The organism is Pseudoduganella sp. (assembly GCF_041914865.1).
GTDB lineage: Bacteria > Pseudomonadota > Gammaproteobacteria > Burkholderiales > Burkholderiaceae_D > Rugamonas.
On record NZ_JAYSCO010000036.1, the window covers coordinates 1 to 53,266 of the forward strand.

61 protein-coding genes (1 of these 61 cut by a window edge) are annotated in these 53,266 nt (G+C 63.6%); 31 read left to right on the forward strand and 30 right to left on the reverse strand.

Features of this window, described 5'->3' with window-relative positions; translation table 11 throughout:
* Positions 1-128: 128 nt before the first annotated feature.
* The gene (gene ybaL, locus ACE3TQ_RS16725; RefSeq protein WP_374583419.1) at positions 129-1,835 is read left to right on the forward strand and encodes a YbaL family putative K(+) efflux transporter; all 1,707 of its coding nucleotides are present in this window, start codon (positions 129-131) and stop codon (positions 1,833-1,835) included.
* A gap of 98 nt (positions 1,836-1,933) precedes the next feature.
* Here the strand turns inward: ybaL and ACE3TQ_RS16730 are convergent, their stop codons facing one another.
* Positions 1,934-3,967: an FAD-dependent oxidoreductase gene (locus ACE3TQ_RS16730; RefSeq protein WP_374583420.1), complete on the reverse strand. Its 2,034-nt coding sequence runs from the start codon at positions 3,965-3,967 to the stop codon at positions 1,934-1,936.
* A 93-nt stretch (positions 3,968-4,060) separates the two neighbouring features.
* On the opposite strand from ACE3TQ_RS16730, the gene ACE3TQ_RS16735 reads away from it, so the two are divergent.
* Positions 4,061-4,690: an SRPBCC family protein gene (locus ACE3TQ_RS16735; RefSeq protein WP_374583421.1), complete on the forward strand. Its 630-nt coding sequence runs from the start codon at positions 4,061-4,063 to the stop codon at positions 4,688-4,690.
* Here the strand turns inward: ACE3TQ_RS16735 and ACE3TQ_RS16740 are convergent.
* The 4 genes from ACE3TQ_RS16740 to ACE3TQ_RS16755 are packed head-to-tail and all read right to left on the reverse strand — an operon-like array spanning position 4,687 to position 7,904.
* On the reverse strand, positions 4,687-5,139 hold the full coding sequence (locus ACE3TQ_RS16740; RefSeq protein WP_374583422.1) for a hypothetical protein: 453 nt from the start codon (positions 5,137-5,139) through the stop codon (positions 4,687-4,689). The genes ACE3TQ_RS16735 and ACE3TQ_RS16740 overlap by 4 nt on opposite strands.
* 8 nt (positions 5,140-5,147) lie before the next feature.
* Positions 5,148-5,600 carry a DUF2721 domain-containing protein gene (locus tag ACE3TQ_RS16745; RefSeq protein WP_374583423.1) on the reverse strand — a complete coding sequence of 151 codons (453 nt, stop codon included), beginning with the start codon at positions 5,598-5,600 and terminating at the stop codon, positions 5,148-5,150.
* Positions 5,600-6,559: a prolyl aminopeptidase gene (gene pip, locus ACE3TQ_RS16750; RefSeq protein ID WP_374583424.1), complete on the reverse strand. Its 960-nt coding sequence runs from the start codon at positions 6,557-6,559 to the stop codon at positions 5,600-5,602. Before pip ends, ACE3TQ_RS16745 begins: the two co-directional genes overlap by 1 nt.
* Before the next feature lie 37 nt (positions 6,560-6,596).
* A complete protein-coding gene (locus tag ACE3TQ_RS16755) occupies positions 6,597-7,904 on the reverse strand; it encodes an amino acid deaminase (RefSeq protein WP_374583425.1) in 1,308 nt (435 codons plus the stop codon).
* Positions 7,905-8,070: 166 nt separating this feature from the next.
* Here ACE3TQ_RS16755 and ACE3TQ_RS16760 point away from each other — a divergent pair, with 166 nt between their 5' ends.
* On the forward strand, positions 8,071-8,676 hold the full coding sequence (locus ACE3TQ_RS16760) for a hypothetical protein (protein WP_374583426.1): 606 nt from the start codon (positions 8,071-8,073) through the stop codon (positions 8,674-8,676).
* A 10-nt stretch (positions 8,677-8,686) separates the two neighbouring features.
* Entirely contained in the window at positions 8,687-9,274 is a 588-nt protein-coding gene (locus ACE3TQ_RS16765; protein WP_374583427.1) for a hypothetical protein, read from the forward strand.
* Between the two features lie 54 nt (positions 9,275-9,328).
* Here the strand turns inward: ACE3TQ_RS16765 and ACE3TQ_RS16770 are convergent, their stop codons facing one another.
* The 7 genes from ACE3TQ_RS16770 to ACE3TQ_RS16800 form a co-directional block, all read right to left on the reverse strand.
* On the reverse strand, positions 9,329-9,724 hold the full coding sequence (locus ACE3TQ_RS16770; RefSeq protein WP_374583428.1) for a DUF1761 domain-containing protein: 396 nt from the start codon (positions 9,722-9,724) through the stop codon (positions 9,329-9,331).
* Between the two features lie 63 nt (positions 9,725-9,787).
* Positions 9,788-10,396 carry a PEP-CTERM sorting domain-containing protein gene (locus tag ACE3TQ_RS16775; RefSeq protein ID WP_374583429.1) on the reverse strand — a complete coding sequence of 203 codons (609 nt, stop codon included), beginning with the start codon at positions 10,394-10,396 and terminating at the stop codon, positions 9,788-9,790.
* A 73-nt stretch (positions 10,397-10,469) separates the two neighbouring features.
* Positions 10,470-10,835 (reverse strand): hypothetical protein, encoded by a 366-nt coding sequence (locus ACE3TQ_RS16780; RefSeq protein WP_374583430.1) that lies wholly within the window; start codon positions 10,833-10,835, stop codon positions 10,470-10,472.
* A 74-nt stretch (positions 10,836-10,909) separates the two neighbouring features.
* Positions 10,910-11,650, reverse strand: a complete 741-nt coding sequence (gene phbB, locus ACE3TQ_RS16785) for an acetoacetyl-CoA reductase (protein WP_374583431.1) — start codon at positions 11,648-11,650, stop codon at positions 10,910-10,912.
* A 32-nt stretch (positions 11,651-11,682) separates the two neighbouring features.
* The gene (locus ACE3TQ_RS16790) at positions 11,683-12,861 is read right to left on the reverse strand and encodes an acetyl-CoA C-acetyltransferase (protein WP_374583432.1); all 1,179 of its coding nucleotides are present in this window, start codon (positions 12,859-12,861) and stop codon (positions 11,683-11,685) included.
* 75 nt (positions 12,862-12,936) lie between these two features.
* Positions 12,937-13,209, reverse strand: coding sequence for a hypothetical protein (locus ACE3TQ_RS16795; protein ID WP_374583433.1), 273 nt, complete (start codon positions 13,207-13,209; stop codon positions 12,937-12,939).
* A gap of 127 nt (positions 13,210-13,336) precedes the next feature.
* The gene (locus tag ACE3TQ_RS16800; protein WP_374583434.1) at positions 13,337-14,245 is read right to left on the reverse strand and encodes a LysR family transcriptional regulator; all 909 of its coding nucleotides are present in this window, start codon (positions 14,243-14,245) and stop codon (positions 13,337-13,339) included.
* 103 nt (positions 14,246-14,348) lie between these two features.
* Here ACE3TQ_RS16800 and metE point away from each other — a divergent pair, with 103 nt between their 5' ends.
* Both metE and ACE3TQ_RS16810 read left to right on the forward strand, forming a co-directional pair.
* A complete protein-coding gene (metE, locus tag ACE3TQ_RS16805; RefSeq protein ID WP_374583435.1) occupies positions 14,349-16,694 on the forward strand; it encodes a 5-methyltetrahydropteroyltriglutamate--homocysteine S-methyltransferase in 2,346 nt (781 codons plus the stop codon).
* Positions 16,695-16,767: 73 nt separating this feature from the next.
* Positions 16,768-16,995, forward strand: a complete 228-nt coding sequence (locus ACE3TQ_RS16810; protein WP_374583436.1) for a hypothetical protein — start codon at positions 16,768-16,770, stop codon at positions 16,993-16,995.
* Positions 16,996-17,045: 50 nt separating this feature from the next.
* Here the strand turns inward: ACE3TQ_RS16810 and ACE3TQ_RS16815 are convergent, their stop codons facing one another.
* Both ACE3TQ_RS16815 and ACE3TQ_RS16820 read right to left on the reverse strand, forming a co-directional pair.
* Entirely contained in the window at positions 17,046-17,543 is a 498-nt protein-coding gene (locus ACE3TQ_RS16815) for a hypothetical protein (protein WP_374583437.1), read from the reverse strand.
* Entirely contained in the window at positions 17,540-18,052 is a 513-nt protein-coding gene (locus tag ACE3TQ_RS16820; RefSeq protein ID WP_374583438.1) for a YcxB family protein, read from the reverse strand. The genes ACE3TQ_RS16815 and ACE3TQ_RS16820 overlap by 4 nt, the downstream gene beginning before the upstream one ends.
* Before the next feature lie 122 nt (positions 18,053-18,174).
* Between ACE3TQ_RS16820 and minC the strand changes: the two genes are divergently transcribed.
* The 3 genes from minC to minE are packed head-to-tail and all read left to right on the forward strand — an operon-like array spanning position 18,175 to position 20,026.
* A complete protein-coding gene (gene minC / locus ACE3TQ_RS16825) occupies positions 18,175-18,936 on the forward strand; it encodes a septum site-determining protein MinC (RefSeq protein ID WP_374583439.1) in 762 nt (253 codons plus the stop codon).
* 22 nt (positions 18,937-18,958) lie between these two features.
* Complete coding sequence (gene minD, locus ACE3TQ_RS16830; RefSeq protein WP_374583440.1) at positions 18,959-19,774, forward strand: septum site-determining protein MinD; 816 nt, start codon at positions 18,959-18,961, stop codon at positions 19,772-19,774.
* The gene (minE, locus tag ACE3TQ_RS16835; protein WP_161024301.1) at positions 19,775-20,026 is read left to right on the forward strand and encodes a cell division topological specificity factor MinE; all 252 of its coding nucleotides are present in this window, start codon (positions 19,775-19,777) and stop codon (positions 20,024-20,026) included.
* Positions 20,027-20,094: 68 nt separating this feature from the next.
* Here the strand turns inward: minE and ACE3TQ_RS16840 are convergent, their stop codons facing one another.
* A complete protein-coding gene (locus tag ACE3TQ_RS16840) occupies positions 20,095-20,583 on the reverse strand; it encodes a hypothetical protein (protein ID WP_374583441.1) in 489 nt (162 codons plus the stop codon).
* Positions 20,584-20,788: 205 nt separating this feature from the next.
* Here ACE3TQ_RS16840 and ACE3TQ_RS16845 point away from each other — a divergent pair, with 205 nt between their 5' ends.
* From ACE3TQ_RS16845 to ACE3TQ_RS16875, 7 genes are all read left to right on the forward strand, one after another.
* Positions 20,789-21,478, forward strand: coding sequence for a response regulator transcription factor (locus ACE3TQ_RS16845; RefSeq protein ID WP_374583442.1), 690 nt, complete (start codon positions 20,789-20,791; stop codon positions 21,476-21,478).
* Positions 21,479-21,531: 53 nt separating this feature from the next.
* On the forward strand, positions 21,532-22,806 hold the full coding sequence (gene hemA, locus ACE3TQ_RS16850) for a glutamyl-tRNA reductase (RefSeq protein ID WP_374583443.1): 1,275 nt from the start codon (positions 21,532-21,534) through the stop codon (positions 22,804-22,806).
* Positions 22,807-22,873: 67 nt separating this feature from the next.
* A complete protein-coding gene (gene prfA, locus ACE3TQ_RS16855) occupies positions 22,874-23,950 on the forward strand; it encodes a peptide chain release factor 1 (protein WP_374583444.1) in 1,077 nt (358 codons plus the stop codon).
* A gap of 123 nt (positions 23,951-24,073) precedes the next feature.
* A complete protein-coding gene (locus ACE3TQ_RS16860; protein ID WP_374583445.1) occupies positions 24,074-24,547 on the forward strand; it encodes a disulfide bond formation protein B in 474 nt (157 codons plus the stop codon).
* Complete coding sequence (gene prmC, locus ACE3TQ_RS16865; RefSeq protein ID WP_374583446.1) at positions 24,544-25,371, forward strand: peptide chain release factor N(5)-glutamine methyltransferase; 828 nt, start codon at positions 24,544-24,546, stop codon at positions 25,369-25,371. Before ACE3TQ_RS16860 ends, prmC begins: the two co-directional genes overlap by 4 nt.
* 103 nt (positions 25,372-25,474) lie before the next feature.
* On the forward strand, positions 25,475-27,067 hold the full coding sequence (gene gshA, locus ACE3TQ_RS16870; RefSeq protein WP_374583447.1) for a glutamate--cysteine ligase: 1,593 nt from the start codon (positions 25,475-25,477) through the stop codon (positions 27,065-27,067).
* Between the two features lie 3 nt (positions 27,068-27,070).
* Positions 27,071-28,069 (forward strand): histone deacetylase family protein, encoded by a 999-nt coding sequence (locus ACE3TQ_RS16875; RefSeq protein WP_374583448.1) that lies wholly within the window; start codon positions 27,071-27,073, stop codon positions 28,067-28,069.
* Here the strand turns inward: ACE3TQ_RS16875 and ACE3TQ_RS16880 are convergent.
* Complete coding sequence (locus ACE3TQ_RS16880) at positions 28,066-29,373, reverse strand: ATP-binding protein (protein WP_374583449.1); 1,308 nt, start codon at positions 29,371-29,373, stop codon at positions 28,066-28,068. The genes ACE3TQ_RS16875 and ACE3TQ_RS16880 overlap by 4 nt on opposite strands.
* Positions 29,370-30,110 (reverse strand): response regulator, encoded by a 741-nt coding sequence (locus ACE3TQ_RS16885; RefSeq protein WP_374583450.1) that lies wholly within the window; start codon positions 30,108-30,110, stop codon positions 29,370-29,372. Before ACE3TQ_RS16885 ends, ACE3TQ_RS16880 begins: the two co-directional genes overlap by 4 nt.
* 153 nt (positions 30,111-30,263) lie before the next feature.
* On the opposite strand from ACE3TQ_RS16885, the gene ACE3TQ_RS16890 reads away from it, so the two are divergent.
* The 5 genes from ACE3TQ_RS16890 to ACE3TQ_RS16910 all read left to right on the forward strand — a co-directional run bounded on the left by ACE3TQ_RS16890 (position 30,264) and on the right by ACE3TQ_RS16910 (position 33,007).
* Entirely contained in the window at positions 30,264-30,962 is a 699-nt protein-coding gene (locus ACE3TQ_RS16890) for a cytochrome c biogenesis CcdA family protein (protein WP_374583451.1), read from the forward strand.
* A 2-nt stretch (positions 30,963-30,964) separates the two neighbouring features.
* Positions 30,965-31,474, forward strand: coding sequence for a thioredoxin family protein (locus ACE3TQ_RS16895; protein WP_374583452.1), 510 nt, complete (start codon positions 30,965-30,967; stop codon positions 31,472-31,474).
* A gap of 146 nt (positions 31,475-31,620) precedes the next feature.
* Positions 31,621-32,049: an organic hydroperoxide resistance protein gene (locus ACE3TQ_RS16900; RefSeq protein WP_374583453.1), complete on the forward strand. Its 429-nt coding sequence runs from the start codon at positions 31,621-31,623 to the stop codon at positions 32,047-32,049.
* A gap of 55 nt (positions 32,050-32,104) precedes the next feature.
* Entirely contained in the window at positions 32,105-32,389 is a 285-nt protein-coding gene (locus ACE3TQ_RS16905; RefSeq protein WP_374583454.1) for a DUF4148 domain-containing protein, read from the forward strand.
* Positions 32,390-32,554: 165 nt separating this feature from the next.
* Positions 32,555-33,007 (forward strand): GNAT family N-acetyltransferase, encoded by a 453-nt coding sequence (locus ACE3TQ_RS16910; protein ID WP_374583455.1) that lies wholly within the window; start codon positions 32,555-32,557, stop codon positions 33,005-33,007.
* A 55-nt stretch (positions 33,008-33,062) separates the two neighbouring features.
* Here ACE3TQ_RS16910 and ACE3TQ_RS16915 read toward each other — a convergent pair whose 3' ends face one another.
* Positions 33,063-34,280 (reverse strand): FKBP-type peptidyl-prolyl cis-trans isomerase, encoded by a 1,218-nt coding sequence (locus tag ACE3TQ_RS16915; protein ID WP_374583456.1) that lies wholly within the window; start codon positions 34,278-34,280, stop codon positions 33,063-33,065.
* A 95-nt stretch (positions 34,281-34,375) separates the two neighbouring features.
* On the reverse strand, positions 34,376-36,256 hold the full coding sequence (locus tag ACE3TQ_RS16920) for a potassium transporter Kup (protein WP_374583480.1): 1,881 nt from the start codon (positions 36,254-36,256) through the stop codon (positions 34,376-34,378).
* Positions 36,257-36,377: 121 nt separating this feature from the next.
* On the opposite strand from ACE3TQ_RS16920, the gene ACE3TQ_RS16925 reads away from it, so the two are divergent.
* From ACE3TQ_RS16925 to ACE3TQ_RS16950, 6 genes are all read left to right on the forward strand, one after another.
* A complete protein-coding gene (locus tag ACE3TQ_RS16925; protein WP_374583457.1) occupies positions 36,378-36,812 on the forward strand; it encodes a GNAT family N-acetyltransferase in 435 nt (144 codons plus the stop codon).
* Entirely contained in the window at positions 36,809-37,690 is an 882-nt protein-coding gene (gene rarD / locus ACE3TQ_RS16930) for an EamA family transporter RarD (RefSeq protein WP_374583458.1), read from the forward strand. Before ACE3TQ_RS16925 ends, rarD begins: the two co-directional genes overlap by 4 nt.
* 149 nt (positions 37,691-37,839) lie before the next feature.
* Entirely contained in the window at positions 37,840-38,655 is an 816-nt protein-coding gene (locus tag ACE3TQ_RS16935) for a hypothetical protein (RefSeq protein ID WP_374583459.1), read from the forward strand.
* A gap of 120 nt (positions 38,656-38,775) precedes the next feature.
* Positions 38,776-39,576 (forward strand): PEP-CTERM sorting domain-containing protein, encoded by an 801-nt coding sequence (locus ACE3TQ_RS16940; protein WP_374583460.1) that lies wholly within the window; start codon positions 38,776-38,778, stop codon positions 39,574-39,576.
* 138 nt (positions 39,577-39,714) lie between these two features.
* Positions 39,715-41,382, forward strand: coding sequence for an energy-dependent translational throttle protein EttA (gene ettA, locus ACE3TQ_RS16945; protein ID WP_374583461.1), 1,668 nt, complete (start codon positions 39,715-39,717; stop codon positions 41,380-41,382).
* 82 nt (positions 41,383-41,464) lie between these two features.
* Positions 41,465-41,971: a DUF6265 family protein gene (locus ACE3TQ_RS16950; RefSeq protein WP_374583462.1), complete on the forward strand. Its 507-nt coding sequence runs from the start codon at positions 41,465-41,467 to the stop codon at positions 41,969-41,971.
* A gap of 101 nt (positions 41,972-42,072) precedes the next feature.
* Here the strand turns inward: ACE3TQ_RS16950 and ACE3TQ_RS16955 are convergent, their stop codons facing one another.
* Positions 42,073-42,657: a porin family protein gene (locus tag ACE3TQ_RS16955; protein WP_374583463.1), complete on the reverse strand. Its 585-nt coding sequence runs from the start codon at positions 42,655-42,657 to the stop codon at positions 42,073-42,075.
* A gap of 199 nt (positions 42,658-42,856) precedes the next feature.
* A complete protein-coding gene (locus ACE3TQ_RS16960) occupies positions 42,857-43,450 on the reverse strand; it encodes an alpha-ketoglutarate-dependent dioxygenase AlkB (RefSeq protein ID WP_374583464.1) in 594 nt (197 codons plus the stop codon).
* Between the two features lie 18 nt (positions 43,451-43,468).
* Between ACE3TQ_RS16960 and ACE3TQ_RS16965 the strand changes: the two genes are divergently transcribed.
* Positions 43,469-44,050: a molybdopterin-dependent oxidoreductase gene (locus ACE3TQ_RS16965; protein ID WP_374583465.1), complete on the forward strand. Its 582-nt coding sequence runs from the start codon at positions 43,469-43,471 to the stop codon at positions 44,048-44,050.
* On the opposite strand, the gene ACE3TQ_RS16970 is transcribed toward ACE3TQ_RS16965, so the two are convergent.
* The gene (locus ACE3TQ_RS16970) at positions 44,041-44,403 is read right to left on the reverse strand and encodes a hypothetical protein (RefSeq protein ID WP_374583466.1); all 363 of its coding nucleotides are present in this window, start codon (positions 44,401-44,403) and stop codon (positions 44,041-44,043) included. The genes ACE3TQ_RS16965 and ACE3TQ_RS16970 overlap by 10 nt on opposite strands.
* A gap of 237 nt (positions 44,404-44,640) precedes the next feature.
* Between ACE3TQ_RS16970 and ACE3TQ_RS16975 the strand changes: the two genes are divergently transcribed.
* The 3 genes from ACE3TQ_RS16975 (at position 44,641) to ACE3TQ_RS16985 (ending at position 46,371) form a co-directional block, all read left to right on the forward strand.
* The gene (locus tag ACE3TQ_RS16975; protein ID WP_374583467.1) at positions 44,641-45,264 is read left to right on the forward strand and encodes a MarR family winged helix-turn-helix transcriptional regulator; all 624 of its coding nucleotides are present in this window, start codon (positions 44,641-44,643) and stop codon (positions 45,262-45,264) included.
* 64 nt (positions 45,265-45,328) lie between these two features.
* Positions 45,329-45,856: a carboxymuconolactone decarboxylase family protein gene (locus ACE3TQ_RS16980; RefSeq protein ID WP_374583468.1), complete on the forward strand. Its 528-nt coding sequence runs from the start codon at positions 45,329-45,331 to the stop codon at positions 45,854-45,856.
* Complete coding sequence (locus ACE3TQ_RS16985; protein WP_374583469.1) at positions 45,853-46,371, forward strand: TlpA family protein disulfide reductase; 519 nt, start codon at positions 45,853-45,855, stop codon at positions 46,369-46,371. The genes ACE3TQ_RS16980 and ACE3TQ_RS16985 overlap by 4 nt, the downstream gene beginning before the upstream one ends.
* A 15-nt stretch (positions 46,372-46,386) precedes the next feature.
* Here the strand turns inward: ACE3TQ_RS16985 and ACE3TQ_RS16990 are convergent, their stop codons facing one another.
* The 8 genes from ACE3TQ_RS16990 to ACE3TQ_RS17025 all read right to left on the reverse strand — a co-directional run.
* Positions 46,387-47,217 carry a Rossmann-like and DUF2520 domain-containing protein gene (locus ACE3TQ_RS16990; protein WP_374583470.1) on the reverse strand — a complete coding sequence of 277 codons (831 nt, stop codon included), beginning with the start codon at positions 47,215-47,217 and terminating at the stop codon, positions 46,387-46,389.
* Positions 47,217-47,801, reverse strand: a complete 585-nt coding sequence (locus ACE3TQ_RS16995; RefSeq protein WP_374583471.1) for a DUF924 family protein — start codon at positions 47,799-47,801, stop codon at positions 47,217-47,219. The genes ACE3TQ_RS16990 and ACE3TQ_RS16995 overlap by 1 nt, the downstream gene beginning before the upstream one ends.
* A gap of 9 nt (positions 47,802-47,810) precedes the next feature.
* On the reverse strand, positions 47,811-48,554 hold the full coding sequence (locus tag ACE3TQ_RS17000) for an MgtC/SapB family protein (RefSeq protein WP_374583472.1): 744 nt from the start codon (positions 48,552-48,554) through the stop codon (positions 47,811-47,813).
* A 12-nt stretch (positions 48,555-48,566) separates the two neighbouring features.
* The gene (locus ACE3TQ_RS17005) at positions 48,567-48,830 is read right to left on the reverse strand and encodes a hypothetical protein (protein WP_374583473.1); all 264 of its coding nucleotides are present in this window, start codon (positions 48,828-48,830) and stop codon (positions 48,567-48,569) included.
* Entirely contained in the window at positions 48,827-50,617 is a 1,791-nt protein-coding gene (locus ACE3TQ_RS17010; RefSeq protein ID WP_374583474.1) for an aminopeptidase P family protein, read from the reverse strand. Before ACE3TQ_RS17010 ends, ACE3TQ_RS17005 begins: the two co-directional genes overlap by 4 nt.
* A gap of 18 nt (positions 50,618-50,635) precedes the next feature.
* Positions 50,636-51,616 carry an alpha/beta fold hydrolase gene (locus tag ACE3TQ_RS17015; protein ID WP_374583475.1) on the reverse strand — a complete coding sequence of 327 codons (981 nt, stop codon included), beginning with the start codon at positions 51,614-51,616 and terminating at the stop codon, positions 50,636-50,638.
* Positions 51,617-51,715: 99 nt separating this feature from the next.
* Positions 51,716-52,513 (reverse strand): beta/gamma crystallin-related protein, encoded by a 798-nt coding sequence (locus ACE3TQ_RS17020; protein ID WP_374583476.1) that lies wholly within the window; start codon positions 52,511-52,513, stop codon positions 51,716-51,718.
* 71 nt (positions 52,514-52,584) lie between these two features.
* Positions 52,585-53,266, reverse strand: the 3' portion of a protein-coding gene (locus ACE3TQ_RS17025; protein WP_374583477.1) for a Crp/Fnr family transcriptional regulator. 2 nt of this gene lie beyond the right edge of the window; the window shows 682 of its 684 coding nt (coding positions 3-684); its start codon straddles the right edge of the window (only 1 of its three bases is visible, at position 53,266); it ends in the stop codon at positions 52,585-52,587.

The window sequence follows — 53,266 nt, forward strand, 5'->3', positions numbered from 1 at the left end:
TTCGAGACTTAAAATTGGGGGTCTGGTCTGACAATCGGACAAATGGGGCCTAACGGCACCATTTGTCCGTTGGTCAGACCTGACCCCGATCTTCATGCGGTTATACTCCTTAGCGAAAGGAGTTCTGCATGCCCCATGACGTCAGCCTGATTACCACTATTGCCGCAGCCCTCGGCTTCGGTCTCGTCTTTGGCTTTATCGCCACCCGCCTCAAACTTCCCGCACTGGTCGGCTACCTGGCGGCCGGCATCCTGATCGGTCCCGCCACCCCCGGCTTTGTCGCCGATACCGCCCTCGCCGGCCAGCTGGCCGAGATTGGCGTGATGCTGATGATGTTCGGCGTCGGCCTGCACTTCTCGCTGGACGACCTGTGGGAGGTGCGCAAAGTCGCCCTGCCCGGCGCCATCCTGCAGATCGGCGCCGCCACCGGCATGGGCATGGCCCTGGCGCACTGGTGGGGCTGGAGCCTGGGCGGCGGCCTGGTGTTCGGCCTGGCGCTGTCGGTGGCCAGCACGGTGGTTCTGCTGCGGGCGCTGGAGGAGCGCGGCACGCTGGATTCGTTCAACGGCCGCATTGCCGTCGGCTGGCTGGTGGTGGAAGACCTGGTCACCGTGCTGGTGCTGGTGCTGCTGCCGGCGGTCGCGGGCGCGCTGGGCGGCCATGCGCCGGATGCTGCGCACGGCCACGGGGCCGCGGAAGGCGGCCTGCTCAAGGCGCTCGCCGTGACGTTGGGCCAGGTGGCCCTGTTTGTCGGCTTCATGCTGCTGGTGGGGCGCAAGCTCTTCCCGTGGATCCTGTGGCAGGTGGCGCGCACCAAATCGCGCGAGCTGTTCACCCTGTGCGTGATCGCGGCGGCGGTGGGTATTGCCTATGCGGCCACGGTGCTGTTTGGCATTTCCTTCGCGCTGGGCGCCTTCTTCGCCGGCATGGTGCTGCGCGAATCGGAGCTGAGCCACCGCGCCGCGCACGAATCGCTGCCGCTGCGCGATGCGTTTGCGGTGCTGTTCTTTGTTTCGGTCGGCATGCTGTTCGAGCCGACCATCCTGGTCGAGCAGCCGCTGCGCGTGCTGGCTGTGGTACTGGTCATCCTGTTCGGCAAATCGCTGGCCGCCTTCGCCCTGGTGGCGTTGCTGCGCTACCCGGCCGGCACCGCGCTGATGGTCTCCGCCAGCCTGGCGCAGATTGGCGAGTTCTCGTTCATCCTGGCCGCGCTGGGCATTTCGCTGGGCCTGCTGCCGCACGAAGGGCAAAGCCTGATCCTGGCGGGTGCCATCCTGTCGATTGCCCTCAACCCGGTCATGTTCCTGCTGAGCGACTGGCTGGAACGCCTGCTGGGCAAGAACAAAGCGCTGGCCGCGCGCTATGCGCGCAGCGCCGACCCGCTGGCCGAACTGCCGATGAGCACCGCGCCGTCCAAGCTGGAAGGCCAGGTGGTGCTGGTCGGTTACGGCCGCGTCGGTCGCAATATCGCCGAAGCGCTGGCGGCGCAAGGCATCGAATACGTGGTGGCCGAGCAGAACCGCGAGCTGGTCGACCAGTTGCGCCAGCAGGGCATCGCCGCGGTCGCGGGCAATGCCGGCGAGCCGGGCGTGCTGATCCAGGCGCACATCCACAAGGCCCGCATGCTGGTGGTGGCGACGCCAGACACCTTCCACGTGCGCGCCATGATCGAAACCGCGCGCGCACTGAACCCCGACATCCAGATCGCCGTACGCACGCACAGCGAAGAAGAAGCCGCGCTCCTGCGCAATGAACGCGCCGGCGCCATCTTCATCGGCGAGCAAGAGCTGGCCAAATCGATGGCCGCCCACGTGGCCGCCACCATCGCCAAATAACTCCGCAGCAAATGTCCACTTTGGGGTCAGGAACAGAAGTGGACATTCTTGAAGAAAATGTCCACTTTTGTTCCTGACCCCAAAGTGGACATTTGCGCTTACAGGCGGCTGGCGAGCTCGGCGCCTTCTTTGATGGCGCGTTTGGCGTCGAGCTCGGCCGCCAGGGCGGCGCCGCCGATTTTGTGGAAGCGGGGGGCGCCGGGGGCGGGGGGGGCGCCTTCGGGCGGCATCAGCTCGGTCAGGCTTTCCTGGCCGGCGCAGATCACCACGTTGTCCACCGCCAGCAGGCGTTCTTCTTCACCGACTACGATGTGCAGGCCGTGGTCGTCGATCAGCTTGTATTGCACGCCAGGGATCATGACGACGCCATTGCGCGCCAGCACGGCGCGGTGCACCCAGCCGGAAGTCTTGCCGAGGCCGGCACCGAGCTTGCTGGTCTTGCGCTGCAGCAGGTAGAGCTGGCGCACGGGCTCGGCGACCTTGGCAGGCACCAGGCCGCCGCCGGTCTTGGCGTGCAGGTCGACGCCCCATTCGGCGGTCCAGTGTTCTTTCGCCAGCGGCAGGGAATGCTCGGGGTTGTGCAGCAGGTATTCGCCAACGTCGAAGCCGATGCCGCCGGCGCCGATGATGGCGACGCGCTTGCCAACCGGTTTCTTGTCGCGCAGGACGTCGAGGTAGGACAGCACCTTCGGGTGGTCGATGCCGTCGATCTTCGGCTTGCGTACGCGGATGCCGGTGGCGACGATCACGTCGTCGTAGCCGCCGGCCAGCAGCTCTTCGCGCGTGACGCGGTGATTGAGCTGCAGCTTGACGCCGGTCAGCTCGATCTTGCGGCCGAAGTAGCGCAGTGTTTCGTTGAATTCTTCCTTGCCGGGGATTTGCCGGGCGATGTTGAACTGGCCACCAATGCGGTCGCCGGCATCGAACAGGGTGACGTCGTGGCCGCATTCGGCGGCGACGGTGGCGGCCGACAGGCCGGCCGGTCCGGCGCCGACCACGGCTACCTTGCGCCGTGCGGTGGCCTTGCGGTACACCAGCTCGGTCTCGTGGCAGGCGCGCGGGTTGACCAGGCAGCTGGCGCGCTTGTTCTGGAAAGTGTGGTCCAGGCAGGCCTGGTTGCAGCCGATGCAGGTGTTGATCTCATCGACGCGCCCTTCGGCGGCCTTCTTCACGAACTCGGCGTCGGCCAGGAAGGGGCGTGCCATCGACACCATGTCGGCGTCGCCGCGGCGCAGGATGTCTTCCGCTTCGGCCGGCATGTTGATGCGGTTGGAGGCGACCACCGGGATGGTGACCTCTTTGCGCAGGCGGCCTGCCACTTCGGCGAAGGCGGCGCGCGGCACGGAGGTGACGATGGTCGGCACGCGCGCTTCGTGCCAGCCGATGCCGGTGTTCAGGATGGTGGCGCCGGCGTGCTGCAGGGCCTTGGCGACGGTGACCACTTCGTCCCAGGTATTGCCGCCGTCGACCAGGTCGAGCAGGGAGTGGCGGTACATGATGATGAAGTCGCGTCCCACCGCTTCGCGCATACGGCGCACGATCTCCACCGGCAGGCGCATGCGGTTTTCGATGCTGCCGCCCCAGCGGTCAGTGCGCAGGTTGGTGCGCGCGCACAGGAACTGGTTCAGCAGGTAGCCTTCGCTGCCCATCACTTCCACGCCGTCGTAGCCGGCCTTCTGCGCCAATTTGGCGGCGCGCACATAGGCTTTGATGGTCGATTCGATGCCGCCTTCGGTCAGCGCCTTCGGCTTGAAGGGCGAGATCGGCGACTTCTTGTCGGAGGCGGAGACGGCGAAGGGCTGGTAGCCGTAGCGCCCTGCGTGCAGGATCTGCATCAGGATCTTGCCGCCCTCTTCATGCACGGCATTGGTCACCTTGCGGTGATTGAAGACGTCGCCGATGAAGTTCATGGTGCCGCCGAACGGCAGCAGCCAGCCCTGGCGGTTGGGCGAAATGCCGCCGGTGACGATCATGCCGACGCCGCCCCTGGCGCGCTCGCGGTAGAAGGCGGCCAGCTTGTCATAGTTGTAGAAGCGGTCCTCTAACCCCGTGTGCATGGAGCCCATGATGACGCGATTGCGCAAGGTGGTGAAACCCAGGTCGAGGGGCGACAAAAGGTGAGGGAAATTCATGGTCATGGCGGTATGGCGGGAGTTTCGTGCGCTGTCTAACGATGGAAGCGCGCGGCGCTTGTATTCTGCCACCAGTTCCCTTACGCTGGAAGGATGAAGCAACTGTTATTAGTACTGTTCCTCGGTTTTACTGCGCCTGCGATGGGCGCGGGACAGGCGTCCCGGTTGGAAATGCCGAAGCTGGAAGTGAGCGTGCACCGGGTCAAGGCAGATGCGCAGCAACTCTATGAAGTGAACGCCAGCGGCACGGTGAATGCCTCGCTGCCCACGGTCTGGCGCACCCTCACCACCTACGACCGCATGGAGGAATTCGTGCCCGACCTGGCGTCGTGCCGGGTGCTCTCGCGCAATGGCAATGAAGTCATTATTGAGCAATTCGGCACGGCCCGCTTCCTGTTCATGTCGCGCTCCATCCACCTGGTGGTGCGCGCGACGGAGCAGCCGATGTCGTCGATCGACATCGCCCTGGTATCGGGGGATATGAAGCACTACGAGGCACGCTGGGAACTGATTCCCGTTCCGGAAACCGGCGGCACCCGCGTGATCTACAGCGGGCGCCTGATGCCGAACTTCTATGTGCCCGGCCTGCTGGGCACCAATATCATCCGCGGCGACATCGAGCGCATGATGCACGCGGTGCTGGCCCATCTTGAGCGCCAGCCGGCGTTGCCAAAACAGTCGGAACTGGCGCGCGGCCTGGCCGGCGGCGCGCAGGTGCCTTAAGAGGCGTACTGGTCGCGGCCGCGCACTTCGGCGAAGTTTTCCAGGCTGCCGATGCGGATCACCACCGGGTTCATGCTGGACTTGCTCTGCATGGAACGCCAGGCGAATTGCCATTCTTTCTCGATCGAATCTTCACGCGTCTTGGTGAAAGCGGCGCCCAGGGCGGCGCGGCCGCCGTACTCGACGGCGCCATCGATGCCGGCCCAGTTCGGCAGGGTGCGCTGCACGGCGCGGTGGATGCGCTCGCCAAACTCTTCCGTGTTGTGGATGACCAGGCAGCTGTCGGCGCCGAAGTGGTCGAACAGCTCAGGTTTCCAGGCTTGCGAGAAGCTCAGGGTCAGGAAGCTGCCCACAGGGCGCAGCACGAACTGGCCTTCCTTCAGGGCGAGTTCGAGTTCGCTGCGCGGGCCGTAGCGGTGCAGCGTCGGTGGGCGTTGGTAGTCGTGCATGATGTTTCTTAGTTCTGGTTTCGTTCGATGTGCCGCACGTGGCGGTGGGCACGCATAAAGGTCGAGGCGATGAAGATTTCGCGCAGCAGGTAGCCGAAATTGCCGATCAGGCAGATCATCGCCGCAACGAAGAGGCCGGCAATGTACTTGTCCAGCGGCAGGTTGGTGGTGTCGCCGACGAACAGCAGGGCCACCACCAGGCCGACGAACAGGCCGCAGGCCGTGCACAGCGCAATCGCCACATTGATCAGGTGCGAGCGGCGGTACAGCACGTCCAGCTCATTGATGTAGTTGTCGTTATACGCTACATCCAGGCGTTCTTCCAGCACGCGCGAGCGGTCGATGATGCGCGCCAGGCGGTTCAGCAGCACCAGCAGGTTGGTGCAGACGGTGGACAGCATGAACACCGGGGCAATCGCGAGCTGGATGATGTGGGCGATGTCGCCGAGCTGGAGGTTCATTATGCGAAGCGTCCTTGCTGTCGGAATTGTTCGGTGGCGTTGACCAGGGCGCGGCTGATGCCCTGCTCCATGGCGCCGTGGCCGGCGTCCGGGATCATTTTCATCACCGCCTTGTCGCCCCATACCTGCTGCAGGCGCCAGGCCGAAACCGGCGGGCAGATCACGTCGTAGCGGCCCTGCACGATCACGGCCGGCAGGTGGGCGATGCGCTCCACATTGGCCAGCAGCTGGTTGTCGCTGAAGAAGCCCAGGTTGGCCATGTAGTGCGATTCCATGCGGCCCACGCCCAGGTCCAGGGTGTCCGACGGCGGTTCGTCCGGCTGCGGCAGCAGGAAGACGCGGCGGCCTTCGAAGCGGCTCCAGGCGCGCACGGCGGGCCAGTGCACGTCCGGGTCCGGATCCATGATGCGTTTGACGTAGGCTTGCAGCAGGTTGCCGCGCTCTTCGGCCGGGATGGGCGCGATGAATTCGTCGTACACCTCGGGGTGGAACCATTCGGCGCCGTGCAGGAACCAGTCGATTTCCTTCTGCGTGCAGAGGAAGATGCCGCGCAGGACAAAGCCCAGGCAGCGCTCGGGGTGCGCCTGGCCGTAGGCCAGCGCCAGCGTGGAGCCCCAGGAACCACCGAACACCAGCCATTTCTCGATGCCGAACATGGTGCGCAGGCGTTCGATGTCCTCGATCAGGAGCTGGGTAGTGTTGTTGCGCACTTCGCCCAGCGGGGTCGATTTGCCGGCGCCGCGCTGGTCAAACAGGATGACGCGGTAGTGGTCCGGATTGAAGAAGCGGCGGTGCTGCGGCGACATGCCGGCGCCCGGGCCGCCATGCAAGAAGACCACGGGGATGCCGTTCGGGTTGCCCACCTCTTCCCAATAGATTGTATGGATGTCATCAACCGCCAGCATGCCGCTCTGGCGGGGCTGGATCGGGGGGAACAGGTGTGGCAGGGCGTCAGGCATGGCTATCCTCTGTGCGTGAAGCCAAGATTGTAACCGCTCAGAAGAAGGTGTTCACGGCTTGCAGCACGTTGTAGTCGTCATCCACCAGCAGCAGCAGCGGCCATTTGTCGAAAGTCGTGCAGGGGTGGGAGATGCCGCAGCCGACCAGGTCGCCCACCTGCAGGTCGGCTGCCACGCCCTCCGGCCAGCGCAGGTAGGCGTGCTGGTCGTTCATCTTGTCGATCACGGCGCCCTGCGGCAGGGACAGCGCCAGCCCGCCTTCTCCCGGCGCGCGTGGCCGGTGCGCGGCGATGGGCTTGGGCAGCCCCAGGTCATGCGAGGCGTCGCGCTTGCCCAGCGCCAGGATGGCCAGGCTGGGTTCGGGGCGCGACAGGACGGTGGTCCAGACCTCCAGCGCCGGGCGCAAGCCCTCGCCTGCCGGGCTGCCTTCGCGCGCGGCCAGTTCGCTGGTCAGCCCTCCGTAGTAGCCGTGGTCATTGGTCAGGTAGCAGCCGCTGCGCAGGATGGGCAGCACTTTCTTGCCCTGCACCGCCAGCCCGGCGAACTCGCGCGCCACGCGGTCGAAATAGGCCGAGCCGCCGGCGGAGATGATCACCTGCTCGCCGCCGAACAGGCCCTCGCCTGCCGCTGCCGCCAGCAATTCCGCCATGCGCTGCAGGAAGCCGTTGACCACTTCGATGTCCGCCGCGCGGTCGTCGGTCACGACCAGGCCCTCGTAGCCTTCGATGCCCGCCAGCTGCAGGCCCGGCGCCGCCGCCACCGCGCGCGCCACCGCCATCACCTCCTCCGGCGCGCGGCAGCCGGCACGCTTGCCCTTCATGCCCAGCTCCACCAGCAATGGCAAGGGCCGCTGCAGCCCGAACGCCTGCACCGCCTGCGACAGGCGCTGCACGCCCTGCAGGGAATCGACCAGCGCGTAGAACGCGAAGCCGGCATCCTCCTGCATCAGATGCAGCACGGCGCGGATATCGGCAGGCGCCACCAGCTCATTGGCCAGGATCACGCGCCGCACACCGAAGCGCACTGCCACCTGCACCTGCGGGATGGTGGCCAGCGTAATGCCCCAGGCGCCGTTCGCGATCTGCGCCGCGAACAGCTGCGGGCTCATGGTGGTTTTGCCGTGCGGCGCCAGCAGCACGCCATGGCGCTCGCAGAAGGTGCGCATCCAGTCCAGGTTGTGCTGCAGGGCGGACGCCTTGAGCAGCGCCACCGGCAGGCTGGTATCGGCCGCCAGCACGTTCCAGTGCTGGGCACCGATCATGTGCTGGCGCAGCGGTTCAACGATGGGCAGGCCCTTCACGCCGGGCTGCAAGGTCTGTTCTTCGAGTTCGGGGACGGCCAGCATAAATCTTCCAATCAATCTGCACGTGCGTCGCACGTTCCTAAGCGTTCCAGCAAGAATACCACCCGGTACGCAATCGAGAACTTCAACGCCCGTTACTTTTGGTGATATTTGCGTTCAACTCAGCCCGATAGAATAACGGCCCTTCAACTTTTGATGCTCTTCATTAATGAAAATTTCCACAAAGATCAAGCGCTTATCGGTCGCCTTTACGCTGGCAGGCGCCGCCTTACTGAGCGGTTGCGCATCCTCGTATGTCGACACCGCGACCAAGGAAGTGCCTGTTGCCCAGTACAAGAAACCGGCGCAACTCAAACCCGTCAAGCTGTCATTTGAATTCCAGTCCAAAGGCGCGCCGAACAGCCGGGCGACCGACCTTTTGAAGGACCAGGTTGCCGAACAGGTCAACAACAGCGGCGTATTCACCGATGCAGCCGGCGTGCCGGATGCCGGCATACTGCAAGTGGTACTGAACAACGTGCCGGTCGAAGGCCAGAATCCTGCCGCCGCCGGCTTCGTCACTGGCCTGACCTTTGGCGCTGTAGGCAGCTCGGTCACCGACGGCTATGTTTGCACCATTTCCTATCTGGCGCCCGGCCAATCGCAACCTGTCCAGGTAAGCGCGCGCCATGCTATCCACACTACGCTCGGCGCCGCCAGCGCACCGGTGAATGCGGAAAAGTCGCCATCCATGGAAGCAGCTGTGCGCAAAATGACCCGCGACGTGGTGAGCACCGCACTGCGCGACTTGTCGCACTCCGCGAACTTCAACTAAGGAATTGGCCATGAATCGTTTCATGCGTTTGCTGGCCGTGGCCGGCGTCATGGTGGCAGCGACCCAACTCGTGGGGTGTGCCTCGATCAAGATGGGCATGCCAACCGCATCAATGGACAACACCGTCAAAATGCGCGCCAGCGGCGGCATGGCGCCAGCCGCCGTAGGCAGCTTCGTCCTGGAAGCCGGCAAGCCTGCAGAGATGGATCAATCCGTGAATGTGCGCGCCAGGAACAGTTTGGCGTCGCCGATCAACAACTCGTTTGCCGAATATCTGAAAGAAACGCTGCGTGTCGAGCTGGAGGCAGCGCAACTGCTGGATCCCAATTCGCCAATCCGGATTAACGGCACCCTGATGGACTCGATGCTCGACCCCGCGATCGGCACCGGCAAGGGGCAGCTGCAGGCGCGGTTCGTGGTTAAGCGTGCCGACGTGGTGAAGTACGACCGCAGCCTGGCGGTGGCGTCGGAGTGGGATTCCTCCTTCATCGGCGCCGTCGCCATTCCGGCCGCCGTGCAGAATTACCAGCTGTTGTACCGCAAGCTCGTTAGCCAACTGTTCGACGACCCGGATTTCCGCAAAGCTTTGCTCAACTGACCCCCAAAGCCCGGCATCACCGGGCTTTTCTCATTGGGGAGGACGCGTCGCAGCTCAGTGCCACAGGCCGAGGATCAGGCCGAAGACCAGGAACTGGGCGGTGTGGTAGCCGCCGTCGATCAGCCACAGCTTGAAGCTGCGCTGGGCGAACTGGTAGTTGATGCCAAAGCTGGCCGCCACCATGCCGAAGCCGGCCAGCAGGCCATGCTTGAGGGCGTACTCCAGCGAGGGTGCCAGGCCGACCCAGCGCGCGAAGGCAAGCGCGGCCAGCAGGGAGAACAGGAAGGAAATGCCAAACACCTTGGCCGGGTGGCCATCCTGCTTTACGCCGCCGTTCTCATCGTTCCACATCTTGCCGAACATAACCGGCGAATACCACAGGCCGCCCAGCATGAAGCTCGACACGGCCGCCAGCAGCACGGCCCAGTAATTCAGTGGCCACAGTTCCATCGTTGTCTCCCCAGGTAGTTATTGTTGAGAAGGAACGATATGCGAGCAGCGGCGCGCGGTCAATCAACTGTTGCGCTTGCGGCGCGCGAGTCCTGCTACGCCAAGACCCGCCAGCAGCAAGGCAGGGCTGGCCGGCTCGGGCACCGCGACGGCCTGGTCCTCGACGGTCAGAACCATATTGTCGAGGTTGAGTATGTAATTTTCGAAGTCGGGCAGGATGGAGAAGCTATGGATGGCCGTCGTGGTGCTCACTTCGAGCATTTCGCGCACGGGATTGCCCGTGTCGTTGAGCACACGGTGCAAGGCGAGCAGGTTGCCGTCGATGTCGAACGCTTTCAAAGTCGCGTTCGTCCCGGAATAGGATTCGATTTTGATGCCGAACACTTGCCGCGTGAAGTAACCGATCGGGTTGGTCGAGGTCACGAAATGATTGTTGGCGTTGCCATCGAAGAAGCTGGCCTGCATTACCGTGCCCTGGGTGAAGACGATGCCCAGCGAGGCGTATTCGTCGCGAACCCAGCCAAAAGGAGGCAGCGGGACATCATCCGCCGTGCCGATTTTCCCATCTGCTCCCGGCGCGGCTTCAAAGTCCAGGACTACGACGCCAGCCGACGCGGAGCCCACGACTCCCACCAAACCAGCCAACAGCACCGCACATAACGCTTTCTTCATGCAATTCACGCTATCTCCTTTCAAAAAACACATACTGGAGATGAATTGCTTTATTGTCAACTTCGATTAATGGTCAATTACAATGGGCCGCCAGCATCTCTCCCACCTTGCCTGCAGCGGCATGGCGGTCGTCGGCCCAGGTCATGGCCAATTCGGTGGCGGTCGGTGCTTCGCGGCGCAGGAAGCTGACATACGTGGCGCCCTTCTTGCCGGTGACATGCAGCAGGCGCACTTCGCAGCTGCGGCGCTCGCCGCCACTGCTGGCGGCGGCTTTGGCGGTGCTGAGCACGTCGACCTTGGTCACCTGGCCTATATGCGCGACCAGCGGCGCGCGCTGGTTCAGGATGTCGACCAGCTTGTCCTGTGGCAGGTCACGGCTGCAGCCGCTGGCGCCCAGTGCCAGTGCCAGCGCGAGGGCCGGGCTGGAATGCTGTTTCATGGCGGCTCCATGGAAAAAACGCCGGCCGGTACGGAGACCGGACGGCGTTCGCGTTGCGTTGCTCTTTGCTGCGATCAGGACATGTGCTGGCCGCCGTTGATCGCGATATTGGCGCCGGTGACGAAGGCCGCTTCTTCCGATGCCAGGTAAGCCACCAGGCCTGCCACTTCTTCCGGCTTGCCCAGGCGCGCCATCGGGATTTGCGGGATGATCTTCGAATCCAGCACGTCTTTCGGGATCTCCATCACCATCTTGGTGCCGATATAGCCTGGCGAAATGGTGTTCACGGTGACACCCTTGCGCGCCACTTCCAGCGCCAGCGCCTTGGTGAAGCCGTGCACGCCGGCCTTGGCCGCCGAGTAGTTGGTCTGGCCGAAAGCACCCTTCTGGCCGTTGACCGAGGAGATGTTGATGATGCGGCCCCAGCCGCGATCAACCATCTTGTCCGCGACCGGTTTGGTCATGTTGAACACGGAGTCGAGGTTGGTCTTCATCACTGCATCCCAATTGACCTTGTCCATCTTCTTGAAGGTCATGTCGCGGGTGATACCGGCGTTATTCACCAGCACGTCCACCTCGCCGATGTCGCGCTCGACCGCCTTGATGCACTCCTGCGCCGAATCGTAGTCCGACACATCGCAAGGATAGGCGGCAAAGTTATAGCCCTGGTCCTTCATCGTGGCCAGCCACGACTCATGCGTCTTATTGCTCGGGGAATACGTCGTTACTACTTTGTAGCCCAGCGCGACCAGCTTGATGCAAATCGCTTCGCCCAGACCACCCATGCCGCCCGTTACCAATGCAACTCGTGCCATTTAATGTTCCCCTAATCGATTTAAACGAAAGCTTATTCCCTCTCTACTGCCAGTGCTACGCCCATGCCGCCGCCGATGCACAGCGAGGCCAGGCCCTTCTTCGCGTCACGGCGGACCATCTCATGCAGCAGGGTCACCAGGATGCGGGCGCCGGAAGCGCCGATCGGGTGGCCGATGGCAATCGCGCCGCCGTTGACGTTGATCTTGCTGGTGTCCCAGCCCATTTCCTTGTTCACGGCGCAGGCCTGCGCGGCGAACGCTTCATTGATTTCCAGCAGGTCCAGGTCTTGCGGCGACCAGCCGGCCTTCTTCAGGCACAGCTGCGAGGCCGGGACCGGGCCCATGCCCATGTAGGCTGGGTCCAGGCCGGACGAGGCGTAGGCCTTGATGCGCGCCAGCGGGGTCAGGCCCAGCTGCTTGGCCTGGGTGGCGGACATCATGATCACGGCGGCGGCGCCGTCGTTCAGGCCGGAGGCGTTGCCGGCGGTGACCGAGCCGGCCTTGTCGAAGGCTGGGCGCAGGCCGGCCAGCGCGTCGAGCGTCGAGCCTGGCTTGATGTACTCATCCTGGTCGAACAGGATGCTGCCCTTCTTCTGCACGATTTCCAGCGGGATGATCTCGTCCTTGAACTTGCCTTCCTTCTGCGCGGCTTCGGCTTTCAGCTGCGATTGCAGGGCGAATTCGTCCTGCTGGGCGCGCGAGATATCGTATTTCTTGGCGACGTTCTCGGCGGTGATGCCCATGTGGTACTGGTTGTACACGTCCCACAGGCCATCGACGATCATGGTGTCGACCATTTTGGCGTCGCCCATGCGGAAGCCGTCGCGCGAGCCGTTCAGCACGTGCGGCGAGGCGCTCATGTTTTCCTGGCCGCCGGCGATGATGATGTTGGCATCGCCGCACTTGATGGCCTGCGCCGCCAGGTGGGTGGCCTTCAGGCCACTGCCGCACACCTTATTGATGGTGTAGCCTGGCACGCCGTGCGGCAGGCCTGCCTTGATAACGGCCTGGCGGGCCGGATTCTGGCCCACGCCGGCGGTCAGTACCTGGCCCATGATCACTTCGCTGATCAGGTTGGGATCAATGCCAGTCTTGGACAACAAGCCCTTGATGACATGCGCGCCCAGCTCTGCTGCCGGGACCTTGGCCAAGGAACCGCCAAACTTGCCAACTGCGGTTCGGCCTGCTGCAACGATTACTACATCATCCATTCTGCTTCTCCGGGGGTGGTATGAAAATCTTTCAATGCATTCTAGCCAACAAGTGGGGCGGGGGCCAGCAATCGCCTATAGAAACAGGGGCTTATTTAAGGCTACGCTCGTTGCCTCCCGGCCAAATGCCTGGGCACGGTCGAGGGCGTGCAACCCTTGGTCAGCTGCCACTTGCAGCAAGTCTTGCGGATGCTGGACGGCCAGCAATTCGTTGGAAGCCGCGGTCAGGACCGCGAGCGATGCGAGGGTGCTTTCGCGCTGCCAGTCGCAAATGCTGGCGAAGCTGGCTAATTGTGCATCGAACGCCGCTTGCGCGGCGCGCGTGAAATCGTCGCTGAACATTTGCATGCCTAAACTCCTTCCATCGAACGTTGGCTGAGCTACCGCAAGACTTCTCATGTTAATTGGACGATCACTGCGCACGTTTGATAAACATCAAACGCCGCTTTCATTTTGCATAAAACTCAACAAGCTGTCACGACAATAACTTAATACCGTCGAGCGCTGCGGCGCACTGTTCGCGTATCACGTTGACGAAGTCCGTCACGTAAGCCTTGTGCTGCAAGGCCGGCGGCACGGAAACGAAGAGGTCGCTCCACAGGCCGGTATCGCCGATCGGACGCGCCACCACATAGTCGTAATCCACATAGTTCTTGATGGCCCAGTTCGGCAAAGCCGCGACGCCGCGGCGGCTGGCCACCAGCTGCAGGATGGCCACCGTCAGCTCGGCGGTGCGGCGCTGGAAATCGACACCGGCGGGCCGCAGCACTTCGCGGATCAGGTCGATGCGCTGTTCCGGCACCGGATACGTGATCAGGGTTTCGCCGGCGAAGTCATGCGCCGTCAGGCGGCGCTGCGCGGCCAGGCGGTGCTTCTGCGCCATCACCGTCAGGATTTCGAAGCGGAACAGCGGGAAGGTCGTGTATTCGCTGCTGTAGTCGGAGCCGATGACCAGGTCGGCCGCGCCGTTGCGCAGCAGGTCGGCCGGTTCGCTGTGGAAGCCGGATACCAGGTCGATTTCCACATCGGGCCAACGTGTGCGGAATTCATCCATGACCGGCATCAGCCAGTCGAAGCAGGTATGGCATTCCAGTGCGACGCGCAGCTGGCCAGTGTCGCCCTGCGACAGGCGCACCACGTCGCGTTCGGCGCGCTCGACTTCGGGCAGCAGCAAATCGGCTAGTTTCAGCAGCCTTTCGCCGGTAGCCGTAAAGCCAATCGGCATCGATTTACGTTCGAACAGCGGCGATCCGTAGCGGTCTTCCAGCAATTTGATTTGATGCGACAGGGCCGACTGGGTCAGGTTCAGCAATTGGGCGGCCTTGACCAGGCTACCGGAGGAACGTAGCGCCGACAGTGTACGCAAATGACGAATCTCGAGCATGGCTATGAATTATTTTCAAGTGAATGCGCAAAAAGTTTCGTTTTTATTATAAGCCTCCATGCCGCAAACTGTACTGCACCAATATTTCTTAAGCATGACAAAAATGAAACTAATTCAAACCCATATCCCCGGCTTCCCGCGCATCGGCGCGCAACGCGAACTGAAGTTTGCCCTCGAGCGTTTCTGGCGCGGCGAACTCACTGAAGCGGCGCTGCAGGACACCGCCAGCAAGCTCCGTGCCCAGCACTGGAAAACCCAGCGCGAACACGGCCTGGATTTCGTGACGGTCGGCGATTTCGCCCTGTACGACCACGTGGCCAACCATATCCAGCTGTTCGGCTGCGAGCCGGCGCGCTTCGGTTTCAGCGCTGACGACTCGGCGCTGGCGCGCTATTTCGCCATGGCGCGCGGCGATGGTGCACATGAATCGTGCGGCTGCGGCCACAATGGTGCGGCGCTGGAAATGACCAAGTGGTTCGACACCAACTACCACTACCTGGTGCCGGAATTCAGCAGCGGCACCGAATTCTCGCTGCACAGCGAGCCATTGCTGGCACAGGTGGCCGAGGCGCGCGCCGCCGGCCACCCGGTCAAGGTTGTCCTGCTGGGGCCGCTGACCTTCCTCTGGCTCGGCAAGCAGCGTTCCATCGCGGAGGGCGCGGAGGGCGGCGCGGATGGGCGCCTGGACTTGCTGGAGCGCCTGCTGCCGCACTACAGCAAGCTGCTGGTGCAGCTGCGCGCGGCTGGCGCGGAGTGGGTGCAGCTGGACGAGCCCATCCTCGGCCTCGACTTGTCAAACGCGTGGCGCAACGCCTTCGAGCCGGCCTACTGGCTGCTCAACCAGTCCGGCGCCCAACTGCTGCTGGCCACCTACTTCTCGCCGCTGGAAGAGAACGTCAGCCTGGCCTGCCGCCTGCCGGTCGCGGGCCTGCACGTCGATGCGGTGCGCGCGGCCAGCGAACTGATCAGCGTGGCGGACTGGCTGCCGGCGCATAAAGTGCTGTCGGTCGGCATCATTGATGGCCGCAACATCTGGCGCAGCGACCTGGACACGGCACTGGCCACGCTGATGCCGGTGCTGGCCAAACGCAGTGGCCCGGTCTGGCTCTCGACATCGTGCTCACTGCTGCACGTGCCGTACAGCCTGGCCGCCGAGCCGGCGCTTGACGAAGAGCTGCGTTCCTGGCTCGCCTTCGCCGAAGAAAAACTGGGCGAGCTGGCCCTGCTGAAGACCGCGCTCTCCGCCGACGAACGCGTGTCCGGCCAGGCCGCACGCGGGATCGCCGCCGCGCGCGCCGCGCTGGCCAGCCGCCGCGCCAGCCCGCGCGTCCACAATGCCGCGATCCAGGCCCGCGTAGCCGAGCTGGGCGCCAGCCAGGCCGCCGACCGCCGCGCCTCGCCGTTCGCCGCGCGCCAGCCGCAGCAACAGGCCCGCCTCAAACTGCCGGCCTTCCCGACCACCACCATCGGCTCCTTCCCGCAAACGGCGCAAATCCGCGCCGCGCGCGCCGCCTTCAAGCGCGGCGAGCTGGAAGCGCCGGCCTACCAGCAAGCGATGCGCGCCGAGATCGAATACGCCATCCGCCAGCAGGAAGAACTCGGCCTCGACGTGCTGGTGCACGGCGAAGCGGAACGCAACGATATGGTGGAGTATTTCGGCGAACAGCTGGACGGGTTCGCTTTCACCGCCAACGGCTGGGTGCAGTCCTACGGCTCGCGCTGCGTCAAGCCGCCCATCATTTACGGCGACGTCCAGCGCCCGCAAGCGATGACGGTGGACTGGGCCGAGTACGCGCAAAGCCTGACCGGAAAACCGGTGAAAGGCATGCTGACCGGCCCCGTCACCATCCTGCAGTGGTCCTTCGTGCGCGACGACCAGGCGCGGGCCGACACCACCTTCCAGATCGCCGCCGCCATCCGCGACGAAGTGCGCGACCTGGAACGGGCCGGCATCGCCGTGATCCAGATCGACGAACCGGCTTTGCGCGAAGGCTTGCCGCTGCGCCGCAGCCGCTGGGATGCCTACCTGGCCTGGGCCACCAAGGCCTTCCGCCTGAGCGCCGCCGTGGCGGCCGACGCCACCCAGGTCCACACGCATATGTGCTATGCGGAGTTCAACGACATCCTGCCCGCGATTGCCGCGCTGGATGCGGACGTGATCACGATCGAATCGAGCCGCTCCGCCATGGAACTGCTGGGCGGCTTCGCCAGCTTCCGCTACCCGAACGAGATCGGGCCGGGCGTGTACGACATCCACTCGCCGCGCGTACCGGGCAGCGATGAAATGGTTGGCTTACTGCGCAAGGCGGCCAAGGTGGTTCCACCGGCTCAGCTCTGGGTCAATCCCGACTGCGGCCTGAAAACCCGCGCCTGGCCGGAAACCACCGCCGCCCTGCAAAACATGATCCGTGCCGCGCGCCAGCTGCGCAAGGAGATGGAACTTTCTTAAACCTTTCCTGTCCCAGCTCAAAACCCATTCCTGCGAGGTGACGCGCAGTTGAGTCATCTCAAAGGGGGGTTATATGGACAATTCGGCCCGCATCACGAAGGTGGAGGTTGAGGTGGACAATGTCAAAAGGGATATCGACCGCCTGTATGGCGCAATCGACCGGCTGCGCGAGCATATGGATAAAGGGTTCAGCGAGGTCCGGAGGGAGATTGCCGTCAATACCCGCTGGCTCGTGGGTCTCACTCTCGCGAATACGGCAATGATTCTGGGTTTAAGTGGCCGACTCCTCGGCCTCTATTAGCCAACAGCATACCTCCGCCGCACGACAGTGTCGCCATCGACATCACCCATTCATGGCAATTGGGGACGGAAATTGGAAACGATTGAGTTGAAAAGTGCCGCTGCCGCATCGCGTCCCGGCTGGCACACCAGCGCGAAGTGCAGGATTTTACGGCGCGTCACATAGCCAAGGTAAAAGTACAAATGCTGCCCGGGAGCATCTGCGGCATACATCATCTCAATACCATCGCCACCTGAATGCTGTCGCGCAGTGCGCCGCAGCACTTCCACCTGGCCAGGGAACTGGCTTTCAAACGCGGCGTGCCTGCTTTCCAGGCACGCCTCCGCCATCAGCACGGCCTTCTCATCGGGAATAGCGTAAAAATCCGCGCTGATGGTGATGCTGGCGCCATCCTTCTCCGAATAAAAATTGAAGCTGTTGTCTTCAGATGTCGGCAGTTGCCGCCAATGCGGCGGCAGGTCCAGCAGGAATTCGTTGTAGGAGTATTCAGCCAGCTTGGGCTTTGCCGGCGCGGGCTGGCTGAAAGAAAACGAGTAGTTGAACTTCATTGGGATTTGCCTTTAGTAGCTTCTTGAATTTTAGATTTCACCAAAGCGAGGAACGATGCCCTCTCGCTCGGGCTGGCAAAAGTGCGGTTGGGGATCACAAAGGCCATCTGCTGGGTCACGTAAACCGCGACAAATCCGGGACGGGAGATTGCGCAAACAACTCCATGCCAGTAGAAGAATGACTTGTTGAATTTGGTTTCCTCAACCAGGGCCTCGGGGCCTACTTCAACCCTATGGCGCGTCAGTATCGCGTGGTTCTTGGTTGAGACCAGGTAAAGGCTGTTGAACACAACAATCTGAAATGTCCAAAGCAGTACATAGTAAAACGCTGCCATGAACCAGGCAGGGGCCTCCATGCCAGGATCCGGGACATAAAATGGCATTGCGGCAACAAGCAGGAGGAAGCCCTGCATGACCGGTGAACAGAACTGGTGGATCGCGGTGAAAACCAGCATATCCCAAAAAGTGTTGTCGTATTCGATTCGCATTGCGGTAGCGAAATTCATCATTACAAAAATGATAACACAGGCTCCGCTGGAACCCGCATAAATGCAGGGTTCCCTTCCCCAAGCAACGTTTAGCAAAGTACAATGCACGCAGCCTGGGCCGAGCCCGTTACCTTGCGATTGTTATGCCGAAGAGCACGTTCCAAAAGCCTATCGAAATCAAGATTTCCACCGTTGTCGCCGTGTCGGCGATCATGTACACCAGCGACCTGGTGGCCCTCGACGCCGCCATGCGCGAGATGACCGGCGGCGTGCCGGACTTCTTCGAAGGCGACCTGGCCGTGATCGATGTGGGCGACCTGGCGCCAGGCTGCGAACGGATCGACTGGGCGGCCACCATCGCCCTCCTGAAAAAATACCGCCTGAATCCGGTGGCCGTGCGCAACGCCACGCCGGATATGGTGGATGAAATCCAGCAACACGGCCTGCAACTGGACAGCGGCAAGCGCGACGAAGCGCCCGCCCCGGCCAAGGCAGCGCCTGCTCCGGCCCCAGCGCCGGCCCCGGCCCCCGCCCCTGCGGCGGCGCCGACGGCACCAGCTTTCAGCGGCACCATGATCATCGATACCCCGGTCCGCGCCGGCCAGCGCATCTATGCGCGGGGCGGCGACCTGATCGTGATGGCGGTCGTGAACAACGGCGCCGAGATCATCGCGGATGGCAGTATTCACGTTTACAACACTTTGAACGGCCGCGCCCTGGCGGGCGCCTCGGGCGATACCAATGCCCGCATTTTCGCTCTGTCGATGAGCCCGGAACTGGTCTCGATCGCGGGCGTATACAGCACGTTTGAAGACGGATTCCCGGCTGCCCACGCACGCCAGCCGACACAAATCCGGCTGAGTGGCGACAGACTGGATATACAATCTGTCAATTCCGCAAAATAATTAGTTCAGTAAAGGATCCTTTGTGGCACGAATTATTGTAGTTACGTCCGGCAAGGGCGGTGTCGGCAAAACGACTTCCAGCGCCAGCTTCTCCACCGGCCTCGCCCTGCGCGGCCACAAAACCGTCGTCATCGACTTTGACGTCGGCCTGCGCAACCTGGACCTGATCATGGGTTGCGAACGACGCGTTGTGTATGACCTGATCAATGTGGTGAACAAGGAAGCCACCCTGAACCAGGCCCTGATCAAGGACAAGCACTGCGAAAACCTGTACATCCTGCCGGCGTCCCAGACGCGCGACAAGGATGCGCTGACCGAAGACGGCGTGGAAGCCGTGCTGGCGGAGCTGATCAAGATGGACTTCGAGTTCATCATCTGCGACTCGCCGGCCGGTATCGAGCACGGCGCCCTGATGGCGCTGACTTTCGCCGACGAAGCGCTGATCGTGACCAATCCGGAAGTGTCGTCGGTGCGCGACTCCGACCGCATCCTGGGCATCATCCAGGCCAAGTCGCGCCGCGCGCTGTCGGGTGGCGAACCGGTCAAGGAACACCTGCTGATCACCCGCTACTCGCCCAAGCGCGTGGAAGCGGGTGAAATGCTGTCCTTCACCGATGTGCAGGAAATCCTGCGCATTCCATTGATCGGCATCATCCCGGAGTCGGAGCAGGTACTGCATGCTTCCAACCAGGGTAACCCGGCGATCCATTTCAAGGGTACCGATGTGTCCGAGGCTTACACCGACGTGGTGTCGCGCTTCCTGGGCGAAGAAGTTGAGCTGAAGTTTACCGACTATGAAAAGCCTGGTTTCCTGAAGCGTATCTTTGGAGCTAAATAAATGGCGCTGCTTTCTTTCCTGTTCCAAAACAAGCCGAAAACGGCAGTTGCGGCCAAGGAGCGCCTGCAGATCATCATCGCCCGCGAGCGTAACGGCCGCGCGGGCCCGGATTTCCTGCCGGCGCTGCATAAAGAGCTGATCGATGTGATTTCCAAGTACACCAAGGTGTCGGCGGACGATATCAAGATTTCGCTCGACCGCCAGGGCAACCTGGAGGTGTTGGACGTTAACGTCGTCCTGCCGGACGCTTAAACCGGAAAACCAGGGTCGGGCGGGGACTCAGCGTCCCCGCCAGCCCCTGGTTTTGTGGTTTTCCGGTTCTAACGGCCCTGCACCATCACCTGCCGGGCCACCTTGGCACACGCCTCCACATGCTGATAGCCAATCTGCCGAAACGCAAAGAAACCAATAGTCGCTGACGCAAGTTGACCGGCAATAGGCACCAGCTTGCCGGCCTGCTTGGCCGCCAGCTTGCCAGCGCTGCGTTTCAGCACGGTAGCGACCAGTTCGCGCGTTACCACTTTCCCCACCAGCATCCCACCCAGGCTGATCACCGCCTCGTAAGCGACCAGCTTCAGTTTGGGCTGCATGCGGTCGATCTGGGCCGGGGTCAGGCCGAATTCATGGTTCACGTCGTCGATCAGCTGGGTGAACAGGCGCAGGTCCGAAACCACGTCCACGCCCGGGATCGGCACCGCCGCCACCCCGGCCGAGACGGCGGCCCGGCGCCGCACCAGGCGGCGGCAGCGTTCCCGGACGGCATCAATATCGGCTTCGGTCGCCGGCATCACGGTCCACTCGTTTTTCATGGTTTTGGCCCCTTCATCGGCTTGCTAAAGATCACCCCTTCCATTGTGCTGGCCGCCCAAGCAGTGTACCGTGTGATTGGGAGACAGCAACGCACGGCAAGTAAAGTAGTACCATGCGGCAATGTTTGATCAAATTGGTAACTATTTCTTGTAAATCTCTGTTATATTCGTGTGACTGCTTCTTAACATTTTGCTGTAAAGAACCATGAGAATCGTTGTCCTTGACGCTGACCGCAGCCAGGCAGACCTGATCTGCCAGGTGCTGACGTCTGCCGGTCATGCCTGCCACGGCTTCCAGTCGGCCAAGGACTTGCTGGCCAACCTGCGCAAAGACAGCTACGACATGCTGATCCTCGACTGGCAGGTAGCTGATATGGAGCCCAGCGAGCTGGTTCGCAAGGTCCGCGAGAAGCTGCCGGAAAACGGCCCGGTGCTGTTCCTGACCACCAGTTCCGGCGAAGACGATATCGTGGCCGGCCTGTCGGCCGGCGCCGAGGATTACCTGGTCAAGCCGCTGCGGCGCGCTGAGCTGGTGGCGCGCGTGCAGGCACAGCTGCGCCTGGCTTACCCGAGCCAGAATGGGGCGGAACAGTTGCAATTCGGCCAATACGTCTTCGAAACCCGCCCGGGCCGCCTGCTGATGGATGGCCAGGTGCTGGACGTGACCCACAAAGAGTTCTACCTGGCCTTGCTGTTTTTCCGCAACATCGGCCGCCCGCTGTCGCGCGCCTACATCCACGAAGCGGTCTGGATCCGCGAGACCGACGTGCCGTCGCGCACGATGGACACGCACGTGTCGCGCGTACGCAATAAACTGCAGCTGAAACCCGAGAATGGTTTCCGCCTGGTGCCGGTGTACAGCTATGGCTACCGGCTGGAAAAGCTCGGTACCTGAGCTCAAATCACATCAAGGTATAATGGCGGCTGGAATCGTCCGCCTATACCGAAATGCAACTCCTCGCCGTCGGCCTCAACCATACAACCGCGCCTGTCGCCTTGCGCGAACGGCTGGCGTTCGCGCCTGAGCAGTTGGGCACGGCGGTAGCGGCGGCGCGCAACTGGTTTGCGCGTGCCGACTCCAAGGGCGGCGACGAGGCGGCCATCCTGTCCACCTGCAACCGCACTGAGCTGTACGCCGCCAGCAATGCGGCCCATCCGCTCGACGCCGGCGCCCAATTCCTGGCCGATTTCCACAAGCTGAACTATTCCGAGCTGCGCCCGCACCTGTACATGCTGCCGCAGCACGATGCCGTGCGCCACACCTTCCGCGTCGCCTCCGGGCTGGACTCGATGGTGCTGGGCGAAACCCAGATCCTGGGCCAGATCAAGGACGCCATCCGCACCGCCGACGAAGCGGGCGGCCTCGGCACCTACCTGCACCAGCTGTTCCAGCGCAGCTTCTCGGTGGCCAAGGAAGTGCGCAGCACGACCGAGATCGGCGCCCACAGCGTGTCGATGGCGGCCGCCGCCGTGCGCCTGTCGCAGCGCATCTTCGACAAGATCTCCGAGCAGAACGTGCTGTTCATCGGCGCCGGCGAAATGATCGAACTGTGCGCCACCCACTTCGCGGCGCAGAACCCGAAAACAATCACGGTGGCCAACCGCACCATGGAGCGCGGCGAAGCGCTGGCGCACCGCTTCAACGGCAAGGCCATGCGCCTGGCCGACCTGGGCAACCAGCTGCAGCAATTCGACATCGTGGTGTCCTGCACCGCCTCCTCGCTGCCGCTGATCGGCCTGGGCATGGTGGAACGCGCCATCAAGGCACGCCGCCACAAGCCGATGTTCATGGTCGACCTGGCCGTGCCGCGCGATATCGAACCGGAAGTGGGCCGCCTGAACGACGCCTTCCTGTACACCGTGGACGACCTGGGCAAGGTGGTGCAGACCGGCATGGAAAACCGCCAGGCCGCGGTGGCGCAAGCCGAAGCGATTATTGAGACCCGCGTGCAATCCTTCATGCACTGGATCGACGACCGCGCCGTGGTGCCGGTGATCCAGGGCCTGCAGGAAAACAGCGAGACGATCCGCCTGCTGGAACTGGAACGGGCGCGCAAGCTGCTCGCCAAGGGCGAATCGGTGGATGCGGTACTGGAAGCGCTGTCGCGCGGCCTGACCGCCAAGTTCATGCACGGCCCGCAGCAGGCGCTGCACCGCGCCCAGGGCGACGAACGCGCCCAGCTGGCCGAACTGCTGCCACAACTGTTCCGCGGCCGCCGTTAGCGCCGCCCTGCCCCGCCTGCCGCCCCTGCGCGGCGCCCCGTACTATCCCCCTCGAATACAGGACCGTATGAAACCATCAATGCTGGCCAAGCTGGACCAACTGGCAAACCGCCTGGTCGAACTGGACGAACTGCTGATGTCCGAAGGCGCGACATCGAATATGGACAGCTACCGCAAGATGACGCGCGAGCACAGCGAGCTGCAGCCGCTGGTGGCGCTGTACAAGGACTACCAGCAAGTGCTAGGCGATATCGACGACGCGCAAGCCATGCTGTCCGACCCGGACATGAAGGAATTCGCGCAGGAGGAAATCGAAGCCGGCAAGGCGCGCCTGGGCGGCCTGGAACTGGACTTGCAGAAGATGCTGCTGCCCAAGGATGAAAACGACGAGCGCAACATCTTCCTCGAAATCCGCGCCGGCACCGGCGGCGACGAATCGGCCCTGTTCGCCGGCGACCTGCTGCGCATGTACACCCGCTATGCCGAGCGCAACCGCTGGCAGGTGGAGATCGTCTCCGCCAGCGAGAGCGACCTGGGCGGCTACCGCGAAGTGATTGCCCGCATCATCGGCAACGGCGCGTACTCGAAATTGAAATTCGAATCCGGCGGCCACCGCGTCCAGCGCGTGCCGGCCACCGAGACCCAGGGCCGCATCCACACCTCCGCCTGCACCGTGGCGGTGATGCCCGAAGCGGACGAAGTGGAAGACGTGCACATCAACCCGGCCGACCTGCGCATCGACACCTACCGCGCCTCCGGCGCCGGCGGCCAGCACATCAACAAGACCGACTCCGCGGTGCGCATCACCCACCTGCCGACCGGCATCGTGGTCGAATGCCAGGACGACCGCTCCCAGCACAAGAACAAGGCCTCGGCCATGAAGGTGCTGGCCGCGCGCATCAAGGACGTGCAGCTGCGCGAACAGCAATCGAAAGAAGCGGCCACGCGCAAGAGCCTGATTGGCTCGGGCGACCGCAGCGAGCGCATCCGTACCTACAATTTCCCGCAAGGGCGCATGACCGACCACCGCATCAACCTGACGCTGTACAAGCTGGACATGATCATGGACGGCGACCTGGGCGAGCTGACCACCGCCCTCACCACCGAGCACCAGGCCGAGCAGCTCGCCGCCCTCGGCGACTAAGCCAAAATGTCCACTTCGGGGTCAGGAAGAAAAGTGGACATTTCAGGAAATGTCCACTTTTCTTCCTGACCCCGAAGTGGACATTTGTGCGAGAATTGGCCGGATTTTCAACCTGTTAAGTTTATGACGATGAGCAACCGTAACGTTCTGCTGGCAATTGCTGTGGTGAGCTTTGGCTTGATCGGGGCTGCGATGTATTTGCAGCATGTGCTGTACCTGATGCCTTGCCCGCTGTGCGTGATCCAGCGCTACCTGTTCATCGCGATCGGCTTGGCGGCGTTGGTGGGTGCCTTTACCAGCAAGCCTAAGCTGGCGGCCGGGGTCGGCTTGCTGGCGGCGCTGGGCGGCCTGGGCGTGGCGGGCAAGCAGCTGTATGTGCTGTCGCAGCCTAGCCTGTCGTGCGGCATCGACCCGATGGAAACCATGCTGAACAAAATCCCGACCGCGGAGTACCTGCCTTGGCTGTTCTACGCCGAAGGCCTGTGCCAGGATGCGACGGAGAAGTTCATGGGCCTGCAGATCCCGACCTGGGCCTTCATCTGGTTCGGTATCCTGGCAGTCGGCACGGCCTGGGCGCTGCTGCGCAAGCGCGCATGAGCATCGAGGTTGCGGCCGGCACCACGCTGGGCGCGCTGCAACGCGCGCCGCTGCTGGACCCGGTCGACCAGCGCATCCTGGTCTGCCACGCGCTGGGCATCAGCCGTACGGCGCTGATCACCCAGACCGAGCGCGCCCTCAGCGCCGAGGAGGCGGCCAGCGTCGCGGCCTTGCTGCAGCGCCGCGCCGATGGCGAGCCGGTGGCCTACATCGTCGGCCAGCGCGAGTTCTTCGGCCTGCCTTTTGAAACCACGCCTGCGGTCCTGATCCCGCGCCCGGACACCGAACTGCTGGTGGAACTGGCGCTGGAACGTTTGCCGCCCCGCGGCAAGGTGCTGGATATGGGCACCGGCAGCGGCGCCATTGCCGTGGCCATCGCCCACAACCGGCCCGATGCCGACGTGACCGCGCTCGATGTCAGCAACGATGCGCTGGCCGTGGCGGCGCGCAATGCGCAGCGTAACGGCGCCAGGGTGCGCTTCCTGCACAGCGACTGGTACGGCGCGGTGGCGGGCGAGCAGTTCGACCTGATCGTCTCCAACCCGCCCTATATCGCCGACGGCGACCGCCATTTGTCGGAGGGCGACCTGCGCTTCGAGCCAAGCGGCGCCCTGACCGACTTCGCCGACGGCCTGAGCGCCCTGCGCACCATCGTCGCCGGTGCGCCGGCGCACCTGGCGCCGGGCAGCTGGCTGCTGATGGAGCACGGCTACGACCAGGCGGCGGCGGTCCGCGGCCTGCTGGCCGGCGCGGGGTACACTGAGGTGCAAAGCTGGCAGGACCTGGCCGGGATCGAACGCGTCAGCGGCGGCCGCACACGGTAAAATGCGGCTTCCAGCCCCTTTTTTGGGGGGCTCGTACGCGCTTTTCGGTTTTCGGTTAATCTCGCACCCATCTTGATTTGCTGCAGCGGAAAGGAAGAGCAAATTGTCCAATCTATTGACACGCCGCCTGGCCCTTTTGGCCGACGATAAGCACCGTGCGGTGCTGGGCGGCGGCCTGCGCGGCATCGAACGGGAAACCCTGCGCGTGCAGCCCGATGGCCACCTGGCGCATACGCCGCATCCGCTGCCGCTGGGCTCCGCCCTGACCCACCCGCATATCACCACCGATTATGCCGAGACCCTGCTGGAGTTCATCACCCCGGCCGAACACGACATCGCTACGACGCTGGAGCGCCTCGAGGCGATCCACCGCTATAGCTATGCAAAGCTGGGCAATGAGCTGATCTGGAGCCAGTCCATGCCGTGCGAGCTGCCGGGCGAGGATGAAATCGAAATCGCCTGGTACGGCAAGTCCAACCTGGGCATGCTGAAACACGTCTACCGGCGCGGCCTGGCCCTGCGCTATGGCAAGGCGATGCAGTGCATCGCCGGCATCCACTACAACTACTCGCTGGACGAGCGCCTGTGGCGCATCCTGGCTGAAAACGAGGGCGCGACCCACATCGCACCCAAGGCCTACCAGTCGGAAGCCTACCTGGCCACCATCCGCAACTTCCGCCGCTATAGCTGGCTGCTGATGTATTTGTTCGGCGCCTCGCCGGCGCTGGCCGAAGGCTTCCTGCGCGGCCGCCCGCACAAGCTGGAAAAGCTGTCCGGCGATACGCTCTACCTGCCGTACGCCACCAGCCTGCGCATGAGCGACCTGGGTTACCAGAACGAGGCGCAATCCGGCCTGCACCCGCATGAGAACAGCCTGGATTCCTATGTAGCCACGCTGACCAAGGCGGTCAACCAGCCGTATGAACCGTACGCCAAAATCGGCACCAAGGTAAACGGCGAGTGGGTGCAGCTGTCCACCAACGTAATCCAGATCGAGAACGAGTACTACTCGACCATCCGCCCGAAACGCGTGATCAACACCGGCGAGCGCCCGATCCAGGCGCTGTGCAACCGCGGCGTGCAGTACATCGAAGTGCGCTGCATGGACGTCGACCCGTTCGAACCGGTCGGCATCAATGTGCAAACCGGCCGCTTCCTCGACGTGTTCCTGCTCTTTAGCGCGCTGGAAGAAAGCCCGCTGATCACGCCGGAGCACGGCGAACTGCTGGCGCGCAATTTCGCGCGCACCGTGAAGGAAGGCCGCCGCCCGGGCCTGACCCTGACCCGCGCAGGCGAAGAGGTCACGCTGAAGGAATGGGGCCTGGAACTGCTGGAGCGCTTCAAGCCGGTGGCGGAACTGCTGGACCGCGAACACGGCGGCCGCGAACACATGGCGGCGCTGGAAGCGCAGGCGGCCAAGCTGCATGATCCCGACATCACCCCGTCGGCACGCGTGCTGCAGGCGCTGCGCGAGAACGGCAAGTCCTTCACCGCCTTCGGCCTGCACCAGAGCGAGAAGCATGCGGCTTACTTCCGCAGCCATCCCGCCAGCGCGGAAGACGTGGCGCGCTTCGACGAAATGGCGCGCGTCTCGCTCGCCGAGCAGGAGGAGCTGGAACGCACGCAGACCGGCAGCTTCGACGATTACGTGGCGGCCTACCGCGCCAGCAACCTGTGCCCGAACCAGTGCACCTGACCCTTGCTCACCTTCTTTAACGAACAGCATACGAAGGAATTCGGCCTGCAGCATCGCGTCAGCGCGGTGCAGGCCGAGCTGGAACGGCGCGGCCTTGGCCAGATCGTTACCCCGCAAAGCGTGCCGTTGACGGCACTCGAACGCACCCACAGCCCGCGCTACCTTGCCTTCCTGCGCAATGCATGGAGCGAAGCGCCGGCCGCGGCGCGGGCGGGATCGGTCGTCACGCCGAACCAGCTGGCCGTGCGCACCATGCGCAACGATATCGAGCCGGACGACTTTTTCGCCCGGCTTGGCCTGTATTCGATGGATACCTTCACCGGCATCAGCGCCAGCACCTGGAGTGCGGCCAAAGGCGGCGCCGACTGCGCGGTGAATGCGGCGCATGCCTTGCGCGTCGGCGAGCGCGCCAGCTTCGTGCTGACGCAGCCGCAGGGACACCACGCCGGCGCGGATTTCTGCGGCGGCTACTGCTACCTGAACAACGCGGCGCTGGCGGCCCAGCACCTGCTGGACGACGGCTTGGGCAAAGTCGCCATCCTCGACCTCGACTACCAGCACGGCAACGGCGCGCAGGGCATCTTCTACGAGCGCGCCGACGTGCTGTGCCTGTCGATCCACGCCGACCCGCGCCAGACCTTCCCCTACTATTGCGGCCATGCCGACGAAACCGGCGCCGCCGCCGGGCAAGGTTATAACGTCAACCTGCCGCTGGCGCCCGGCGCCGATGCGCAAGCCTGGTTCGCCGCGCTGGAGACGGCCTGCCTGCGCCTGTCCATCTATCGGCCGGATGCGCTGGTGGTGGCGCTGGGTGGGAATATCTTCCAGGGCGAACAGCACGGCGGCTTTGGGCTGGCGCCGGCCGACTTCCTGCGCTTGGGCGAGCGCCTGGCCTGGCTGGGCGTGCCCACCACCTTCCAGCTGGAGGGCGGCACCCCGCTGCGCCAGCTGGGCACCAATATCGTCAACGTGCTGGAAGGCTTCGACTGCGCTGCCGCTTAACCGGGCAGCGCCAGCCGCGCTTCCAGGCCGCCGCCGTCGCGCTGGTGCAAGGTCAGGGAACCGCCCATGGCGGTCGCCAGCTGGCGCGCGATGGCCAGCCCCAGCCCGGTGCCGCCGGTCTCGCGGCTGCGTGAAGATTCCAGGCGCACGAACGGCTCAAACACCGCCTGCAGCGATTCCTGCGGAATACCCGGGCCGCGATCGAGGACGCTGATTTCAATACCGTCCCCGCTACCCGCCGCCGCGACGCGCACCTCCGCGCTGCCGCCGAACTTGAGCGCATTGTCGATCAGGTTGCCCAGCACGCGGCGCAGCGCCTGCGGCCGCGATTCCATGGCGCGGCCCACGGCGCCGTGCAGCGTGACCTGCTGGCCGGCATCGGTATAGTCATGCACCATGCTGTCCAAGAGCGCATCGGGATCGATGCGGGTCGGCGCCTCGCTGGTGCCGTGCAGGGTACGCGCATATGCCACGCCTTCTTTCACCAGCTGCTCCATGGCCTGCAGGTCCTGCCGCAAGCGCGCCTGCTGCGGCTCATCATCCATCATATCGACGCGCAAGCGCATGCGTGTGATCGGCGTCTGCAAATCATGCGAGATCGACGCCAGGATCTGGATGCGTTCCGCCATATAGCCCGCAATGCGCTGCTGCATGGCGTTGAAGGCGCGCGCCGCGCGCGCCACCTCGGACGGCCCGCTTTCCGGCAGGTGGGCGCCCTGCATATCCGGCCCCAGTGCATCGGCCGCCTGCGCCAGCTGTTCCAAAGGCCGCGTCGCCAGGCGCACCGCCAGCCAGCAGCACAGCGCAAACACCGCCAGCTGCGCCGCCATCAACGCGCCGAACCAGGGCGACATCGGCACGCTGCGCATGGGGCGGAAGTCGATCGTCAGCGGCATGCCGTCGCTCAGGGTCAGGTGCACCTGGTAGCGCTCCATTGCGCCCGGAATGGCATGCACGGTCAGCTTGTACTGCTTGCCGATGCCCTCCTCAAATGAACGCACCGCGTTGGCCTGCAGCTGGTCCAGGTGCGGCAGCGATTCATCGCATGCCTCCAGCCGGAACTCGTAGCTGCGGCGCGCCAGGCGCGGCAACCACTCGGCGCGCTGCGCCGCCGGCAAGGCATCGAGCAGCGCCACCGAGGTGGCGACCTCGCGCTCGATATAGCCCATCATCATATTGGTGGTGGCCTCGTTGCGCTCGCGCATGGTGAGCCAGAACGACAGGCCCTGCGCCACCGCCACGCCCAGGCACAGCAGCAAGGCAAGGCGCGCGAACAGGCTGCGCGGCCAGCGCAGGCGCATCATGGCTCGCCTGCCGCCAGCGTGACGGCGGCGGAGAATACGTAGCCCTCGCTGCGCAATGTCTTGATATAGCGCGGCTCGCGCGCCGTATCGCGCAGGCGCTGGCGCACGCGGCTCACCAGCAGGTCGATCGAACGGTCGAACTGGTCGGCATTGCGGCCCTGGGTCAGGTTCAGCAGCTGGTCGCGCGTCAGCACGCGCTGCGGATGGTCGAGGAAGACGCGCAGCAAACGGTACTCGGCGCCGCTCAGGGCCACCTGCGTGCCGTCCGCATCGAGCAGGTGGCGCGCCACCGTATCCAGGCGCCAGTCGCCGAAGGCCAGCATCGGCACGCTCTCGTTCACCTGCATGTTCGGCGGCAGCATGCGTGTGCGGCGCAGCACGGCATTGATGCGCGCCAGCAGCTCGCGCACGGCGAAAGGCTTGGGCAGGTAATCGTCCGCGCCCATCTCGAGGCCGATGATGCGGTCGGTTTCCTCGTTGCGCGCGGTGAGCATCAGCACCGGGATCGCCTTGTGCTTGCCGGCGCGCAGGTCGCGGCACAAGGTCAGGCCGTCCTCGCCGGGCAGCATCAGGTCCAGCACGATCAGGTCGGGCGTATCGTCTTCAACGATGCTGCGCATCTGGCGCCCGTTGGCCGCCAGAGAAGCGCGCAAGCCGTTCTTTTGCAGGTAGGCGCCGATCAACTCGCGGATATCGCGGTCATCGTCGACGATCAGGATGTGGTCAGGATTTTCCATGAGCCCATGATACCCAATGCCGGGCAGGGATTTGTATCCCAGTGTGTACAGGCCGCGCAGCGACACAAAACATTGCACACCGGCCCCTGGCGCGACATATGCCAGATACCTGCCGGCGGTCCAATAGCGTCATGCCAAAACACGGAGCCCGCCATGATTAACCCGCTTGACACACCGCTCGCCTTCCTCGCAGGCCTGCTGACCATCGCCTCGCCGTGCGTGCTGCCGGTGCTGCCCATCCTGCTCGGTACCGGCGTCAACCAGGGCGACCGGCGCCGCCCGTTGCTCATCATCGCCGGCTTTGTGCTGAGCTTCGCCAGTTTCGCCATGCTGCTGGGCGTCGTTTCCGCCGCCGTCGAAGTGGCGCAGGAAGTGCTGCGCAACACCGCCCTCGCCCTGCTCGCGCTATCCGGCCTGCTGCGCGCCTGGCCCGCGCCCTACGCCTGGCTGGTTGCACGCCTGCCGGGACGCAGCGCCAGCACCCCGCGCCGCGACGACGGCAGCCACGGCGCCGCCTTCCTGCTCGGCGTCTCGCTGGGCGCGGTGTGGACGCCCTGCGCCGGCCCGGTGCTGGCCTCCATCCTCGTGCTGGTGGTGAAGGCACAGGACCCGGCCTGGTCCGCCCTGCTGCTCACCCTGTACGCCCTGGGCGCCGCCGTGCCCATGCTTGGGATTATGTACGGCGGCCAGTACGCCACCCAGCGCGTGCGCTCCGTGGCGCGCCACGCCCAGCGCCTGCAACAAGCCTTCGGCGTGCTGGTGGTACTGACCGCCGCCGCCATTTACCTGCAATACGACACCCTGGCCTATGCCTGGGCCGCACAACACCTCCCCACCCTGAAAGGACTGTAACCATGAAGAATTACCTGAAACTCCTCACCGCCGCCGCGCTGCTGGCCGGCGCAGGAGCCGCCTCGGCCGCCCCTGCCACCGCACCCGAGTTCAGCGGCATCAAGCAATGGCTGAACAGCGAACCGCTGACCATGAAACAGCTGCGCGGCAAGGTCGTGCTGATCGACTTCTGGACCTACGACTGCATCAACTGCATCAACACCCTGCCCCATGTCGTGAAATGGCACGACAAGTACAAGGACAAAGGGTTGGTCGTGGTCGGCGTGCACACCCCGGAATACGCCTTCGAACGCAAGACCGACAACGTGCGCGCCGCCTTGAAGCGCTTCGACATACGCTATCCAGTCGCCCAGGACAACGGCTATGAAACCTGGAACGCCTATGGCAACCGCTACTGGCCGGCTTTCTATTTGGTCAACAAAAAGGGCCGGGTGGTGTACACCCACTTTGGCGAAGGCCAGTACGAGCAAACCGAGGCCAAGATCCAGCAACTGCTGGCGCAAGGCGAGTGAGTGCATGATGCGCGAAAAATTTTTCAAAAATCGCTTGCAATTAAATCGCACACTATCTATAGTGTGCACATGGGCAGCACAAATCGCCCGGAAAACTGGAAATACATAGCACACTAGTTAATCGCTCACTATAAAGGAAACTTATCATGGCAAAGATCTCCAACGTCCTGTACCGCGCAAATGCAACCTCCACCGGCGGCCGCGAAGGCAAATCCGTCTCCAGCGACGGCGCCCTGGACGTCAAGCTGACCACCCCGAAAGAGCTGGGCGGCAATGGCGCCTTCGGCACCAACCCAGAGCAGCTGTTCGCAGCCGGCTACTCGGCCTGCTTCATCGGCGCGATGAAATTCGTTGGCGGCCGCGACAAGATTGCCGTCCCGGCGGACGTATCGATCAATGCCACCGTTGGCATCGGCCAGATCGAAGGCGGCTTCGGCATCGAAGTCGAACTGAAGATCTCCCTGCCAGGCCTGGACCGCGCCACTGCGGAAAAACTGGTGAACGCCGCCCACCTGGTCTGCCCGTACTCGAACGCGACCCGCGGCAACATCGACGTCACCCTGACTATCGTATAAACAAGCAAGGGCACGGCGGCCAAAGCGGCCGTGCCCACCTTCAAGGAGCAAGATCATGAAAGCCATTGCAACCGTTATCGCCGCCCTGGCGCTCAGCACCACCGCTTATGCCGCCCCCAACAGCGGCGAAGGCTACCAAGCCGACAGCAGTTTCGTCTCCACCAAGACCCGCGCCGAAGTGAAGGCAGAGACCGTTGCCGCCCTGCGCCGCGGCGAGATCCTGCACGGCGAAGAATACCCGCGCAGCGTCACCCTCCCCGGCAGCGCCAAGACCCGCGCCGAAGTGAAAGCCGAACTCGCCGCCGCCCTGCGCCAAGGCGAAATCCGCCACGAACAGTAAAAATTCGGGGTCAAAATTCGGGGTCAGGTCTGACAATCGGACACGCAGACTAGTTGTTTGATCTTTCTCAATACGCAAAATCGGTAGAATTTGCGTATTGAGGAAGATCAAAGAGTTGGTCTGCGTGTCCGATTGTCAGACCTGACCCCGAATTTTGAGGTGAATATGATTGAGTGGCAGTGGCTGGACTTTGCGAGCATTCCGAACGCGGACCTGTATGAGGTGCTGCGCCAGCGGCAGGAGGTCTTCGTGATCGAACAGCAGTGCTTTTACTCGGATATGGATGGCTTCGACCAGGGTGCTTTCCATTTGCTGGGCTGGTCTGAGCTTGGGGGCAGGCGCTCCTTGGTGGCCTATCTGCGCTGTATCGCGCCTGGTATCAAGTACCCGGAGATGTCGCTGGGCCGTGTGCTGACTTCGCAGGCTGCGCGCGGTAGCGGAGCCGGGCGGCAGTTGATCGCAGAGGGAATCCGCCGTGCGGAAGCGCTGCATCCGGGTCACCGCATCCGCATCGGCGCCCAGGCCCACCTGGAGAAGTTTTATGGCAGCTTCGGCTTCCAGGCAGTAGGGGAGCCGTATGATGAGGATGGCATCCCGCACTTGGAGATGCTGCGGTAAACGAAAAAAGCGGCCTATACACTGTATAGGCCGCTTTTCTTTTCACGAAGTCCGTTTAGGGGTTAACCGTGAGCACTTCGATATCGAAGATCAACGCGGAGTTGGCTGGAATGCTGCCCTGCGCATTGGCACCGTAAGCCAGGTTGGCCGGGATGATCAGCGTGCGCTTGCCGCCGGCTCGCACGCCAATCAGGCCCTGGCTCCAGCCGGCAATTACACCCTCGCTCAGTTTCTTCACTTCGAGCGCGTTGCCGCTCGCGAGCGACGTTTCGAACCTGAGGCCGCGCTTGTCGGTCACGCTGTCGTTGTACAGGTAGCCGGTGTAATGCACGGTCAGGCGGTCCGTGGCGGCAGCCTCGCGGGTGCCGGTACCAACCCGGGTGTCGATCTTGGTGAAGGCTGGTTGCACGGTCGAGACCGGTGGGGTGGTCACCAGGCTGGTCAGTTCAATGTCGTACACCACGGCGGTGTGGGCCGGAACCAGGATGGTGCCGGGCACGTCTTCGCGGCCGCGGAAGCTGTAGGCCATGCCGCTTGGGATCAGCAGGGTGCGCTTGCCGCCGACTTTCATGCCGAGGATGCCTTGCTCCCAGCCGGGGATGCGGCTGTTGACGCCCAGCAGGAAGGTGAATGGCGCGCCGGTGCCGGTGGTTTCAAATTGGGCGCCTTTCTTGTCGGCTTTGGTTTCGTCGTACAGGTAGCCGGTGTAACGGATGCCGACCAGGTGGTTGGCGGCGGCTTCGGTGCCAGTGCCGACCGTGGTGTCGGTCTTGGTGAAAAGCGGCTGCGGTGGGAGGTTGGTCGGGACCGTGGCGATGGAGAGCATGGTCATTTCATATACGACGGCGGTGTCGGCCGGAACCAGGGTCTTGCCATCCTTGACCAGGCCTGCCGCGCCAAACGCCATGCTGGCAGGAATCAGCAGCTTGCGCTTGCCGCCGACCTTCATGCCGAGCAGGCCTTTGTCCCAGCCGACCAGGCGGGTGGTGCCAAAGCCAAGCGACATGGCGGCTGGAATACCGTTCGTTGATTCAAACTGCGCGCCTTTGTTGCCGTCTTTGTTGGCGTCGTACAGCCAGCCTTCGTACGTCACCGTGACCAGGTCGCCGGCAGCGGCGACGCGGGTGCCGCTGCCGCCATCGATATCTTCCCATTTGAAGGCTGGCTGCGGTGGCGTTGGGGTGGTGGTGGTGTCATTGGCGCCACCGCCGCAGGCAGCCAGGATTGCTGCACAGGCCAGCGCGGCCATTACTTTGTACATCGAAATCTTCATCTCGGTCTTGCCTATTTGTCAGGTGAGTCGGGGTAACGGTTCGGAAGTTTATCAGACCGTCACCCCTCCTCCCCAGCTGACATACTCGGTTACATTTAAATTTCCACCTGGGTGCCCAGTTCGATCACGCGGTTGGGCGGAATCTGGTAGTAGTCGGCCGCGGCGCGGGCGTTGCGCGACATGGCGACGAACAGGTGCTCGCGCCATGGCGCCATGCCGGCGCCGGGCGAGGAGATCACGGTCTGGCGGGCGATGAAGAAGGAGGTTTCCATCATCTCGAACTTCAGGCCCTTGGCCTCGCACAGCGCCATGATGGCGGGCATGTCGGGCTCGTCCTTGAAGCCGTAGTGCACGTTGATCTGGTAGCACTCGTGGCCCAGGGCGGTGACGCGCACCTGCTCTTCGGGCGCGACATACGGTTCTTCCACGATGTGCACGGTGAAGAAGACCACGCGTTCGTGCAGCACCTTGTTGTGCGACAGGTTGTGCAGCAGGGCGTGCGGTACGCCGTCGCTTTCGCCGCGCAGGAAGACGGCGGTGCCGGGCACGCGGGTGGGCGGCGCCATGAACAGGGAGTTCAGGAAATCTTCCAGTGGGATGGCGTGCTTTTCCAGGTTCTTGAACACCAGCTCGCGCCCGGTGCGCCAGGTGAGCATGGTGGTGAACAGGGCGGTGCCGAGCAGCAGCGGGAACCAGCCGCCGTGGAACAGCTTCAGCGCGGAGGACGAGAACAGCATGATGTCCATCAGGATGAAGAAGCCGGTGGCGCCGAAGCACACTACCAGCGGCAGGTGCCAGCGGTAGCGGATCACGAAGAAGGTGAGGATGGTGGTGGCGAACATGGTCGCGGTGACGGCGATGCCGTAGGCGCCGGCCAGGTCGTCCGAGTTCTGGAAGCCGACCACGGCGATCAGCACCACGATCAGCTGCAGCCAGTTGACCACCGGGATGTAAATCTGGCCCATCTCGCTTTCCGAGGTGTGCTGCACGCGCATGCGCGGCAGCATGCCAAGCGCGATGGCTTGCTTGGTCATCGAGAAGGTGCCGGAGATGGTGGCCTGCGAGGCGATCACGGCGGCGGCGGTGGACAGCACGACCAGCGGGTACACGCTCCAGGCGCCAAGCTGGTTGTAGAAGGGGTTGCTGATCGCTTCCGGATTGCGGATCAGCAGCGCGCCCTGGCCCAGGTAATTCAACACGAGGGCCGGGAAGGCGACCCAGAACCAGGCCAGGCGGATCGGGCCTTTGCCGAAGTGGCCCATGTCGGCGTACAGCGCTTCGGCGCCGGTAATCGCCAGCACCACGGCGCCCAGGGCGACGAAGGCGATGAAGCCGTTCTCGCGCATGAACACGGCGGCATGGTAGGGGTTGAGCGCTTCCAGGATGGCTGGGGTTTCAACGATATTGATCACGCCCATGATGGCCAGCGCGGCAAACCAGAGCGTCATGATGGGGCCGAAGAAGCGGCCGATGCCGGCGGTACCGTGGCGCTGCACCGAGTACAGCGTGACCAGCACGACGATGGTCAGCGGCACCACCCATTTTTCCAGCGCGGGGGCGGCCACTTCCAGGCCTTCGATCGCACCCAGCACGGAAATGGCCGGGGTGATCACGGAGTCGCCGTAGAACATGGTGGCGCCGAAGGTGCCGATCAGGAGCAGGGGGAAGTGCCATTTCGGCGCGGCCTTGTGCACGGAGTTCAGGGCCAGCGCCATCAGGGCCATGATGCCGCCTTCGCCGCGGTTGTCGGCGCGCAGCACCAGGCTGACGTACTTGAGCGAGACGATCAGCGCCAGGCTCCAGAAAATCAGGGAAATGATGCCCAGCAGGTTGGCCTGGTTGAGCGCCAGGCCATGGGAAGGATCGAAGACGGTTTTGAGGGTATAGAGCGGGCTGGTGCCGATATCGCCATAGACAATGCCAATGGCTGCCAGCGTCAGTGCCGCTACGCTGCTTTTCTTATGTTGTGACAAGATTTCACCCAAATGTGTTTTGGTGCATCGCACAATAGGCCAAGCTTAGGCCAATTGCAAGTTTTTCGGCGGCCGGTGCAAAAACCGCGAATGTGCTATTTTCCTCCTTTACGGAAAGAAAATCATGCAAATCAGTAAAGCCAGTAGCGCCGACGCGCCACAGCTCTTCGCGGTCTGGGAAGCCGCCGTACGTGCCACCCACGATTTCCTCAATGAAACCGACATCCAGCGCCTGGTGCCCCTGGTGCGTGAGCTGATGAGCAGCTACGCGCCAATTTACTGCCTGCGCGATGAGTCGGGCGCACCTTTTGCGTTCCTCGGGGCGGCCAACGGCGAGATCGACATGCTGTTCGTGGCGCCCGGGCGCCGCGGCGGCGGCGCCGGCCGCGCACTGGCCGAGTTTGCCCGCTCCACGCTGGGCGCGCGTAAAGTCAGCGTGAACGAGCAAAATGCCCAGGCAGTGGGCTTTTATGCGCACCTGGGCTTTCGCACCGTCGGCCGTTCGCCGCTGGACGGCCAGGGCCAGCCCTTCCCGCTCCTGCATATGGAGCTGGCATGAAGACCGGCATGCTGTACGCCGCCGGGGCGTTCCTGTCCTGGGGCCTGTTCCCCCTCTATTTCCATGCTATCAAGGATGTGCCGGCGTCCGAGATCCTGGCCCACCGCATGGCCTGGTCGCTGGTGTTCCTGATGCTGGTCCTGCTGGTGCGGCGCCAGTGGAAGTGGCTGCCGCAAGTGATGCGCCAGCCGAAAGTGGTGGCCAGCTTTGTCGCCAGCGCTTTCCTGCTGAGTGCCAACTGGTTTGTGTATATCTGGGCGGTCAACAACGGCCATGTGGTCGATGCCAGCCTGGGCTACTTCATCAATCCCCTGGTCAATGTGCTGCTGGGCATGCTGGTGCTGAAAGAGAAGCTGCGCCGCGGCCAGTGGCTGGCCATCGCCGTGGCCGCGACGGGCGTGGCCTGGCTGACCTGGCAGGCGGGCCAGGTGCCGTATATTGCGCTGGTGCTGGCACTGAGCTTCGGTGCGTATGGCTTGCTGCGTAAAACAGCCGCGCTGGCGGCGCTGGAAGGCCTGTCGTTCGAGACCCTGATCCTGTTCCCGCTGGCGGTGGCTTACCTGGGCTGGCTGGTGTTCCATGGCCAGAGCGTGTTCGTGAATGCCGAGTCGGATACCACGCGCTGGCTGCTGGCGGCGGCCGGCCCGACCACGGCGATTCCTTTGCTGCTGTTTGCGGCGGGCGCGCGCCGTATCCCGATGTCGGTGCTGGGCATGCTGCAGTACATGTCGCCTTCGCTGCAGATGCTGCTCGGCGTGTGGGTGTTCCACGAAGCGTTTTCTTCCAATCGCCTGGTGGGCTTCCTGTTCATCTGGGGCGCGCTGGCAATTTACATGCTGGAGGGCTGGCTGAGCAGCCGGAAAATGTCGAATGCTTAACGTCGGCAATTTTTACAACTTGCTAAATGAAACACGTTAACTTCCCTGTCACAAACTAAATTTCCTCTTAGAATCAAGCACTTGATCTCCCCGGCACGTGAATTGCTTTTGTTGTCGCAATTGACATTAAATTGACCAGGAGGAAATCAATGGCGTTCAAAAAGGTACTCGCGGGCGTGGCGGTCTTGATCGGCGCTGCCTCGGCGCAAGCGGCGCCCATTAGTTTGTCGACCACCCTGGCGCTGGGCGACCATCTGCACCTGGGCCAGAACAAATCCTTGCAGTTGAACGTCAACAGCCTGCTGGCGGGCCTGGGGCTGGGCAGCAGCAGCATCACGTCGGGCACCTTGACTGTGCTGGGCGATTCGCAGGGCGTGTTCGGTTTTGCCGGCTTCGACGCGTCGGGCTACGTACAAACCGACAGCAACCAGCGCGCGACGCGCGTCTGCCTGCCCTTCCTCGGCTGCCGCAACCGCACCGTGACCGATACCTACAACACGGCCGACATGACCATGCATTACATGGACATGGTGGCCGATACCATGCGGGTGCGCGTGGGTAATAGTGTCGGCTCCGACAGCGCCGACTGGCATGAGCAATACGGTGACTATGGCGCAGCGAAGCAGGATTTTGTGCTGGGCACCAATGCGACCGGGCTGCATTATTACAGTCACCGCAACCGCGATCACCAGGGCGGTTACAGCGGCGCGCTCAGCGTGAACCTGGCGCTGGACGCGGTGGCTTTGGGCGACCTGGGCAGCGATGGCGTGCTGGGCCTGAACATTTGGTCGGCGCTGGGCCATTTTGATATCAACAGCGTGCGCCTGGATTTCACGGTGGAAAAGTCGGGCGGCGGCTCGACGGATATACCCTTGCCAGGCAGCCTGTTGCTGACAGGCCTGGGCCTGGCCGCGCTGGCGCGCAGCCGGCGCGTGTCGGAAAACTTTACACCATTATCAAAGTAAAAACATAATTTTCTCTTAGGAATTTTAAATTTCTCCCGTGAAAACAAGAACTTAAGCAAGATTGATTGCCGTTTGGCATGATCCTTGCTTCTTTCCTGGCTCCATCACGGGAGAAAAATAATGGTAAGCAACAAATTCCTGGCAGGTATCGCCGCTTTGGTAATCTCGGTCTGCGCGCAAGCCGCACCGGTGTCCCTGACCAGCAATGTTTCGGCAAGCGGCCAGCTGTCCCAGAGCCAGGGCAAATGGTTCGATTTCAACGTCAACAGCCTGCTCGGTGGTAAAAGCCTGGACAGCAATTCCATCCTCTCCGGTGTACTGACCGTTTCGGCCTACTCGAAAGCGGCGCTGGTGTACGACGGGTTCACCTTCGACGGCCGTGAAACGACGACGGTCACCCGCCCCAAGCCGGGCAATTGCAACAACGTGAACTGCTCGGTGGTCGATGTCACCAAGACCGACTACTACACGTATAAGTACAAGGACGATGTCGCCGACACGATGTGGATCCTGGCGGGCAACACCTGGGCCTACGATATGGCCGACCTGCAAACCTCGACCTCCGCTTACGAGCGCGATGCCAACCCATGGTACAAGAGCGGCAACGACCGCCAGGGCTGGACCAAGTACTACGATAGCGAGCGCACCTCGCAGACTTCGTACAGCGGTAACCTGAGCGTTTCCATGGCGCTGGACGCCAAGGCGCTGGCCGACCTGACCAAGGATGGCATCCTCAGCTTCTACGTCTACGATGCCTGGGGCAAGTTCGACCTGAACGGCTTCAAGCTGGACCTGCTGGCACAGCAGCTCTCGACCCCGGCCGACGGCAAGGCGCCTGCTTCGGTACCGGTGCCGACCAGCCTGCTGCTGACCGGCCTGGGCCTGGCGGCCCTGGCCACCATGCGCCGCCGCAAGGCTTAAACGCCGCCCGCGCATGCGCAAGAAACCCGGCCCGGCGCCGGGTTTTTTTATCGCCTGGCGCAATGCGCTAAACTACCGCGACGACGGCTTTTATCGTATGCTGTCGCCCTTCCAAACGAATCGACAAGAACGCATACCGTGGCCAATTACGTCTATACCATGAACCGCGTGGGCAAGATCGTCCCACCGAAACGCCAGATCCTTAAAGACATCTCGCTGTCCTTCTTCCCGGGCGCAAAGATTGGCGTGCTGGGCCTGAACGGCTCCGGCAAATCCACCCTGCTGAAAATCATGGCGGGCATCGATACCGATATCCAGGGCGAAGCGCGCCCCATGCCGGGCCTGAACATCGGCTACCTGCCGCAGGAGCCGCAGCTGGATCCTGAAAAAACCGTGCGTGAAGAGGTGGAGTCCGGCCTGGGCGAAGCTTTCTCCGCCCAATCGCAACTGGAAGCCGTATACGCGGCCTACGCCGAGCCGGACGCGGACTTCGACGCGCTGGCGAAAGAGCAGGAGCGCCTGGAAGCCATCATCGCGGCGGCCGACGGCGGCAACCTGAACCTGCAGCTGGAAATGGCGGCCGATGCGCTGCGCCTGCCGCCGTGGGAACAGAAGATCGGCGTGCTGTCCGGCGGTGAAAAGCGCCGCGTGGCGCTGTGCAAGCTGCTGCTGTCCAAGCCTGACATGCTGCTGCTGGACGAGCCGACCAACCACCTGGATGCGGAATCGGTCGAGTGGCTGGAGCAGTTCCTGGTGCGCTTCCCGGGCACTGTGGTCGGCATTACCCACGACCGCTACTTCCTGGACAACGCGGCGGAATGGATCCTGGAACTGGACCGCGGCCATGGCATCCCGTGGAAGGGCAACTACTCTTCCTGGCTGGAGCAGAAGGAAGCCCGCCTGAAGCAGGAAGAAGCGACCGAATCGGCGCGCCAGAAGGCGCTGGCGAAGGAACTGGAGTGGGCACGCCAGAATCCGAAGGCACGCCAGGCCAAGTCTAAGGCCCGTATGGCGCGCTTCAATGAGCTGAGCGAATACGAATACCAGAAGCGCAACGAGACCCAGGAGATCTTCATCCCTGTCGCCGAGCGCCTGGGTAACGATGTGATCGAGTTCAAGAACGTGACGAAATCGTTCGGCGACCGCCTGCTGATCGACAACCTGTCCTTCATCATCCCGCCGGGCGCGATCGTCGGCATCATCGGTCCGAACGGCGCCGGTAAGTCGACCCTGTTCAAGATGATCGCTGGCCTGGAGCAGCCGGACAGCGGCGAAGTGGTGATCGGCAAGACCGCCAAGATTTCGCTGGTGGACCAGAGCCGCGACAAGCTGGATAACGAGAAGACCGTGTTCGAGGCCGTGTCCGGCGGCGCCGACATCCTCAGCGTGGGCCGCTTCGAAATGCCGTCGCGCGCTTATGTGGGCCGCTTCAACTTCAAGGGCTCGGACCAGCAGAAGATCGTGGGCAACCTGTCCGGTGGTGAACGTGGCCGCCTGCACCTGGCCAAGACCCTGCTGATGGGCGGCAACGTGCTGCTGCTGGACGAACCGTCCAACGACCTGGACGTGGAAACCCTGCGTGCGCTGGAAGATGCGCTGCTGGAATTCGCCGGTTCGTGCATGGTGATTTCGCACGATCGCTGGTTCCTGGACCGTATCGCGACCCATATCCTGGCCTTCGAGGGCGATTCGCAGGTGACCTTCTTTGCCGGTAACTACCAGGAGTATGAGGCCGACAAGAAGAAGCGCCTGGGTGAGGAAGGCGCCAAGCCTAAGCGCATCCGTTATAAGCCGCTGCACGGCTAAACCCGGCAGATCGGGTCTGACCCAAGGGTCAGACCCCGGCATGCCGAAGCCGCTGGCTGCAAGATCATACAGGGTCAGGCCCTTGGGCCTGACCCTGGTTTACCGGGGTAAAAATATGCGCAAACAATTCCTGTGCGCCCTGCTGCTAGCCAGCGCCGGCGTGATTGCCCAAGAAGCTCCCCTCAACAAACTCAGCTGGCTGGCCGGCTGCTGGTCCCATACGGGCGCCGAAGCCGGCTCCATGGAAATGTGGACCCTCCCTGCCGGCGGCACCATGCTCGGCATTGCCCGTACGGTAAAGAACGGCAAGACCGTCGAGTGGGAACACACCATGATCCGCGAAACCGAACCGGGCAAATGGTCCTACGTGGCCAAACCCAGCCGGCAACCGGAGGCATCTTTCCCGATCAAGTCGATCAGCGACGAGGAAGTGGTGTTCGAGAACCCGCAGCATGACTTCCCGCAGCGGATCATTTACAAGCGCGATGGAACAGATGGGCTGAAGGCCCGGATTGAAGGCGTCTCGAAGGGCAAACAGAAAGCCTTCGATTACCCGATGACGCGGACGCAATGTCCGGCAGGCAGGTGAGGCGGGCACAAGGACTTTGGCAGCGCAAGGCTGCCGCAGTCGCACCCGGCCTCGATCGGCACTTTGCGGGGGGAAGCAGCTAAGCCGCCCTCCCCCTCGGTTTAGAAGCTGGCTTTCACGCCCAGGCTGACCGCGCCTTTGCGGCGGCCCTGTTCGTTGTCGTTCTTGCCGTAGTGTTCGTATTCCACCACGCCCGACACTTTCTCGGTGAACGCGTACTCTGCGCCAACTGCCGCGTACAGCGCGTTACGGCTGCTATCGCCACGGTATGCTACGGCCAGGCCGGTCGCGTTCACGTCATTCTTGTTGTGCGCAACGCCCAGCTTGCCGGTCAGCGCCAGTTGCTGGTTGATCGGGAAGCTGCCCTTGCCCGCCAGGTAGAAGGACTTGGCATCGCTTTCGATACGGCCATTGGCGCCGCCTACGGTGTAGCTGTAGTCGGACTTGCCGAAGTCGGTGTAGCCGGCTTCCACGCCCCAGGTCTTGTCCAGCTGCACGCCGCCGTAGATCTTGCCACCCCATTCGTTCGACTTGCGGTCGCCGTTGGTGGTGTCATTGGCTGCGTTGTACTTGTGCTGGCTGGAAACCACGCCGACGCCGACGTAAGGTTTCAGTTCTTGGGCCTGGACCGAAGCGGCACCCAGGGTCAGGGCGGAAGTGATGAGGGCGAATGCAATTTTCTTCATTTTCGTGATCTTTCAGCAAAGTTAAGGTTGGTCTTGCTTGGGATCGCGCTTCATCTCTGGAAGTGCGATGGAAAGCACGATAACACTGCCAAAACATCAAGGGGGAGACGAACTGGTAAGAATTGTATGAGTTTGTAAGTGACCTTGAATTGCCACTGTTCACCCCAAAATGGCCGAACTTGCCTTCAATTGCGACCCGTCAGATGAGGCGGAAGGTAAGGTTGATGCGCGGCCCGCAGGGCTTGCGCTCCTTGTTGATGCCGTGCCGCCAGCAATGCTGGAGCTTTCCCGCCATTAGCAGCAGGCTGCCATCCGTTAGGTCCAGTTTGACGGTTTTTGCCTGCTTTTTATGCTTGAGGATGAAGGTGCGGGTGGCGCCGAAGCTGACCGAGGCGATGGCGGGCTGCGGCCCCAGCTCAGGCTCGTCGTCGCTGTGGAATCCCATGCTGTCCTGCTCGTTGCGGTAGTAATTCAGCAGCACGCTGTTAAAGCGCCGCCCGCTGGCCAGTTCGATGGCGCGCTTGATTTCCAGCTGAAGCGGCGTGAACGGCAGGGGCTCGAAAGTGCGGCCGGAATAGGTGTAGCGCGCCTCGCCGTACCAGGCGCTCAGGCGCGGCTGGGCGACTTCGCGGCCGAACAGGAAGATGGTTTCCGCCTTCCAGGCCGTTTCCTCGAGCAGGCGCTGCATGACGGCGCCATTGTCCAGCGCCAGCGGCAGCTGCTGCATGAAATACAGCTCGCCGTCCTCGATCGGGATCGGCAGCAATTCAGGCTCGGCGGAAAAAAGGTCCATAAGCGTTATCATACTAGGATGAAGAAACGTCAATTCCTCGGCGCCGTGGCAGCGGCCGGCGCCATCCCCGCCTTTGGCGCCGCTGCCCCCAAGAGCGCCGCGCGCGGCCCTGCCCTGCTGACCGTCAGCGGCGCGATCGCCAAGCCCAACCGCGGCAGTTTCGACCGCGTGGCGGACCAGATGATGCATCGCCAGCGCCTGAGCTTTGACAAGGCCTTTGTCTTCGACTTCGCGGCCATGACCGCGCTGCCTGCCGTGACCATCAAGCCGACGCTGGAATACGATGCGCGGCCGCATACCCTGTCAGGCCCCTTGCTGGTGGACGTGCTGAAAGCGGCAGGCGCGCAAACGAACGACAGCAGCAATATCGTGCTGCGTGCGGTGGATGGCTATGCGGTGGCGGTGACGCTGGCGCGCATCAAGGCGCAGCGCTATATCGTGGCGACGCACCTGGACGGCGCGCCGATGGCGCTGGGCGGACTCGGCCCGTTATGGGCGATTTACGATGCGGATCGGGTGCCGGAAATGGCGAGCCGGCCCGTGGGCGAGCGCTTCAGCACCTGCCCCTGGGCCCTGTATCACATCGACGTTCAGGCGTAAGCTTCGGCCAGCGACATCACGCGTGGGGTGATGGCGACGCCGATGTCGCCGAATATCTTGTTGATGATGGCCATATTGGCTTCGGCCTCGTCGGCTTTCCAACCGTTGAACAGGTCGGTGCCGTCTTTCTGGAAGTGCAGGTCGAGCACCTTGCCGCGGTCTTTGTGGGTGTAGCCGGAGCTGTGCACCTGCTTGAAACCGCCCGCTGCCAGTGCTTCCAGCACGGCGGTTGGCGGATTATCCGGGTCGGTTGCCATGTATACGCCGAAAGTCTTGCCAGGCGGTTTGGCGGCGATATCAACTTCGTAGATGCCAGGCGCCTTGGTGACAGACGTGGATTTCAAAAATAACATAGCGTTCCCCTAGAACTGTGTGTGGCTTTTCCCAAGTGAGCTAGCTTATTGCTAACGGCCAATTTTGTCACCCGTCGGGGCTAAGTTTTTGCTCCATTCCAACAAAAAAAGTCCGGCAAAAAGGCTTTAGCTGTTCTTGAACTATATTTTTTGCCCTGCTGATTTGCAAGGCTTTAGTGGCTCCAGTAATTAGTTAGGAGTCCTTGACAATTTAATCCTTGGCCTTATACTTGGTACATGGACACGACTTCCGCCCGCATTATCTCCGCAATCTCCCGCATCGGCAGCGTGCTGCGTTCGGGCATGTGGGAATTTGCGACCAGCGAAAACCTGAATCCGGCCCAGGCCGAGATCCTGCAACTGTTGTATAACCGCGCGCCGCAGGGCGTGCGCTTGTCGTGGCTGGCGCGCCAGCTGTCGATTTCAGCGGCCAGCGCCAGCGATTCGGTGGCGGCCCTGGCAGCGAAGGGCCTGGTGCGCAAGGCCCGCGCGCTGGATGACGGCCGCGCCACCGACCTGCACTTGAGCGATGCGGGGCGGCAGCTGGCGCAACGCATTGCCGGCGCCACCAGCTTCGCCGATGAGGCGGTGGCGGCGCTGCCGCCACAGGCGCAGGCGCAGTTGCTGGGCGGCTTGCTGCAGGTGATCGGGCAGCTGCAGAAGACCGAGCGCTTCCCGGAACTGCGGGCCTGCCTGTCGTGCAAGCATTTCCAGCCCAACCGGCATGCGGATGCCGCCGCGCCCCATCATTGCGGGCTGGTCGGCGCGCCTTTGCCGGTGGCGATGCTGCGCCTGGATTGTCCGGAACATGAACCGGCCGATCCGGCACAGCAAGTGAAGAATTGGCAGGCCCTGGTATGAGGCCCGCCTTTTTTTGGCTCCAAATAGTTAGGAGTCCTATTTATTTATTGAAAGGAGTTTCACCATGTCGCGCATTCCACTGAACACCAATGACAGCACCGGCCTGCTGGCCCAGATTCACCAGGCATTCGGCGCCACGCCGAACATGTTCAAGGCAGTTTCCAATTCGCCGGCCGCGTTGCAGAGTATGTGGGGCAGCTTTGGCGCGCTGGGCGGCGGCAAGCTGGGTGCCAGGCTGGGCGAGCAGATTGCCGTCGCCATCGCCGACCGCAACGACTGCGAATACTGCCTGGCCGCGCATACGGCCCTGGGCCGCAAGGCCGGCGCTTCGGCCGAGGAAATGAGCGCCGCGCAAGCTGGCCAGTCGAGCGATCCGAAAACCGCCGCCGCCCTGCGCTTTGCGCTGGCCGTGGTCAGCAACCGCGCCAGGATCGATGACGAGCACGTGGCGGAGCTGCGCGCGGTCGGCTTCAGCGACGAGGAAATCATGGAGATCATGGCGCACGTGGCGCTGAACCTGTTCACCAACTATGTGAACGTGGCGTTCAAGGTGCCGGTCGACTTCCCTGGCGTGAAGCTGCGCGCCAAATGATGCGGCTCGATGCCTCGGCGTGGCTGAATGGGGCCGCGCCGGCCACCGATGGCAAGGTGGTGGCGGTGCACGCCTTCCAGATGCTGTGCCCAGCGTGCGTGGCGCACGGCATTCCGCAGGCGGCCAGGCTGCAGCAGGCTTTTCCCGACCTGGTGGTGATCGGCCTGCACAGCGTGTTCGAGCACCATGACGTGATGACGCCGCGCGCGCTGGAAGCGTTCATCCACGAGTATCGGCTGCCGTTCCCGGTAGCGCTGGACCGGGCGTTGCCGGGTTCACCGGTGCCGGCCACCATGCAGCGCTACCAGTTGCGTGGCACGCCCAGCCTGCTGCTGTTCGACCGCACCGGCCGGCTGCGGCTGAACCACTTCGGGCGCATCGATGATCTGGTGCTGGGCGGTGTGGTCGGGCGCCTGCTGGCCGAGCAGCCCAGTGCCGCGCACGAGGCACCCGGCGCGGCGCCGCCAGCGGGCGGCGCCGGGTGCGACGCCGAAGGCTGCGCCCTGCCCCGCTAGCAGCGCGGGCGCAGGTCAGGGCTGGCCGGCGCGCTTGCGCGCGGCCAGTTCAATGGTGGGCGGCACCAGCGAGCGGTACAGCTGGCCGGTGGCCGCATCCCATGCCATCACGGCATCCTGCTGCCGCTGCACGGTTGCCATGTCGCCGCGCGCGACCGGGCCGGTCAGCGCCGGCGCAGCGCCAAGGCGGAAAGCATTCTCCATGGACTCCAGCGCCAGCGGCCTGGCCAGTTCGCGCGCCACCGCCTCCGGGATGCCGGCCGCCTGGTAGGCGCGCAACGCCGCATCGATCACCGTCACCAGGTAATTGCTGGCGAAGACCGCCGCCGCGTGGTACACCGTCTTGGCCGCCGGGTCGATCCGCACCGCCCGCGCGCCAATCGCCGCCAATGCCGGCAGCAGCACATCCAGAGCCTGCTGGTCGCCTTCAACGCCGCAGAAAGTGCCGGCGAAGCCGGCGGCCACCGCATCCATATCCGCAAAGCTGCGGATCGGATGCACGCTGGCCACATATGCTCCCGCCGCGCGCGCCGCCGCCAGGCGGTCGGACGCCAGCGCCCCGCTGCAGTGGAACACCACGGTTCCCTGCAGCGGCACCGCCGCCGCCAGCGCCTCGCAGGCGGGCACGATCTGGTCATCCGTCACCGTCAGCATGAAGACATCAGCGTCCCGCAGCGCGCTGCCGGCAAGCGTCGGCGTGCCGGCCCCGATAAAGGCCGCCGCCTGCGCCGCCCTGTCCGCCGAGCGGGCCACCACATCCTGTACCGCAAACACGCCCGCCGCCTGCAGCAGGCGGCCCAGCACGCGGCCCACATGGCCGCCGCCGACAACAGTCAGGCTGGGCATCAGAAGCTGGACCCCGGCTGCTTGAGGAACTCGATTTCCTCCGGCGTCGATTCGCGCCCGAGGATGGCATTGCGGTGCGGGAAGCGGCCAAAGCGGCGGATCACCTCATAATGCTTCTTTGCGAAATCCAGCATGCCGGCATAGGCTGGCGCATCCGCCGCCAGCATTTCGAACAGGTCCACGCAGCGCAGCTGCATCGACAGGTTCTCCGCATGCTCCAGCGGCATGTAGGAGAACGCGCGCTGCGCCGGCGGCAAGGTCTGGTTGGCGCCGGAATCGTCCAGCGCGCGCGCCGCCTCCAGCGCCAGCTCATCGCCGGCGAAGGCCTTGGGCGTGCCGCGGTAGACGTTGCGCGTGAACTGGTCCAGCACGATGATGCGCGCCAGCGTGCCTTGCGTGCCCTCGTCGTCCCATTGCCGCAGGCCGCCCAGCAGCGCCTGTTCGATCACATCGCCAAACTGCTGGAAGATGGCGCGGTCGAAAGCGTCGTCCTTGCGCCACCACTCCGGGCGTTGCATATTGTGTCCCTTGGCGCCGATCGGCAGGAACCAGAAATCGAGTACGTCTTGTGAATGGATGACCAAACCTGCCTCCTAGTTGCGTGCGTGGGTGACCTGGAAGCTGTCGATGCCGTCGAAATGCACCATTTCCTCGGCAATGCGCGACAGCGGCGAGCCGCTGCGCTTGCTGAGGGCCAGCGCGACGAAGCGCCACTCCTGCTTGCCCTGGTCCATGCCGATGGTGAGCGAACCACCGGCGATTTCATAGCCCCGCTCCAGCGCCATGGCGCGCAGCTGGTCCTCCTTCGGCTCAAAGCCGGGCTTGAAGCGCATGCTGATCGCGATCGCGTGGCGCGAGGGCAGCCAGGCTTCCACCTTGGACAGGAAGATCATCGACATCGCGCACAGGAAAGCCAGGCCCATGGCGCCCAGGTAGAACCCCAGCCCCACCGCCACTCCGATGCAGGACGAGGCCCAGATCGAAGCCGCCGTCGTCAGGCCGGAGATATTGAAGCCCTCGCGCATGATCACGCCCGCGCCGAGGAAGCCGATGCCGGTGACGATGCCCTGGATCACGCGCGTCGGGTCGGTGCTGATCAGTTCCGACATATGGCCGCCGAACCACAGCGAGGGATAGCCGCACACCACGGTCAGCGCCGCCGAGGCCATGCACACCAGGCCGTAGGTGCGCATGCCCGCCGCTCGTCCGTGGTACGAGCGCTCGTACCCCACCAGCAGGCCAAGCAGGAGCGCCCCGACCAGGTTCATCAGGATCACGAAATTGGTCGCCAGTTCGCCGGACGACCAATAGGCACGCAGGAATTCTATGCTGGGCATGGCTGCCTCACTTTATGGTTTTGATGCTTTTTTGGCTGCGAGCTGCTTTTCAAATGCTACATCGAGTTTGCTGACGCGTTTCACCTTCTGCGGGCCTTGCGCGTTGACGAAAGCGACAAAATCATCCAGCTCCATCGGCGCGCACAGCGGCGGCTGGCCCGGGCCTTCGGTCAGGAAGAAGTGGCCGCTGCCGGTCATGGTCATGGAATAAGCCTGGTTGCCGGAGCGCTCCTTCAGGCGCGCCAGGGCGGCGGAGGCTTTGGTGGAGCGGCTCATATCGCCTCCGTCCTCTGTTCCAGCCAGCGCAGAGCGGCGCCGTCGACATGCGGGCGCAGGCGCCGGCGCACGGTGGCGTGGTAATCGTTCAGCCAGCGCAGCTCGTCTTCGCGCAGCAGCGACTTATCCACGCAGCGCGTATCGATCGGGCACAGGGTCAGGGTTTCGAAGCGCAGGAACTGGCCGAACTCGGAATCGGCGGCCGGCACGTTCAGCACCAGGTTCTCGATGCGGATGCCCCACTTGCCCGGCCGGTAAATGCCCGGTTCGTTGGAGGTGATCATGCCGGGCTCCATCGCCGTATGCGGTTCGGGCGGGGTGGAAGGCGAAATCGACTGCGGGCCTTCATGCACATTCAGGAAGAAGCCCACGCCGTGCCCGGTGCCGTGGCCGAAATCGATGCCGGCCGCCCACAGCGGTGCGCGCGCGATCGCGTCCAGCATCGGCGACTTCACGCCGCGCGGGAACTGTGCCACGGACAGGGCGATCATGCCTTTCAGGACCAGGGTGAAATCGCGCTTGTGCTCCGCAGTGATGGCGCCGACCGGCACCACGCGTGTGATGTCGGTGGTGCCGCCGGTGTACTGGCCGCCCGAGTCGATCAGCAGCAGGCCGTCGCCCTCCACCACGGCGCTGCCCTGTACCGGCGCGCGGTAGTGCATGATGGCGCCGTTGGCGCGGAAGCCGGCAATGGTGCCGAAGCTCGGGCTGACAAAACCCGGACGGCGGCGGCGCGCCGCCAGCAGGTGCTGGCCGATGGCGTATTCGTCCAGCGGCGCGCGCTGCGGGTCGGCCAGCGTCTCTTCCAGCCAGGAGAAGAACTCGCACAGCGCGGCGCCATCCTGCTCCATGGTGGCGCGCACGTAGTCCGCCTCGTGCTCGGTCTTGCGCGACTTGGCGAAGGTGGTGGGGTTGACCGCCTCGATCACGGACACGCTTTCCGGCACCGCCTGGCGCGTGCCGAAGGTGATGCGGCGCGGGTCGAGCAGCAGCGTACTGCCGGCCGGGATGGCGGCCAGTGCGTCGGCCGCTTCCTCGTACGGTTCGACAAACACATTGTCCGCCGACAGCAGGCCGGCCAGGCCCGGCTCGATCTTGCCCGCCGCCACGAACAGCATGGCACGGTCCCGGTCGACCAGCGCATGCGCCAGGAATATCGGGTTGTAATTGACGTCCGAGCCGCGCAGGTTGAACAGGTAGGCGATATCGTCCAGCGTGGAGATCACATGGTGGCTCGCGCCCTGGCGCGCCATCTCGGCCCGCAGCACCGCCAGTTTGGCGGCGCGCGTCTTGTCGGCGTATGGACGCTGGTGTTCATAGACCGGCGCATCCGGCAGGCCGGGGCGGTCGGTCCACACCTCGTCCAGCAGGTCCAGGTCCGTGCGCATGCGGATGCCGCGCGCCTGCAGCAGGCGCGCAATCGACAGGCCCAGTACCGCGCCATCCACCGCCAGCACCTGGCCAGGCTGCAGCCGCTCCGCCAGCCAGTCCACGTACTGCACGCTGGCGCCTGATGAAATTTTCATCAGCTCGATACCGGTGCCGGCCAGTTCGCTTTCCGCCTGGGTCCAGTACCGGCCATCGGTCCAGACGCCCGCGAAATCCTGCGTGATGATGAAGGTGCCGACCGAGCCGGTGAAGCCGGACAGCCATTCACGCCCCTGCCAGCGCGGCGGCAGGTACTCGGACAGGTGGGGATCGGAGGAAGGGACCATGCAGGCGGCAACCTGATGCCGTTGCATCGCCGCGCGCATGGCTTCGAGCCTGTTGCAAATCGATTCTTTCATGGCGACATGATACCGCGATTATGTCCGGCACATGTCACTGCGGCGTGGGCGCGGGAAGGCCAGGCCCGGGCGGCGCGCCGCTACGCGGTCCACCGCCGCCACGATCTCGTCCTGGGCGAAATGCTGCAGCATATGGCCGCCATCCACCAGCTGCAGCTCCGACTGCAGCAATTCGCGGTGCAGGCGTCCGGAATGGTGCTGCGCATCGGCCATTTTGTCACCCCGCCCCGCCAGCAACACGACCGGCAGCACCAGCCCCGCATAGTTGGCCTGCATCAGCGCCACCGTGGGCACCATCATGGCCGATTCGGCGGCCGAGGCGCGCACCTGCAGCGGCCGCAAGGACAGCCATTTCGGCAAGCGGCGGAACGACGGTGGCACCGGCGTCGGACTGAACATGCGCCATACCTGGACCGGCCACAACAGCCGCGACAGCAGCGGCGAAATGGTATGGCGCAGGAGGTCGCCCAGCAGCGGCACTGCCGGTCCCGCCTGCAGCGGGGCATCGAGCCGGACCGTCGGGTAGTAATAGCCGGAAACAAGCACCAAGCCGCGCACCACCCCAGGCGCCAGCCGTGCCATGGCCATCGCCACCAGCGTTCCCCACGAATGGCCCAGTACCAGGCCGTCCGCCACCTCCAGCTGCTGCAGCGCTTTCAGCAGCAGCGCGGCCTGGTGTTCAACGGTCCAGAAACGGCCGCGCGGCCGCGAGCTATAGCCGAACCCTGGGCGGTCGAAGGCGATCACGCGATAGCGTTGCGCCAGGCGGTCCACCAGGCCGGCCGCCTCGTAATCCTGGGCCATCGCGGCATTGCCATGCAGCAGGACCAGCACCGGGCCACTGCCCCGCTCCAGATAGTGCAGGCGTACGCCGTCCACCTCCATGAAACGCCCGCTGGGCGGCAAGGCACGCTCGGCCTGCCGCCCTTTCATATGCACCACCGCAAACGCCGCCGCCAGCGCCGCGCCCGCCAACATCCACTTGTCGCGCTTATCCATAGAGTCCCCCCGCAGATCGGACAGCGTAATCCAGCCTGCGGGGCGCCAGTGTTCGTGGACGAACCCTGGACTGAAAATGCCGCAAGACGGCGTCCACGCTTACAGGCGCGGTACCCCGTCCCGGTTGACAGGGATGGTACGGCCCGGCTCATGGGTCAGCTGCGCATGGTGCTGCACGCCACGGAACTCGTAGGAGACGTCCCAGTACTGCGGCGTGGTGCTCTGCACCGCTTCGCAGCGCCGTACTTCCTGCAGCGCGTTGTCGCGGCGCCGTCCGGCGTTGGCGCCGACCGCGGCACCGGCGATCGCGCCGCCGGCGGTGGCGATGTCGCGCCCCGACCCGCTGCCGACCTGATGGCCCAGCACCCCGCCCAGGATGGCGCCAGCGACCGCGCCGACCGCCCCACTGCCGGAGGAGCCGGCCATCTGCTGCTGTTCGATCCAGCAGCGCTGCTCGGGCGGGCCGACCACGGCGCGCACGGCGGTCACCGGCGCTTCATACAGGCGTTCGCGCGGGCGCTGGCGGTACTCGTAGGCGGGTGCGGGCAGCGGTGCCGGTGCGTAATTGGCCACGTCACGCCGGCGCGGCACCGGGCGGATGGAGGAGATGCGGTCGTCCAGGCCCATCCCATCCAGGCTGGCATAGCTGCCTCGGCGCAAGACCCGACATTGGCCGCCGAAATTGGCGTCAGAACAGACTTCCCAGCGCCCGCTTTCCACCACGACGGATGAGGCGCGGTCATTGAAGCCGGCACGGCGCAAGTCGGAAATGGTCTTCGCGACCGCCATTGGCCGCCCGCGCCAGCCCTCCTGTGGATAAAGCGTGAGTTGTGCCCAGGCCTGGCTGCACAGCAGTGCGGCAGCGGCGGCCGCTGCAAGTTTGAATTGGTTACGCATGATGTCCTCCCATGGCAGATGCGTCCAGCTTGCTCCCGTCGTGCAAGCTGGTCTGTTAGGGAACACTCTTTTCAGGTTTCGAAGCGGCGCAAACCGTCGAGGTCGAGGATGCGGATGCCGCCGTAATCGACGCGCAGCAAGCCTTCCTTCTCCAGCACTTGCAGCGCCTGGTTGGCGCGCTGGCGCGAGGCGCCCGACAGCAGGCCAACTTCTTCCTGCGAGATTTGCACCACGCGCTCGCTGCCGGGATACAAATGGGAATTAAACAGTGACGCAAGGCATCTTGCGACCCGGGTATCAGGATCGAGCAAGCGTTCGTTTTCCACCATACCGATGAACTGACCTAAGCGTTCATTGAGCTGCATCAAAAGGAACCGGGTGAAGGGTAGGCTATTCTCGAGCAGGTAGTGGAAGGTGACGGCGGGCATGCGTGCGATGCGGCTGTCGCGCAGGGTCATGGCGTCGTATTTGCGGTGCTCGTCTTTCAATAACGAGCCTTCGCCAAACCAGCCGCCGGGCGGTACGCCGGTAAATGTGACGCTTTTCCCGTTAGGCGAAAAATTATTCATTTTCACCATGCCCGAGATAATGCCGATCCAATTATCGACCACTTCGCCTTTATGGCAAACGTACCCGCCTTTGGGAATGAATTCCTCGTAACAGGTGGCCTCGACGCGCGCCAGTTGCTCCGCTGTGAGCACGGGCGCCCAGGTGGAATTGCGTATGGCTTCGATCAGGCTTGGTTCGTTTTTC

Coding starts and splice junctions, on each gene's coding strand:
- ybaL (WP_374583419.1), top strand. CDS start 129: ATGCCCCATGACGTCAGCCTGATTACCACTATTGCCGCAGCCCTCGGC.
- ACE3TQ_RS16730 (WP_374583420.1), bottom strand. CDS start 3,967: ATGAATTTCCCTCACCTTTTGTCGCCCCTCGACCTGGGTTTCACCACC.
- ACE3TQ_RS16735 (WP_374583421.1), top strand. CDS start 4,061: ATGAAGCAACTGTTATTAGTACTGTTCCTCGGTTTTACTGCGCCTGCG.
- ACE3TQ_RS16740 (WP_374583422.1), bottom strand. CDS start 5,139: ATGCACGACTACCAACGCCCACCGACGCTGCACCGCTACGGCCCGCGC.
- ACE3TQ_RS16745 (WP_374583423.1), bottom strand. CDS start 5,600: ATGAACCTCCAGCTCGGCGACATCGCCCACATCATCCAGCTCGCGATT.
- pip (WP_374583424.1), bottom strand. CDS start 6,559: ATGCCTGACGCCCTGCCACACCTGTTCCCCCCGATCCAGCCCCGCCAG.
- ACE3TQ_RS16755 (WP_374583425.1), bottom strand. CDS start 7,904: ATGCTGGCCGTCCCCGAACTCGAAGAACAGACCTTGCAGCCCGGCGTG.
- ACE3TQ_RS16760 (WP_374583426.1), top strand. CDS start 8,071: ATGAAAATTTCCACAAAGATCAAGCGCTTATCGGTCGCCTTTACGCTG.
- ACE3TQ_RS16765 (WP_374583427.1), top strand. CDS start 8,687: ATGAATCGTTTCATGCGTTTGCTGGCCGTGGCCGGCGTCATGGTGGCA.
- ACE3TQ_RS16770 (WP_374583428.1), bottom strand. CDS start 9,724: ATGGAACTGTGGCCACTGAATTACTGGGCCGTGCTGCTGGCGGCCGTG.
- ACE3TQ_RS16775 (WP_374583429.1), bottom strand. CDS start 10,396: ATGAAGAAAGCGTTATGTGCGGTGCTGTTGGCTGGTTTGGTGGGAGTC.
- ACE3TQ_RS16780 (WP_374583430.1), bottom strand. CDS start 10,835: ATGAAACAGCATTCCAGCCCGGCCCTCGCGCTGGCACTGGCACTGGGC.
- phbB (WP_374583431.1), bottom strand. CDS start 11,650: ATGGCACGAGTTGCATTGGTAACGGGCGGCATGGGTGGTCTGGGCGAA.
- ACE3TQ_RS16790 (WP_374583432.1), bottom strand. CDS start 12,861: ATGGATGATGTAGTAATCGTTGCAGCAGGCCGAACCGCAGTTGGCAAG.
- ACE3TQ_RS16795 (WP_374583433.1), bottom strand. CDS start 13,209: ATGCAAATGTTCAGCGACGATTTCACGCGCGCCGCGCAAGCGGCGTTC.
- ACE3TQ_RS16800 (WP_374583434.1), bottom strand. CDS start 14,245: ATGCTCGAGATTCGTCATTTGCGTACACTGTCGGCGCTACGTTCCTCC.
- metE (WP_374583435.1), top strand. CDS start 14,349: ATGAAACTAATTCAAACCCATATCCCCGGCTTCCCGCGCATCGGCGCG.
- ACE3TQ_RS16810 (WP_374583436.1), top strand. CDS start 16,768: ATGGACAATTCGGCCCGCATCACGAAGGTGGAGGTTGAGGTGGACAAT.
- ACE3TQ_RS16815 (WP_374583437.1), bottom strand. CDS start 17,543: ATGAAGTTCAACTACTCGTTTTCTTTCAGCCAGCCCGCGCCGGCAAAG.
- ACE3TQ_RS16820 (WP_374583438.1), bottom strand. CDS start 18,052: ATGATGAATTTCGCTACCGCAATGCGAATCGAATACGACAACACTTTT.
- minC (WP_374583439.1), top strand. CDS start 18,175: ATGCCGAAGAGCACGTTCCAAAAGCCTATCGAAATCAAGATTTCCACC.
- minE (WP_161024301.1), top strand. CDS start 19,775: ATGGCGCTGCTTTCTTTCCTGTTCCAAAACAAGCCGAAAACGGCAGTT.
- ACE3TQ_RS16840 (WP_374583441.1), bottom strand. CDS start 20,583: ATGAAAAACGAGTGGACCGTGATGCCGGCGACCGAAGCCGATATTGAT.
- ACE3TQ_RS16845 (WP_374583442.1), top strand. CDS start 20,789: ATGAGAATCGTTGTCCTTGACGCTGACCGCAGCCAGGCAGACCTGATC.
- hemA (WP_374583443.1), top strand. CDS start 21,532: ATGCAACTCCTCGCCGTCGGCCTCAACCATACAACCGCGCCTGTCGCC.
- prfA (WP_374583444.1), top strand. CDS start 22,874: ATGAAACCATCAATGCTGGCCAAGCTGGACCAACTGGCAAACCGCCTG.
- ACE3TQ_RS16860 (WP_374583445.1), top strand. CDS start 24,074: ATGACGATGAGCAACCGTAACGTTCTGCTGGCAATTGCTGTGGTGAGC.
- prmC (WP_374583446.1), top strand. CDS start 24,544: ATGAGCATCGAGGTTGCGGCCGGCACCACGCTGGGCGCGCTGCAACGC.
- ACE3TQ_RS16880 (WP_374583449.1), bottom strand. CDS start 29,373: ATGATGCGCCTGCGCTGGCCGCGCAGCCTGTTCGCGCGCCTTGCCTTG.
- ACE3TQ_RS16885 (WP_374583450.1), bottom strand. CDS start 30,110: ATGGAAAATCCTGACCACATCCTGATCGTCGACGATGACCGCGATATC.
- ACE3TQ_RS16890 (WP_374583451.1), top strand. CDS start 30,264: ATGATTAACCCGCTTGACACACCGCTCGCCTTCCTCGCAGGCCTGCTG.
- ACE3TQ_RS16895 (WP_374583452.1), top strand. CDS start 30,965: ATGAAGAATTACCTGAAACTCCTCACCGCCGCCGCGCTGCTGGCCGGC.
- ACE3TQ_RS16900 (WP_374583453.1), top strand. CDS start 31,621: ATGGCAAAGATCTCCAACGTCCTGTACCGCGCAAATGCAACCTCCACC.
- ACE3TQ_RS16905 (WP_374583454.1), top strand. CDS start 32,105: ATGAAAGCCATTGCAACCGTTATCGCCGCCCTGGCGCTCAGCACCACC.
- ACE3TQ_RS16910 (WP_374583455.1), top strand. CDS start 32,555: ATGATTGAGTGGCAGTGGCTGGACTTTGCGAGCATTCCGAACGCGGAC.
- ACE3TQ_RS16915 (WP_374583456.1), bottom strand. CDS start 34,280: ATGAAGATTTCGATGTACAAAGTAATGGCCGCGCTGGCCTGTGCAGCA.
- ACE3TQ_RS16925 (WP_374583457.1), top strand. CDS start 36,378: ATGCAAATCAGTAAAGCCAGTAGCGCCGACGCGCCACAGCTCTTCGCG.
- rarD (WP_374583458.1), top strand. CDS start 36,809: ATGAAGACCGGCATGCTGTACGCCGCCGGGGCGTTCCTGTCCTGGGGC.
- ACE3TQ_RS16935 (WP_374583459.1), top strand. CDS start 37,840: ATGGCGTTCAAAAAGGTACTCGCGGGCGTGGCGGTCTTGATCGGCGCT.
- ACE3TQ_RS16940 (WP_374583460.1), top strand. CDS start 38,776: ATGGTAAGCAACAAATTCCTGGCAGGTATCGCCGCTTTGGTAATCTCG.
- ACE3TQ_RS16955 (WP_374583463.1), bottom strand. CDS start 42,657: ATGAAGAAAATTGCATTCGCCCTCATCACTTCCGCCCTGACCCTGGGT.
- ACE3TQ_RS16960 (WP_374583464.1), bottom strand. CDS start 43,450: ATGGACCTTTTTTCCGCCGAGCCTGAATTGCTGCCGATCCCGATCGAG.
- ACE3TQ_RS16965 (WP_374583465.1), top strand. CDS start 43,469: ATGAAGAAACGTCAATTCCTCGGCGCCGTGGCAGCGGCCGGCGCCATC.
- ACE3TQ_RS16970 (WP_374583466.1), bottom strand. CDS start 44,403: ATGTTATTTTTGAAATCCACGTCTGTCACCAAGGCGCCTGGCATCTAC.
- ACE3TQ_RS16975 (WP_374583467.1), top strand. CDS start 44,641: ATGGACACGACTTCCGCCCGCATTATCTCCGCAATCTCCCGCATCGGC.
- ACE3TQ_RS16980 (WP_374583468.1), top strand. CDS start 45,329: ATGTCGCGCATTCCACTGAACACCAATGACAGCACCGGCCTGCTGGCC.
- ACE3TQ_RS16985 (WP_374583469.1), top strand. CDS start 45,853: ATGATGCGGCTCGATGCCTCGGCGTGGCTGAATGGGGCCGCGCCGGCC.
- ACE3TQ_RS16990 (WP_374583470.1), bottom strand. CDS start 47,217: ATGCCCAGCCTGACTGTTGTCGGCGGCGGCCATGTGGGCCGCGTGCTG.
- ACE3TQ_RS17000 (WP_374583472.1), bottom strand. CDS start 48,554: ATGCCCAGCATAGAATTCCTGCGTGCCTATTGGTCGTCCGGCGAACTG.
- ACE3TQ_RS17005 (WP_374583473.1), bottom strand. CDS start 48,830: ATGAGCCGCTCCACCAAAGCCTCCGCCGCCCTGGCGCGCCTGAAGGAG.
- ACE3TQ_RS17010 (WP_374583474.1), bottom strand. CDS start 50,617: ATGAAAGAATCGATTTGCAACAGGCTCGAAGCCATGCGCGCGGCGATG.
- ACE3TQ_RS17015 (WP_374583475.1), bottom strand. CDS start 51,616: ATGGATAAGCGCGACAAGTGGATGTTGGCGGGCGCGGCGCTGGCGGCG.
- ACE3TQ_RS17020 (WP_374583476.1), bottom strand. CDS start 52,513: ATGCGTAACCAATTCAAACTTGCAGCGGCCGCCGCTGCCGCACTGCTG.